Annotated in this window: 48 protein-coding genes and 8 pseudogenes; 30 read left to right on the top strand and 26 right to left on the bottom strand. The window is 69.5% G+C overall.

Annotated features, from left to right (window positions below; all coding sequences use genetic code 11):
- Together ACZ7OO_RS40815 and ACZ7OO_RS40810 are read right to left on the bottom strand one after the other, a co-directional pair.
- Window positions 1-209: pseudogene (locus ACZ7OO_RS40815) on the bottom strand (DEAD/DEAH box helicase); the annotation flags it as partial.
- Window positions 210-546: 337 nt separating this feature from the next.
- Window positions 547-750, bottom strand: coding sequence for a cold-shock protein (locus ACZ7OO_RS40810; RefSeq protein WP_145830460.1), 204 nt, complete (start codon window positions 748-750; stop codon window positions 547-549).
- Window positions 751-1,407: 657 nt separating this feature from the next.
- Here ACZ7OO_RS40810 and ACZ7OO_RS40805 point away from each other — a divergent pair.
- A complete protein-coding gene (locus ACZ7OO_RS40805) occupies window positions 1,408-1,740 on the top strand; it encodes a DUF2267 domain-containing protein (RefSeq protein ID WP_471512463.1) in 333 nt (110 codons plus the stop codon).
- Between the two features lie 291 nt (window positions 1,741-2,031).
- On the opposite strand, the gene ACZ7OO_RS40800 is transcribed toward ACZ7OO_RS40805, so the two are convergent.
- Window positions 2,032-2,370 carry a MerR family transcriptional regulator gene (locus ACZ7OO_RS40800; RefSeq protein ID WP_471512462.1) on the bottom strand — a complete coding sequence of 113 codons (339 nt, stop codon included), beginning with the start codon at window positions 2,368-2,370 and terminating at the stop codon, window positions 2,032-2,034.
- A gap of 1,019 nt (window positions 2,371-3,389) precedes the next feature.
- Here ACZ7OO_RS40800 and ACZ7OO_RS40795 point away from each other — a divergent pair.
- Both ACZ7OO_RS40795 and ACZ7OO_RS40790 read left to right on the top strand, forming a co-directional pair.
- Window positions 3,390-3,704: pseudogene (locus tag ACZ7OO_RS40795) on the top strand (hypothetical protein); the annotation flags it as partial.
- Window positions 3,705-3,790: 86 nt separating this feature from the next.
- Window positions 3,791-4,129 carry a hypothetical protein gene (locus ACZ7OO_RS40790; RefSeq protein ID WP_471512467.1) on the top strand — a complete coding sequence of 113 codons (339 nt, stop codon included), beginning with the start codon at window positions 3,791-3,793 and terminating at the stop codon, window positions 4,127-4,129.
- 917 nt (window positions 4,130-5,046) lie between these two features.
- Here the strand turns inward: ACZ7OO_RS40790 and ACZ7OO_RS40785 are convergent.
- Entirely contained in the window at window positions 5,047-5,250 is a 204-nt protein-coding gene (locus tag ACZ7OO_RS40785) for a cold-shock protein (RefSeq protein WP_097282459.1), read from the bottom strand.
- Between the two features lie 681 nt (window positions 5,251-5,931).
- On the opposite strand from ACZ7OO_RS40785, the gene ACZ7OO_RS40780 reads away from it, so the two are divergent.
- Window positions 5,932-7,617 (top strand): ribonuclease J, encoded by a 1,686-nt coding sequence (locus tag ACZ7OO_RS40780; protein ID WP_471512461.1) that lies wholly within the window; start codon window positions 5,932-5,934, stop codon window positions 7,615-7,617.
- Between the two features lie 500 nt (window positions 7,618-8,117).
- Here ACZ7OO_RS40780 and ACZ7OO_RS40775 read toward each other — a convergent pair whose 3' ends face one another.
- The gene (locus ACZ7OO_RS40775; RefSeq protein ID WP_388312019.1) at window positions 8,118-8,279 is read right to left on the bottom strand and encodes a hypothetical protein; all 162 of its coding nucleotides are present in this window, start codon (window positions 8,277-8,279) and stop codon (window positions 8,118-8,120) included.
- 352 nt (window positions 8,280-8,631) lie between these two features.
- Here ACZ7OO_RS40775 and ACZ7OO_RS40770 point away from each other — a divergent pair, with 352 nt between their 5' ends.
- The 4 genes and pseudogenes from ACZ7OO_RS40770 (at window position 8,632) to ACZ7OO_RS40755 (ending at window position 11,862) form a co-directional block, all read left to right on the top strand.
- On the top strand, window positions 8,632-9,141 hold the full coding sequence (locus tag ACZ7OO_RS40770; RefSeq protein WP_471512460.1) for a transposase: 510 nt from the start codon (window positions 8,632-8,634) through the stop codon (window positions 9,139-9,141).
- A 179-nt stretch (window positions 9,142-9,320) separates the two neighbouring features.
- Complete coding sequence (locus ACZ7OO_RS40765) at window positions 9,321-10,661, top strand: Mu transposase domain-containing protein (RefSeq protein WP_471512459.1); 1,341 nt, start codon at window positions 9,321-9,323, stop codon at window positions 10,659-10,661.
- 11 nt (window positions 10,662-10,672) lie between these two features.
- Window positions 10,673-11,239: pseudogene (locus tag ACZ7OO_RS40760) on the top strand (ATP-binding protein); the annotation flags it as partial.
- A gap of 203 nt (window positions 11,240-11,442) precedes the next feature.
- Window positions 11,443-11,862, top strand: coding sequence for a hypothetical protein (locus ACZ7OO_RS40755; protein WP_471512466.1), 420 nt, complete (start codon window positions 11,443-11,445; stop codon window positions 11,860-11,862).
- A 63-nt stretch (window positions 11,863-11,925) separates the two neighbouring features.
- On the opposite strand, the gene ACZ7OO_RS40750 is transcribed toward ACZ7OO_RS40755, so the two are convergent.
- From ACZ7OO_RS40750 to ACZ7OO_RS40740, 3 genes are all read right to left on the bottom strand, one after another.
- Window positions 11,926-12,405 carry a diadenosine tetraphosphate hydrolase gene (locus tag ACZ7OO_RS40750; RefSeq protein ID WP_471512458.1) on the bottom strand — a complete coding sequence of 160 codons (480 nt, stop codon included), beginning with the start codon at window positions 12,403-12,405 and terminating at the stop codon, window positions 11,926-11,928.
- A gap of 267 nt (window positions 12,406-12,672) precedes the next feature.
- Window positions 12,673-13,083: a type II toxin-antitoxin system VapC family toxin gene (locus ACZ7OO_RS40745; protein WP_471512457.1), complete on the bottom strand. Its 411-nt coding sequence runs from the start codon at window positions 13,081-13,083 to the stop codon at window positions 12,673-12,675.
- On the bottom strand, window positions 13,080-13,355 hold the full coding sequence (locus ACZ7OO_RS40740) for a hypothetical protein (RefSeq protein WP_471512456.1): 276 nt from the start codon (window positions 13,353-13,355) through the stop codon (window positions 13,080-13,082). Before ACZ7OO_RS40740 ends, ACZ7OO_RS40745 begins: the two co-directional genes overlap by 4 nt.
- A 791-nt stretch (window positions 13,356-14,146) precedes the next feature.
- Between ACZ7OO_RS40740 and ACZ7OO_RS40735 the strand changes: the two genes are divergently transcribed.
- The 6 genes and pseudogenes from ACZ7OO_RS40735 to ACZ7OO_RS40710 all read left to right on the top strand — a co-directional run.
- Window positions 14,147-14,872: a TetR/AcrR family transcriptional regulator gene (locus ACZ7OO_RS40735; RefSeq protein ID WP_471512455.1), complete on the top strand. Its 726-nt coding sequence runs from the start codon at window positions 14,147-14,149 to the stop codon at window positions 14,870-14,872.
- Window positions 14,873-15,090: 218 nt separating this feature from the next.
- The gene (locus ACZ7OO_RS40730) at window positions 15,091-15,285 is read left to right on the top strand and encodes a ferredoxin (RefSeq protein WP_471512454.1); all 195 of its coding nucleotides are present in this window, start codon (window positions 15,091-15,093) and stop codon (window positions 15,283-15,285) included.
- Entirely contained in the window at window positions 15,282-16,493 is a 1,212-nt protein-coding gene (locus ACZ7OO_RS40725; RefSeq protein WP_471512453.1) for an NAD(P)/FAD-dependent oxidoreductase, read from the top strand. The genes ACZ7OO_RS40730 and ACZ7OO_RS40725 overlap by 4 nt, the downstream gene beginning before the upstream one ends.
- Entirely contained in the window at window positions 16,490-17,746 is a 1,257-nt protein-coding gene (locus ACZ7OO_RS40720) for an NAD(P)-binding domain-containing protein (RefSeq protein ID WP_471512452.1), read from the top strand. The genes ACZ7OO_RS40725 and ACZ7OO_RS40720 overlap by 4 nt, the downstream gene beginning before the upstream one ends.
- Window positions 17,743-18,957 (top strand): cytochrome P450, encoded by a 1,215-nt coding sequence (locus ACZ7OO_RS40715; protein ID WP_471512451.1) that lies wholly within the window; start codon window positions 17,743-17,745, stop codon window positions 18,955-18,957. Before ACZ7OO_RS40720 ends, ACZ7OO_RS40715 begins: the two co-directional genes overlap by 4 nt.
- A gap of 187 nt (window positions 18,958-19,144) precedes the next feature.
- Window positions 19,145-19,612: pseudogene (locus tag ACZ7OO_RS40710) on the top strand (5-methyltetrahydropteroyltriglutamate--homocysteine S-methyltransferase); the annotation flags it as partial.
- A gap of 76 nt (window positions 19,613-19,688) precedes the next feature.
- Here ACZ7OO_RS40710 and ACZ7OO_RS40705 read toward each other — a convergent pair.
- Window positions 19,689-19,892: pseudogene (locus ACZ7OO_RS40705) on the bottom strand (citrate/2-methylcitrate synthase); the annotation flags it as partial.
- 74 nt (window positions 19,893-19,966) lie between these two features.
- Here ACZ7OO_RS40705 and ACZ7OO_RS40700 point away from each other — a divergent pair.
- Both ACZ7OO_RS40700 and ACZ7OO_RS40695 read left to right on the top strand, forming a co-directional pair.
- A pseudogene (locus ACZ7OO_RS40700) lies at window positions 19,967-20,501 on the top strand (short-chain fatty acyl-CoA regulator family protein); the annotation flags it as partial.
- 22 nt (window positions 20,502-20,523) lie between these two features.
- The gene (locus ACZ7OO_RS40695) at window positions 20,524-21,120 is read left to right on the top strand and encodes a histidine phosphatase family protein (RefSeq protein WP_471512450.1); all 597 of its coding nucleotides are present in this window, start codon (window positions 20,524-20,526) and stop codon (window positions 21,118-21,120) included.
- 74 nt (window positions 21,121-21,194) lie between these two features.
- On the opposite strand, the gene ACZ7OO_RS40690 is transcribed toward ACZ7OO_RS40695, so the two are convergent.
- From ACZ7OO_RS40690 to ACZ7OO_RS40670, 5 genes and pseudogenes are all read right to left on the bottom strand, one after another.
- Complete coding sequence (locus ACZ7OO_RS40690) at window positions 21,195-22,067, bottom strand: CbtA family protein (RefSeq protein ID WP_471512449.1); 873 nt, start codon at window positions 22,065-22,067, stop codon at window positions 21,195-21,197.
- A gap of 31 nt (window positions 22,068-22,098) precedes the next feature.
- Window positions 22,099-22,314 (bottom strand): CbtB domain-containing protein, encoded by a 216-nt coding sequence (locus tag ACZ7OO_RS40685; protein WP_471512448.1) that lies wholly within the window; start codon window positions 22,312-22,314, stop codon window positions 22,099-22,101.
- Window positions 22,315-23,143: 829 nt separating this feature from the next.
- Complete coding sequence (locus ACZ7OO_RS40680) at window positions 23,144-23,386, bottom strand: transposase (RefSeq protein WP_471512465.1); 243 nt, start codon at window positions 23,384-23,386, stop codon at window positions 23,144-23,146.
- Between the two features lie 298 nt (window positions 23,387-23,684).
- Window positions 23,685-23,834: pseudogene (locus ACZ7OO_RS40675) on the bottom strand (RNA polymerase sigma factor SigF); the annotation flags it as partial.
- 842 nt (window positions 23,835-24,676) lie between these two features.
- The gene (locus ACZ7OO_RS40670; protein ID WP_471512447.1) at window positions 24,677-24,850 is read right to left on the bottom strand and encodes a CsbD family protein; all 174 of its coding nucleotides are present in this window, start codon (window positions 24,848-24,850) and stop codon (window positions 24,677-24,679) included.
- Window positions 24,851-25,304: 454 nt separating this feature from the next.
- Between ACZ7OO_RS40670 and ACZ7OO_RS40665 the strand changes: the two genes are divergently transcribed.
- From ACZ7OO_RS40665 to mgtA, 5 genes are all read left to right on the top strand, one after another.
- Window positions 25,305-25,979, top strand: a complete 675-nt coding sequence (locus ACZ7OO_RS40665; RefSeq protein WP_471512446.1) for a hypothetical protein — start codon at window positions 25,305-25,307, stop codon at window positions 25,977-25,979.
- An 884-nt stretch (window positions 25,980-26,863) separates the two neighbouring features.
- Window positions 26,864-27,682, top strand: coding sequence for a GAF and ANTAR domain-containing protein (locus tag ACZ7OO_RS40660; protein WP_471512445.1), 819 nt, complete (start codon window positions 26,864-26,866; stop codon window positions 27,680-27,682).
- Between the two features lie 31 nt (window positions 27,683-27,713).
- Complete coding sequence (locus tag ACZ7OO_RS40655; RefSeq protein ID WP_391841587.1) at window positions 27,714-28,439, top strand: GAF and ANTAR domain-containing protein; 726 nt, start codon at window positions 27,714-27,716, stop codon at window positions 28,437-28,439.
- A 23-nt stretch (window positions 28,440-28,462) separates the two neighbouring features.
- Window positions 28,463-30,874, top strand: a complete 2,412-nt coding sequence (locus ACZ7OO_RS40650) for a phosphoketolase family protein (RefSeq protein WP_471512444.1) — start codon at window positions 28,463-28,465, stop codon at window positions 30,872-30,874.
- Window positions 30,856-33,498 (top strand): magnesium-translocating P-type ATPase, encoded by a 2,643-nt coding sequence (gene mgtA / locus ACZ7OO_RS40645; protein ID WP_471512443.1) that lies wholly within the window; start codon window positions 30,856-30,858, stop codon window positions 33,496-33,498. Before ACZ7OO_RS40650 ends, mgtA begins: the two co-directional genes overlap by 19 nt.
- Before the next feature lie 73 nt (window positions 33,499-33,571).
- On the opposite strand, the gene ACZ7OO_RS40640 is transcribed toward mgtA, so the two are convergent.
- From ACZ7OO_RS40640 to ACZ7OO_RS40615, 6 genes are all read right to left on the bottom strand, one after another.
- On the bottom strand, window positions 33,572-34,552 hold the full coding sequence (locus ACZ7OO_RS40640) for a slipin family protein (RefSeq protein WP_471512442.1): 981 nt from the start codon (window positions 34,550-34,552) through the stop codon (window positions 33,572-33,574).
- A gap of 222 nt (window positions 34,553-34,774) precedes the next feature.
- Window positions 34,775-35,095: a hypothetical protein gene (locus tag ACZ7OO_RS40635; protein ID WP_471512441.1), complete on the bottom strand. Its 321-nt coding sequence runs from the start codon at window positions 35,093-35,095 to the stop codon at window positions 34,775-34,777.
- 358 nt (window positions 35,096-35,453) lie between these two features.
- The gene (locus tag ACZ7OO_RS40630) at window positions 35,454-35,891 is read right to left on the bottom strand and encodes a DUF5994 family protein (protein ID WP_471512440.1); all 438 of its coding nucleotides are present in this window, start codon (window positions 35,889-35,891) and stop codon (window positions 35,454-35,456) included.
- A gap of 33 nt (window positions 35,892-35,924) precedes the next feature.
- Window positions 35,925-36,239, bottom strand: coding sequence for a hypothetical protein (locus tag ACZ7OO_RS40625; RefSeq protein WP_471512439.1), 315 nt, complete (start codon window positions 36,237-36,239; stop codon window positions 35,925-35,927).
- Complete coding sequence (locus tag ACZ7OO_RS40620; protein WP_471512438.1) at window positions 36,236-36,598, bottom strand: hypothetical protein; 363 nt, start codon at window positions 36,596-36,598, stop codon at window positions 36,236-36,238. The genes ACZ7OO_RS40625 and ACZ7OO_RS40620 overlap by 4 nt, the downstream gene beginning before the upstream one ends.
- A 172-nt stretch (window positions 36,599-36,770) precedes the next feature.
- Window positions 36,771-37,067 carry a hypothetical protein gene (locus ACZ7OO_RS40615; RefSeq protein WP_471512437.1) on the bottom strand — a complete coding sequence of 99 codons (297 nt, stop codon included), beginning with the start codon at window positions 37,065-37,067 and terminating at the stop codon, window positions 36,771-36,773.
- Between the two features lie 711 nt (window positions 37,068-37,778).
- On the opposite strand from ACZ7OO_RS40615, the gene ACZ7OO_RS40610 reads away from it, so the two are divergent.
- The 3 genes and pseudogenes from ACZ7OO_RS40610 to ACZ7OO_RS40600 all read left to right on the top strand — a co-directional run.
- Window positions 37,779-37,844: a hypothetical protein gene (locus ACZ7OO_RS40610; protein ID WP_471512464.1), complete on the top strand. Its 66-nt coding sequence runs from the start codon at window positions 37,779-37,781 to the stop codon at window positions 37,842-37,844.
- Window positions 37,845-38,277: 433 nt separating this feature from the next.
- Window positions 38,278-39,147, top strand: coding sequence for a helix-turn-helix domain-containing protein (locus tag ACZ7OO_RS40605; protein ID WP_471512436.1), 870 nt, complete (start codon window positions 38,278-38,280; stop codon window positions 39,145-39,147).
- A 301-nt stretch (window positions 39,148-39,448) separates the two neighbouring features.
- Window positions 39,449-39,636: pseudogene (locus ACZ7OO_RS40600) on the top strand (GAF domain-containing protein); the annotation flags it as partial.
- 41 nt (window positions 39,637-39,677) lie between these two features.
- On the opposite strand, the gene ACZ7OO_RS40595 reads toward ACZ7OO_RS40600, so the two are convergent.
- Window positions 39,678-40,166, bottom strand: a complete 489-nt coding sequence (locus tag ACZ7OO_RS40595; protein ID WP_471512435.1) for a DUF5994 family protein — start codon at window positions 40,164-40,166, stop codon at window positions 39,678-39,680.
- 623 nt (window positions 40,167-40,789) lie between these two features.
- On the opposite strand from ACZ7OO_RS40595, the gene ACZ7OO_RS40590 reads away from it, so the two are divergent.
- The 6 genes from ACZ7OO_RS40590 to ACZ7OO_RS40565 all read left to right on the top strand — a co-directional run bounded on the left by ACZ7OO_RS40590 (window position 40,790) and on the right by ACZ7OO_RS40565 (window position 46,316).
- Window positions 40,790-41,359, top strand: coding sequence for a DUF5994 family protein (locus ACZ7OO_RS40590; RefSeq protein ID WP_471512434.1), 570 nt, complete (start codon window positions 40,790-40,792; stop codon window positions 41,357-41,359).
- A gap of 11 nt (window positions 41,360-41,370) precedes the next feature.
- Window positions 41,371-41,646, top strand: coding sequence for a hypothetical protein (locus tag ACZ7OO_RS40585; protein WP_471512433.1), 276 nt, complete (start codon window positions 41,371-41,373; stop codon window positions 41,644-41,646).
- Window positions 41,643-41,909, top strand: a complete 267-nt coding sequence (locus tag ACZ7OO_RS40580; RefSeq protein ID WP_471512432.1) for a hypothetical protein — start codon at window positions 41,643-41,645, stop codon at window positions 41,907-41,909. Before ACZ7OO_RS40585 ends, ACZ7OO_RS40580 begins: the two co-directional genes overlap by 4 nt.
- A gap of 51 nt (window positions 41,910-41,960) precedes the next feature.
- A complete protein-coding gene (locus tag ACZ7OO_RS40575; RefSeq protein ID WP_471512431.1) occupies window positions 41,961-42,233 on the top strand; it encodes a hypothetical protein in 273 nt (90 codons plus the stop codon).
- A 553-nt stretch (window positions 42,234-42,786) separates the two neighbouring features.
- Window positions 42,787-44,472 carry a ribonuclease J gene (locus ACZ7OO_RS40570; RefSeq protein WP_471512430.1) on the top strand — a complete coding sequence of 562 codons (1,686 nt, stop codon included), beginning with the start codon at window positions 42,787-42,789 and terminating at the stop codon, window positions 44,470-44,472.
- A gap of 608 nt (window positions 44,473-45,080) precedes the next feature.
- Complete coding sequence (locus tag ACZ7OO_RS40565; protein ID WP_471512429.1) at window positions 45,081-46,316, top strand: PP2C family protein-serine/threonine phosphatase; 1,236 nt, start codon at window positions 45,081-45,083, stop codon at window positions 46,314-46,316.
- Between the two features lie 464 nt (window positions 46,317-46,780).
- Here the strand turns inward: ACZ7OO_RS40565 and ACZ7OO_RS40560 are convergent, their stop codons facing one another.
- The 5 genes from ACZ7OO_RS40560 to ACZ7OO_RS40540 form a co-directional block, all read right to left on the bottom strand.
- Window positions 46,781-46,984 carry a cold-shock protein gene (locus ACZ7OO_RS40560; protein ID WP_030052720.1) on the bottom strand — a complete coding sequence of 68 codons (204 nt, stop codon included), beginning with the start codon at window positions 46,982-46,984 and terminating at the stop codon, window positions 46,781-46,783.
- Window positions 46,985-47,227: 243 nt separating this feature from the next.
- Window positions 47,228-47,566, bottom strand: coding sequence for a MerR family transcriptional regulator (locus tag ACZ7OO_RS40555; protein WP_471512428.1), 339 nt, complete (start codon window positions 47,564-47,566; stop codon window positions 47,228-47,230).
- A gap of 1,557 nt (window positions 47,567-49,123) precedes the next feature.
- Window positions 49,124-49,432: an SCO5918 family protein gene (locus ACZ7OO_RS40550; RefSeq protein WP_471512427.1), complete on the bottom strand. Its 309-nt coding sequence runs from the start codon at window positions 49,430-49,432 to the stop codon at window positions 49,124-49,126.
- Between the two features lie 50 nt (window positions 49,433-49,482).
- The gene (locus tag ACZ7OO_RS40545; protein ID WP_471512426.1) at window positions 49,483-49,887 is read right to left on the bottom strand and encodes a CBS domain-containing protein; all 405 of its coding nucleotides are present in this window, start codon (window positions 49,885-49,887) and stop codon (window positions 49,483-49,485) included.
- 45 nt (window positions 49,888-49,932) lie between these two features.
- A partial coding sequence (locus ACZ7OO_RS40540; RefSeq protein WP_471512425.1) for a helicase-related protein occupies window positions 49,933-50,607 on the bottom strand: 675 nt, incomplete at its 5' end.

Here is a 50,607-nt window from a genome sequence, read left to right as displayed (position 1 = left end):
CCCTCCACGGCGGGCAGCGCGGGGGTGATCGTCGTGGGGAGCGCGAACTCCCCCTGCACCGCGGCGGGCCGACGGCCGTAACCGCCGGAACGGGCAGGGCCGCCGGAACGGCGCGGTGCCGGCAAGCCCATGCGACTGCCGCCCTTTCCGGCGGCGGTACTGCCATTACGGGTGCGGGCGGAGCGGTCGTTCGTACGTGTGCGGTTCATGCGGAACCTTCCTCGATGTGGCACATATCAAGGAATTCCCGCAAGCGATGAGCAGCACGGAATTACAAGTATGGACCGATGTCAAAGCAAATCCGGCCGACGGGAATCCGCGCGGGCGGAGATACTGAAATAGGTGACGCAGTGGGGACGTCAAATCCGGGCGTCGACTGCGGTGCAGCTCTTCAGGATGCGCCTGCATCCCCGAAGGAGGAGTAGCGTGTGGTGAGACTGCGGATTTCTCCGAGCCGTCCCGCGAGTGAAACCGCTGCGGGAAATGGGTGCAGCTGGGGCCCGCACCCCGAAGGATGCGGGCCCCAGCTACAAATATGCGTCAGCGTCAGGCCGGAACGATGTTCTCGGCCGTCGGGCCCTTCTGGCCCTGCGCGATGTCGAAGTTCACCTTCTGGCCTTCGAGCAGCTCACGGAAGCCCTGGGCGGCGATGTTCGAGTAGTGGGCGAACACGTCAGCGCCGCCACCGTCCTGCTCGATGAAGCCGAAGCCCTTTTCCGCGTTGAACCACTTCACGGTACCAGCAGTCATGTCATATCTCCTTTGGGGCAGTGCACCGGAATCCGCACTGTGCGGACGCCGTGTCGCCGCGATGATTACCCCGCCCGGAAATGACCGGAAATACAAAAGCACCCTCCCCGGCAAGAGCCAGGTCGGAGCACTTGAAGTTTCGGGAACCACAACTGCAACTGAGATGGACAGTAGCACGCCGCAACGGCCCGCGTCGGCTAAGTAATTCCACTCCGCTCGTCGCGGCAAAAACTCTCACTGCATCGTCCGTCAAAACCCTCATGGCATGGTCCGTCAAACTCTCACCTCAAGAGCACAGATATTGACTCACTCGCAGTGCAACGTTCCAAAAAAAGGAGCGGAGTCGTCAGCCGCTACCGTGGCCGCCAGGGCGCTATGACGTGTGCGGCCGCCCGAAAGATCGCCTTCAACGCACGCGGCGGACGATCAGCCGCATGCCCTCCGGCCAGCCGTCGCGGGTGTTCAGGTAGGTCAACTCCGCGATCTGGCAGCCCGCTTGGAGGTCGCCGTCCTGCTTCAGCGAGATCTCCCAGGCGCCTTCGGGAAGCCTCGCGATCGCCGACTCGTCCTCGGGCGTGATCTTCCAGCCGACCGTGTAACGGACCGTGCGCCGCCTCGTGTTTCACCTGGGAGCGCGCCGAGGACGTCACACGCGCCGTGCTGAGGGCCCTGGGCCACCAGCTCACCGGCGACGAACGCGTCGACCTCGCCGCCCGCCTGCCCACTGAGGCCGCCCTCGCCTTCACCAGCCAGATCCCCGGCCCTCAACCGCTCACCGGCTTCGTCAAGGACCTCGCCACCTGCACAGGTACCACTCCCGCGGTGGCCCGCTGGGACACCGGAGCCGTCCTCGCCGTCATCTGCCACCTTGTCGGAACCGCCCTCCTGGACCGCATCCTCAACCAGCTCTGTTCGGCCGCGCCGAACTCGTCCCGGCCGCCTGACAGCTTCGGACAGGACCGGGCATCGCGCGCACGGTCATCTCCGTGAACCGTTCGCACAGGGGCATCTGTGATGACTGAGGGCGCGGTAGGAACGGGAAGAGGCTCCGCTGACGTCATCACCGGAGCCCTGCCGTCGGGCTGCTGTTGCCTGCCCGGCCAATGCCGTCATGCAGCTGACGGCCGTGTGAAGGCGCCGGGGCATCCTGACCCCCTCACCTTCCCTCCCCCGATGACGCCAGCCAGCACAAGAGCGCAGCGGATCAGGGGTTGAAACGGCCTGCCGTCGAGGCCGAGCTGAGTACCGGACCGGAAGACGGAGTGGCTGGTCCACAGCGCGTCAGGCTACGGCCGCCGGGTTCGCTGATGCGGCGGCGCGGCGGTGTTCGGCGTTGATGCGCTGTGCTTCTTCGAGCTGGTCTTCGAGGATGACGATGCGGCAGGCCGCCTCGATGGGGGTCCCCTGGTCGACGAGCTCCCGCGCGCGAGCGGCAATGCGCAGCTGGTAGCGGGAGTAGCGGCGGTGTCCGCCCTCGGAGCGCAGCGGGGTGATGAGGCGGGCTTCGCCGATGGCGCGCAGGAAGCCCTGGGTGGTGCCGAGCAACTCGGCGGCCCGGCCCATCGTGTAGGCGGGGTAGTCGTCGTCATCGAGACGGCCGAACGAATCGTCTGCTGTCATTGCACCTCTCTATGGAGCGCGTCGAGGGGCCCTGGTGCCGTACGGCACCAGGGCCCCGAAGGAACTTCTACACCATCTACCGGCCCTGATACTGCGCCGGCCTTCTGTGTCCGCACGCCCGCCCGGGAGAGGACGGGGAATGCGGGGATCGCGGATGCGTGACCGGAGACCACCTCACTATCGATGTCCTGCGGTACCCGGGTTCAAGACTTCCGCCCGGGCGATCCTGATGGCGCTCGGCCCCTCCGTTCTATCCCTCTGGGATCAATCACTTACCAAACGGGAACTGCGTACTGCTGGTGATGCGAACCGCGCAGTGGCCTGTCACAGCGCCACTCTTCGGCAGCCAGCCCCGTCGCCCGTCCTGCGACTACTGTGCTGTGGCTTGGAACCCCACTGCCGAACCTCCCGGCGCGCGCGCCCGCAGCCGACGCCTTCACCGAGGTACTGCTCACTGACTTCACTGCTGAGTACCACGAACTGCACTTACAGGTACTGCCACCGCGTCAAACGCGGTCCTGCTCACGGCGGCCCCTGATCACTGCGGGCCACCCGGTCCGGTCGTCAGTCCCGTCGCCGTCCTGCAACAACCCTGGCTTCGAAACTCCACCACCGCACCGTCCTGCGCACTGCAACTACATACTGCTACCTGGCAGTTCGTGTCTGCCGGGCCCTGCTGTCTTCCTGGCTACGAGAGAAACCATAACCAAGCCACCACCCAATGTCTACTCTGGCCACCATAGATTTCCGCATGGCCCGTGAGAAGGTGATCGAGCTCGAACGACACGGCCGCTCCCCCGGCGCCGCCGAGGCGCAACCCAGGGAGCAGTGCCAGCCGCGCCGAGTTCAGGTCGCTACCCTCACCAGCCGCCGTACCCCATGGACGCGAGGCGGGACGGGCTGCCGCGCGCCGCCCACTGCGCCGGACGCCAATCCGGCCCGGCAGGATCTACGGCGACGTCACCGTCCCATCCCGACAGCGGAGAGAGAGTTCCGTGGCCAGCGAACCGAGTCCCCAGATGTCAGCTGAGCTTTCGAGGCGGGCGGGCCACTATGCCGTTGCCGTCGCCGAGTGCCTCCTGGAAACGGATCTGCCGGTGACCGGCATTCAGAGTTGCGGTCCCTGGCGCGACACGGACGGCGCGTACCTCGATGTCGAGGCCGCCATCTCGTTCACGCAGGCATTCCAGGATCAGCATGGCGGGGGCGACTGCGGGTTCCACTGGGCGGCCACGTCCGGCTGGTGTCTCTACACCGCAGACAAGGAAGACCGGTACCTGTCCGGTGTCCGCTGGCCCGGGTCCGGCCTGCTTCCCGAGCCCCGGCTCATCGCGGCCTTCGTCGACGCTTTCCGTCTCGACCCGGCCAAATCGGCAGCAGCGAACAGCCGTCCTACCGTCAGGAGGGCCAGGACTTCCCCATGCTGCTGGACAGCCTGGCCCCCTACCTTCCCGGCCAGCCCTGCCTGTTCGAGGAACCCCAGATCCGTTTCGCCGACCTGCACAGACGCGCCTACGAGAACCGCGTGCGGCGGGCACTGGTCTCCCGCGCCGCCGACCCCCTGACCCACCTGTACCTCCGCCAGGGTGAGCTCACAGCCCTGTTGCACCTGCTCGAGTACGCCGAAAGCAGCAACCCCAGCGCCCTCAACAGGCTGCTGGCGGCCGACCTCGGCGCCCGCGCGGGCCGGCCCCCCGAAGCCGCGGAGAGATACAAGGGTGCCCTCCAGGAAGCGAACCACCGCCGACAAACGCCTTGACACAGGCGGAACTCATAGGCGGAACGCGCCAGCCGGCCGGCCGTCCTCCGCGCCGCCTTGGCAGCTTCTCGTTCCACGCACTCCCGCTCGGCGGGACTGCTGGGGCGGAGCGAGGTCAGGTGCCCGGCCCGCAGGGCCCCACTGGCGAGCGCTCGGGGCAATATCCCGGGGCGGGAGTCGTCCCAGACCACCCAACGACCAGACAGACCAACCGGTTTACGGCCCGGCAGCCCAACGGTGTCGCACCTCGCTGAGGGAGGACGGTGGCCGAGGTCGTCGCAGCGGACCAGAAACGGTGTCCAAGAGGGCGGACGAATCGTTTTGACGAACGTGACGGATGATCATTGGACGACCTCCAGCCCCGGCGCACAGGCAGGCAGCGGCAAACGCAGAGCCGACGCCCGTCTTCCTGAACAAACGCGCCGAAGGCACCCCTCGCACGCCCGTGGCCAGACCCCAGCAGAAGCCCCGGACCAGGGCACACCCGTATACACACAGCTCGCCGCGGAATGGGCCGCACGCGGCGCCACCGTCCCCTGCCGCCCCGACCCGCTGTGGCAGCGTCTGGCTTCTCCCGAACACCTCAGACACGAGACAGAAAGCACCTTGCGCCAGCTTCACCTGGAAGGGAACACCCACCCCGCTGACCGCACACCCCAACTAGCTCAACTGGAGGCACCCCGCAGTGCGGGACGATGAGCTTCTATGCGTGGCACGCTGCCCCGCGCCAGCCCCATCCTCGCGGTATGCCGCTCTCCACACGGATCAGGGCCGCACAGCCGCTGCGCGGCCCTGATCCGTGCATCTCAGATCCCGCCGACGCGCCGGAGAAGTCCAGGCGTCCGTTGTTCGGGTCGGGCGGTACGGCCGCATGGGGCAGCCGTGCACGCCGAGCGCGGGCGGGGGGGTGGGGAAGGTCAGGCCAGGTTGATGTTCTCGGCCTGCGGGCCCTTCTGGCCCTGGGTGACGTCGAACGTCACGATCTGGCCCTCCTGAAGCTCACGGAAGCCCGAGGAGTTGATCGCGGAATAGTGGGCGAAGACATCCGGGCCGCCGCCGTCCTGGGCGATGAAGCCGAAGCCCTTCTCGGCGTTGAACCACTTCACAGTTCCCGTAGCCATGTCTCATGCCTTCCAGTCGATGAACGCCTCCCACTCCATGTGTAAGGCGGAGGTGATCGCCCTGGTTCCTGCGGCACAGCACAGCAAAACGCCCACACCAAAGGCGTGGACAAAGGGCACTTCCGAACCACGACAGCTGACGCAGACGCTACACGCCCACACCCCCGTCACCAGAGGAAACGAGCCCGCGGCACACCTCAGACACGCGCGGATGCGCGGCCCGGGACACCGGCGGGCACGCCCACCTCAGGCCGCGGGGGGCGCGGGTGTTCTCATGGCAGCATCCGGGCACTACGCGGCATGCTCGTCGCTTACGGCTCCGGGAGCCTCTTCACCAGGGCTGCCGTCAGGTGCCGCGGAGAACCCCCAACCGACGGGGCCTCGGTGAGGCGGTCGACGCTGTCGGCGGGCCGCCTGGCGGAAGACGCCGATGCTCGCCGATCAACGTCCGAGAGTGTCAGGCAGCGCGCACCCGGCGTACGACCTGGCCACGGCCACGTCCGCTTCGCCGGACAGGTCGTTGGTGGCAGCGATGACGGCATCCAGCAGGGCAGTTCGTCGTCGCTGCCGGCGCGGGCGCAGCCCCGCTCCACGCGCCGACCGCCGCGGCCGCGCCGTGATGCACCGGCTGGTCGGGCAGCCAGTGGATCACCTCGGCAGACTCTCCGGTAACGTCAGAATATGAGTCATCCGCATCCCGAACTGCAAGCCGCCCCTCCCCTGCCTGAAGGAGGGCTGAGGGTCGTCGCCCTGGGCGGTCTGGGTGAGATCGGCCGCAACATGACCGTCTTCGAGCATGTCGGCAAGCTGCTCGTCGTCGATTGCGGCGTGCTGTTCCCCGAGGAGACCCAGCCCGGCGTGGACGTGATCCTGCCGGACTTCACCTCGATCCGTGATCGCCTGGACGACATCGTGGCCGTGGTGCTCACCCACGGCCACGAGGACCACATCGGTGGCGTGCCGTATCTGCTGCGCGAGCGCTCCGACATCCCTGTCGTGGGCTCGAAGCTGACCTTGGCGTTCCTGGAGGCCAAGCTCAAAGAGCACGGCATCAGGCCGCGCACGGTCCGGGTCCGCGAAGGCGACCGGCGCGGCTTCGGACCCTTCGACTGCGAGTTCGTCGCGGTCAACCACTCCATCCCGGACAGTCTCGCCGTCGCGATCCGCACCGGTGCCGGGATGGTGCTGCACACCGGCGACTTCAAGATGGACCAGTTCCCGCTGGACGACCGCATCACCGATCTGCGCGCCTTCGCCCGCCTCGGCGAGGAAGGCGTCGACCTCTTCCTCACCGACTCCACCAACGCCGAGGTCCCTGGCTTCACCACCTCCGAGCGCGAACTGAACCCGGCGATCGAGCAGGTGATGCGCACCGCCCCGCGCCGGGTCATCGTCTCCAGCTTCGCCAGCCACGTGCACCGCATCCAGCAGGTCCTGGACGCCGCCCACCAGCACGGCCGCAAGGTCGCCTTCGTCGGCCGGTCGATGGTCCGCAACATGGGCATCGCCCGCGACCTCGGTTACCTGAAGGTGCCCAGCGGCCTCGTCGTGAGTACCAAGGAGCTGGAGAAGCTCCCGGACCACAAGATCACTCTGGTGTGCACCGGCTCCCAGGGCGAACCGATGGCCGCGCTGTCGCGGATGGCCAACCGCGACCACGTGATCCGCATCGGCGAGGGCGACACCGTCCTGCTGGCCAGCTCGCTGATCCCCGGCAACGAGAACGCCATCTACCGGGTGATCAACGGACTGACCCGGTGGGGCGCCCACGTGGTTCACAAGGGCAACGCCAAGGTGCATGTCTCCGGGCACGCCAGCGCCGGTGAACTCGTGTACTGCTACAACATCGTCAAGCCCCGCAACGTCATGCCCGTGCACGGCGAATGGCGCCACCTGCGGGCCAACGCCGACCTGGCCATCCGTACGGGGGTCGATCCCGAGCGGGTGGTCATCGCCGAGGACGGCGTGGTCGTCGACCTCGTGGACGGGCGTGCGTCGATCACCGGCAAGGTGCCCGCGGGCAACGTCTACGTGGACGGCATGGAGGTCGGCGGCGCCACCGAGGCGTCCCTGAAGGACCGCGTCACCCTCGCGCAGGAAGGCGTGGTCACCGTGGTGGCGATCGTCGACGCCGACACGGGCGCCCTCGCCGAGACACCCGACTTCCTGGCCCGCGGGTTCGTCCACGACGACACCACCTTCGAACCGGTCATCCCCGTCATCGAAAAGACTCTGGCGACCGCGGCCGAGGAAGGCGTCGGGGACGCACACCAGCTGGAACAGCTCATCGCCCGTGCCGTGGCGAACTGGGCCTTCCGGACCCACCGCCGCAGGCCCCTCATCATCCCCATCATCATCGACGCCTGACCAGCGGACGCCCGTCCCCACTCCTGCCCTGCCGGCAGCAGGGACGGTTCCCCGCCGGCGTCCACACCTACGCAGAGCGGCGTTCCAGACACCGACCTCGGGCACCGACCGCGCGACAGAAAGGAAAACGGATAAGCGCACTCGGCCCGCACCTGCTCCTCGCGGCGTTCGTCGTGCCAGATCACGTCCACCAGATGCGAGACGAGCTTGACCAGGTCGGCCTTCGTACACTCGTTGCCACCCGGTCAGCTCCCGCAGCTCGCTGCGATACCGTTTCACGGCGCGTGAGGCGAAGTCATAAAACCCCGGCTCGGATGCGTCCACGCCCACCCAGCGGGGGTACGACGGTCCTCCACGGCCGGGCCGCCGCGGCCGCGGCGCCGTTGCCGTGCGCTGGTCGGGATGGGCAAGTCCCCTCGCCGCCGACTACGCGCGCACCGCTCTGGCCGAGCGGGCCGTGGACGTGGTGGTGTGGGTGACCGCCACCGACCGGGCGGCGGTCATCGGCCGCCTCGCCCAGGCCGCTCGATGCGCTGGGCCAGCAGGCTCAGGGTGATGTGGGTGGCCTGCGCCACGGTGTCCTCATCGCCCTCGCCGTTCCCGTCGGGCAGGCTGAGGCGCGCGCGGGTGCGGAACAGCTCGCGGTTGCCCAGGCTGGACAATCGTTCCCGTAGGGCCGGGTCGGCTATGACAACTGGACGCCCGAACCGCTGTGGAGGAGGTGGAGAACGGGGTAGTCGACGGCAGCTTTCCCTGGGCCTGCCGTGGCGAAGCCGAGCCGGTGCAGGAGAATTCCGAGCCAGCCTCGTGAGGCGGATCATGATCTATTCGCCGGTCCCGGCGGCTGGAGCCACGCCCTCATCGTCCCTGAGAAGGCTTCCGCTTACCGCTCGACGGGCTTGTCTGGTCGAACAGGGGTCCTGATCGGGTGATCGCGGCAGGAGCGGCGCATGAAGGCAGGGCCTCTTGGTAGTTCGGGGGTGCGATCCCGTCCGAGCAGTCCAGGAGGCCCTGTTGCCACAGTCTTTCGTGCTCGCGTCCCTGGAGTCCAACGCGCCGTCTCCGGCGTGTGACTGTCTCGCGCACAGGTTCGGCAACGCGGCGGACGGGCCGGACCGCGTCCGGTGTTACGGCTCCGACCTGACGGAGGCGGAGTGGCAGGTCATCCGGCCGCTGCTGCCGGTCCCCGCGTGGCTGCAGGGGCGGGGCGGGCGGCCGGAGGGTTATTGCCACCGCGTGATGCTTGACGCGGTCCGCTACGTCGTCGACAACGGCGTCAAGTGGGTCAACCTGCCCTGTGACTTCCCGCCGTACCGGCGGGTGCACGCGTTCGCCCGCCGCTGGCAGGTGACAGGTCTGCTTGCCGAGCTCCACGACCGGCTGCGCGACAAGGTGCGTCAGAAGGAAAGCCGTTCGCCGGACCCGACGGCCGCCATTGTGGACTCGCAGTCACTGCGGGCAGCGGCGAACATCCCGCGCTCAACGTCTGGGTGGGACGGCGGGAAGAAGGTGGGCGGGCTGTGATGGCGCTTCTTGAATCTCCCCACGTGCTGCTAAGGGGTGGGGCAAACCTGCTCTGTTGATCTCCCCATCCATCGTGTGATCTTGCCCGGTGTGTCGTCGTATATCGCGGTTGGTCCGGAAAGCCTGCGTGCGCAAGTTCGGCCTGTTCGGGGGCCTGGATGCTTACGCAGGAGGAAGACGTGGATGCTCATGCACTGCGTCGGCAGGGATGGACGATCTCGGCGATCGCCCGGCATTTGGGCCGGGACCGCAAGACGATCCGGGCCTATCTGAATGGTGAGCGAACCGCCGGTCAGCGGCGTCAGGCGCCTGACGCGTTCGTGCCGTTCCTTCCGTACTGCCGGCAGCGCCTCGCTGATGACCCGCACCTGTGGGCGTCCACGCTGTTCGACGAGGTGGTGGGGCTCGGCTATGAGGGGGCGTACTCGACGTTCACCCGCGCCCTTCGCCGCTATCGCGTCCGACCGCACTGTGAGCCCTGTCATGCCGCGACCGGCCGCGACGTCGCGGTGATCGCGCATCCACCGGGCGAAGAGGTTCAGTTCGACTGGTTGGAGTTGCCCGATCCGCCCGAGGGATGGGGGGTGGGTGCGCACGCGCATCTGTTGGTCGGGGCTCTCGCGCATTCGGGCCGGTGGAGGGCGGTGCTGGCGGAGTCGGAGGACTTCCCTCATCTGGTCCAGGCCCTGGACGATGTCGTGCGCAAGCTGGGCGGAACCGCCCGCCGGTGGCGCTTCGACCGGATGGCCACCGTCTGCTATCCCTCCAGTGGCCAGGTCACCGCGGCGTTCGCCGCCGTTGCCAAGTACTACGGGGTCGGGGTGGACATCTGCCCTCCCCGCCGCGGCAACCGCAAGGGAGTGGTGGAGAAGGCCAACCACTCGGCGGCTCAACGCTGGTGGCGCACGGTTCCCGACGGCCTAACGGTCGTGCAGGCCCAGTCCGGTGTCGACAAGCTCTCGCTCCGGATGGACGACCGGCGTCGGCGGATCGACGGAGCGGTCACCACCGTCGGTGAACTCGCCGCGGCCGAGCCCCTGCTCGACATCCCGGTGCGGCCGTTCCCGGCCGAGCTGGAGGTCGAGCGGACCGTCAGTCCGCAGAGCCTGGTCGCCTTCGACGGCAACTTCTATTCCGTCCCGCCCGGCCTGCCCGGCGTCACGGTCAGGGTCCTGCACCGGCTCGGCGAAGACGACCTGCGGATCGTCACCGCCGGCCGGGCCGTCGTTGCCTGCCACCGCCGAGCCCCGCGAGGCGCCGGGCAGACCGTCCGGGACGACGGACACGTCATCGCCCTGGAGAGAGCGGTGCTGTCGTCGTTCTCCGACCGGGCTCCTTGCAAGACCAAGGTCCGCAAACCGCCGTCAGCCGCAGCTCTGGCCGAAGCCGAGCGCCTGCGCGAAGGGCCCGCGACCGGCAGTTCAGCCGAACGGGTCGTGATCGACCTGACCCACTATGCCGCCGTGGCCGACCGGCTGCGGAGTGTCCCCTCACCGAAGCAGGAGGAGAACCCGGAGTGAGTACGTCACCGATGCAGGTGAGCGAAGCCCGCCGATTCCAGCAGCTCAGAGGCCACCTGTCCTACCTCAAACTCAACGACGCAGCAGAGGCGTTGAACAGGGTCCTGGACCAGGCCCGCACCGAGCGGATGTCACTGACCGCAGCCCTGGAACGGCTCCTGGAGATCGAGGTCGAGGCCACCGAAGCCCGCAAACTCGCCGCCCGGGAACGGTTCGCCTGCCTGCCCGAGCCCTGGACCCTGGCCGACTTCGACTTCGCAGCCCAGCCCGGCGTCGACGAAAAGCTGATCCGCGACCTGGCCACCCTCCGCTTCCTCGACGACGCCTCCAACGTGCTGTTTGTCGGCCCGCCCGGAGTGGGCAAGACCATGCTGTCCGTCGCCCTTGGACGAGCGGCCGTCGACGCCGGCCACCGCGTCTACTTCACCACCGCCGCCGAACTCGCCGCCAAGTGCCACAAGGCCGCCCTCGAAGGCCGCTGGAAGACCTGCATGCGGTTCTTCGCAGGCCCGAAGCTTTTGATCATCGACGAGCTCGGCTATCTGCCGCTGCCCGAGGACGGAGCCTCGGCCCTGTTCCAGGTGATCAACCAGAGGTATCTCAAGTCCAGCACGATCCTCACGACCAACGTCGGGATCGCCCTCCTATCGACTTCGCGGCCACCAGAACCAGGCCGACGCCATGCGCAAGGGAGTCAACGCACGTGTCTCCTGACCCCAACCACAACGACGACCAGCTCACCCCCAGACCCGCAAACTGCCCAGTCTGTGACGGTGAGTTCATGCCGAGCCCGAGACAGATCTACTGCTCTCCCCGCTGCAAGAGCGCCGCCCACCGACGCGCTCCCGCCGGCCTGGCTGCCCACACCTGCCCGGTCTGCGAGGGAATCTTCACCGCGAACCCCCGACTCCGACAGGTCTACTGCTCGCCGGAATGCCGTCGCGAGTCGGAAAGGCAACGCAACCGGATCCGCGACGAGGAACGAGCACGCCGCCTCGGGGAACACCCCCGAGCCCTTCCGCCCGTCCCGCAGCCGACGGCTCCCGGAACCATCGACCCCCTGGCACCGACGGCCGTCCGGAACTGTCCTCACTGCGACCAGCCCGTCACGATCGTCGCCCTGCTCGCCACCCAGGAAGCCGCCCGCCCCACGATCACCAACCGCGTCACCGACATCGTCCCGCTCAGACGCCTGCAGTGAGCATCGGCTGACCGTCACCGATCACCGGGCCCGCCGACCTGACGGTCGGCGGCCCCGCAACAGTCAGGTCCCCGATCGCAACCGGTCCAACTCGCTGCCGATCGCTTCCCGCAGTACGTCATGCCGCGGACCGAGCCTGAACTGCTCGTCACTCCACCGTTCACGCGGATAGAGCCACACAGGCTTGCCCACCACATCGGCCGGCTCCCACTCGAACCGGGGCCAGACATGCGCATGCAAGAACGGGTCCGTGTTCCCCAGGATCTCCAGGTTGACCCGGCGGAAAGCCGGGTCCAGCCGCCGACAAGCACGCTCGACGGCTTCACCGAGCTGATCCATGTCAGACAGGAACGACAGCCGCTTCGCCCTCGGCAGGTCCGACAGCCGCTGCACACCCGGTTCGTCCACCAGCAAAACCGAGTAGCCCGGCAGGAACTGAACATCCCCGATCACCGCGAACCCCGACGTCAACCGTCGCAGCACGGTCGGGTTCTCGCCCCTCAGTGCAGCCCCGATCCGGTCCATCCGCCAGTCACCAGTCATGGCCAAAACCTACATCCTGGTGATCAAGGACCGCTCTTCGATCCCCATCCTCCTCACACACTTCAAAGACCAAGCAAGTGGGGGCGAGGAGCGGCCCCGGCCGTTTTCAAAGATCCCCATCAAGTACGTGTGCTACGCGATCCCTCCCCACCTGCGTTTTCGCAGGTCATCGGCGGTTTCGTGCTCCGCTGGCGTCCGCGACTGTGCCCTGGCGTCCGCACTTGTTGCCGTCAGCGCTGCCGTCAGAGGTATAGACCTCTGGTCGGGCTACGGCAGGAGTGTCAGCGCGGGGACGTGGGCGGGCTTGACGACGCTGAAGTGCCGCCGGTCGAGGGTGGCTACCCGGTCCACGTCGAAGCGCTCAGCCACCGCGATGACCGAGGCGTCGACCCCGCCGAGCGGGAAGTCGGCGTACTGGAGGACCAGCTCACCCATGCGCGTCAGGTCGGTGGGAGTGAGGTGGACCAGCTCGAATGTTCCCCGTGCGACCTCGGCGAGGAACGCCGCTTCGACCTGGGGCCAGCGCTCCAGCAGCCAGCAGACCTCGGTCATGACCGGGCTGGGCAGCAGACGGCGGCCGGTCAGCGACGTCAGGAGGGAGGCGCACTCCGGGTGACGCCGGTCGGCCGCGTTGAACGCCGCAGCCAGGGGTCCGGTGTCCAGGACCGTGGCGATCACGCCGAGTCGCCGAAGCGCTCGCGCATCCGCTCGCGGATGTAGTCGTCGTGCCGTTCAGCCAGATCCTCTGGGCCATTCACGCTGCCGATCAGGGCCAGCAGCCCGGACGGGACCGACTCCTCGTCCTCGTTCGCGTCGACTGCCGGCAGCGACTGGGCAACCTGGGACAGTTCCTCATCCTGGGTGACGAGCAGGCGCAGGCGTCGCACCTGGGTCGGGGTGAGCCGGTCCACCAGGTGGTGCATGTCCTCGTAGTCGTATGCAGCGGTCACGCCAGCAGTGTAGGACGGCCCCGCGGCCTCGGACAGCTGGATCGGCAGAGGTTCACCCCCGCTGGCGTGATGGTGCCCCCGCCAGTGCGGCGACGCGGCGGCCCGGGTGCATAGGGGCCCGCCGAGAGGGTGCGCCTCTGGGGGTCCCGCTCCCCGCTGGAGGCGGTGCCAGCCACCGCCCTCGGTGAGCCTGCGCGACGCACGTGATGGGGTAGGCCCCCTGGTCGGCCCTGTGCCTGCGATCCGGCCGTAGGACGGTCGCAGGCGACAACTTGCTCCGTCAGGAGCCCGACTCCGGTCAGTCCGGGGATCTGGGCGGTTGTCGCCTACAGCGCTGGCCTCCCGAGTGAACAGCGGGCTCGTCGGCGACGGCGGCCAACTCCGGCGGGCAGGGCCCGCCTTGAACCTCGTAGGAAAATCTGAACGCACGCCCCGTGCCCGCCCGGCACGGCGGGTCAGCGGCCCCGCTCGCGCCACCCGACTCCAGGGCCTCGACGCGGCCACGAAGGTCAGCAATCTGCCCCGGATTCCGGGCACGAACAAGTACTCTCCGCCCTTGGTGATCACGAACCGAGGTAGCTGCTGCAGCCGTCGGCGGATGGGGCGCTTGGGGATGGTGAACACCCCGGTGCCGTCGTTGGCTCCCACCAAAGGAACCGCACCCAACCTACCTTCTGCGGGCGAGGCTCCCCGCGGTTCAGTCCTGTGGTCGGTACGGAAGCCGCATCGTGGTCGGCTCCCGGACACGGGGAGGTGCTGGTTAACCTGTAGCCGAAGGGAAGTGCACGCCCATGGAGACACGGCCCGCCGGTGGCGGTCAGCGGGACGAGCAGGGCTCGCAGCGGCGCCGAGAGATCGTGACCGCGGTCCAGCGGCTGCTGGGCGAATGGGGCAGTTCCGACCGGCTGACCATGCGCGCAGTCGCCAAGGAGGTGGGCATCTCCGCGCCAAGCATCTACCTCCACTTCAGCGACAAGACGGAGCTGGTGTGGGCAGCGCTGGAGGACCGCTACGGCGAACTGGCCGCCCAGATGACTGCCGCCGCGGCCCTGGCCGGTGACGACACGGATCCGCGGAGCCGGGTCCGGGCACAGGCGCATGCGTACTGCCGGTTCGCCATGAGCAGTCCCGGTCACTACCGGCTCATGTTCGAGGTGCACCAGCCGGCGGCGGATCCGAAAAGGATCAGCGGCCACCCGGCCCGCCTCATCTCCGCGAGCCTGCGCGCCGGCCTGCGCGGCTGCGTGGACAACGGGCTCGGCCTGTCCCTGCCGGTGGAACAGGCCGCGCAGACCTTGTGGGCCGGGCTGCACGGCATGGTCTCGCTGCACCACAGCCTCTACCGCGACGAGTCCTCGGAAGACCTGGTCCTGCAGCTCGCCGACGGGCTGGTCGACTCGCTCGTCGCCGGCGCCTCCGGCGCCCCTCTCCTCGTCGCAGGCGACTCCGAGACCGAGGCGTCGCGCAGGATCAGGGAACTCAGGAGCGCCCCGAAGCCGGACGGCCCGCGGCCGTAGCGGAAGTCGCCGCCTCCCGATGAGAGGAGCAGCGCCCGGTCGGGCACCTCACACCCACACGTCCTTCACTTCGCCACCAACCCTCCCCGGGGGCTGGTTGCTGCCCCGCATGTGCAGGAGTACAGTCGCCACTGAACTAAGTTAGGTGCTTAGGGCAACCATATGACGCCTGGCGCACGTCGCCCGTTTCCGCGGGCTGGACGGAAGTGGATCCCCCCATGGACATCACCATCGACTTCGACAAGTGCTGCGGCGCCGGCCAGTGCGTGCTGGCGGCGCCGGAGGTCTTCGACCAGCGTGACGAGGACGGCGTCGTGGTCCTGCTCGACGGCAATCCGCCGAGCGAGCAGGCCGAGAACGTGGCCCAGGCCGCGGCGGTCTGCCCGGCCGCAGTGATCCAGGTGCGGGTGTGAGCGCCGCGGCCGCCGCTCTGTCACGGATCGCCGTGGTCGGCGCTTCCGCGGCCGGACTGAGCGTCGTCGAGGGACTGCGGCGCGAGGGGTACACCGGGTCGCTCACGCTGATCGGCGAGGAGAAGCACCTTCCCTACGACCGTCCGCCGCTGTCGAAGCAGCTGCTGTCCGGCGCGTGGGAGACCGACCGGCTCCGTCTGCGCGGCGAGGACGACCTCGCAGCCCTCGGCCTCCAACTGCGCCTGGGTCAACCGGCTACCGCGCTGGACACCACGGCCGGCCAGGTCGCCCTGGCGGACGGAAGCCTCGTCGGCTACGACGCCCTGGTGGTGGCCACCGGCACCCGGGCCCGGCGGCTGCCGGGCACCGAAGCGATGGACGGGGTGCACGTCCTGCGCACCCTGGAGGACGCGCTCGCGCTGCGCGAGGACCTCGCCTCCAGGCCGCATCTGGTCGTGGTCGGCGGCGGCTTCGTCGGTGCCGAGGCCGCCGCCGTGGCACGCGGCCTGGGCTGCGAGGTCACCCTCGTCACCGACACCGCCCAACCGATGGGCGACGCCCTTGGCGACGAACTGGGCGCTCTGCTCCGCACCGTCCACCACGAGCACGGCGTACGGATCGAGACCGGGGCCCTCGTCGACCGTGTCCTCACCGACGGCGGGCGGGCGTGCGGGGTGCGTCTCGCCGACGGCCGCACCCTGGCTGCGGACGCCGTCCTGGTCGGCATCGGCGCCCAGCCCAACACTGAGTGGCTCACCGGCAGCGGCGTCCCGGTCGGCAACGGGGTGGAGTGTGACACCACCCTGTACGCCGGCTCCGGGGTGTGGGCAGCGGGCGACGTCGCCTGCTGGCTCCACGCCCGCACCGGTGAACCCTGGCGTATCGAGCATCGTACGAACGCGGCCGAGCAGGGCCTGGCCGTCGCCCGCAACATCCTGGCCGGGCCGGAGCGTGCCACACCCTTCGATCCGGTGCCCTACGTGTGGTCCGACCAGTACGACCTGAAGATCCAGATCTACGGCCGGACCCGCGGCGCCGACGAGGTACGCATCGTCGAAGGCAGCACGGCCGAGCGCAAGTTGGTCGCCCTGTACGGCAGGAACGGCCGGACCTGCGCGGCGGTCGGCATCAACATGGTCCGCGCCCTGCGCGGCTACCGGGCACAGGTCGCCACGGCGGCCCCCCTTCTCACCGGGAGTGCGGCATGAGCGACACCCTCCGGGCCGGTGTGATCGGCCTGGGAATGATCGGCGGCGGTGTCGCCGTCAGCCTGGCCCGCAGCGGACGGGTTCCCGCGGTCTACGACGTCCGCCCCGACGCCGCCGCGGACCTGGCCGGTGTGCCCGAACCGCTCGGCTCGCCCGCCGAGGTGGCCGACGCGTCCGACGTCGTGATGGTCGCGGTGGTCAACGCCGACCAGGCACGCGAGGTCATCGGCGGCGAGAACGGCCTGCTGCGCGCGGCCCGGCCGGGCCTGACCGTCGTCCTGCTCGCCACCGTCGCCCTGCCCGTCGTCCACGAACTGGCCGCCCTGTGCGCCGAACACGGCGTGGGCTTCCTCGACTGCGGGGTGACCCCGGGCGACAAGGCCGCCGAGAACGGCATGGTGGCCATCCTCGGCGGAGAACAGAAGACGGTGGACGAGGCCCGGCCCGTCCTTGAGGGCTGGGCGAAGAAGGTGGTGCACTGTGGGCCGCCCGGCGCCGGCATGGCCACCAAGATCGCCCGCAACGTCGTCACCTACGGCAGTTGGCGCACGGTCGCCGAGGCCGCCGCACTGGCCCGCGCCGCCGGCGTGGACCCTGCACGGCTCGCCGAGGTCATCGACGCGGCCGACCCCGAGGGGCGCACCCTGCTGCAACTGCTGCGCATGCAGGACGCCGCCGGTGTGCTGCCCGAGGCCGTCGGCCGGCAGATCGAACCTTTGATGACCAAGGACCTCGATGCCGCCCGGGACCTCGCCACCACCCTCGGCGTCCAGGCCCCCCTCGTCGAAGCGGTACGTACGCAGGCCCGCCGCACCCTCCAACTGGACAGTGAACCGGCACCGGTCCCGGCAGCGGCGAAGGACGACGTCCACGCCTACGGCCTGCACATGATGGACCAGGCGTACGGCCCCGGCTTCAGCACCGCGGTCCAGGACGGCAGCGACCCCTTCAGCACCGAGACCGTCGACTACCTCTTCGCCCAGGTCTGGGGCCGCGAGGGCCTGTCCGTCCGCGACCGCCGACTGCTCACCCTTGGCGTCGCCGCCACCGTCGGCCGACCCGAACTCGTCCAGATCATCGCCAACGGCGCGCTGGTCAACGGCGAACTGAGTGCGGATCAGCTCCGCGAGGCCGTCCTGCACCTGGCCGTCTACACCGGCTGGTGCAAGGCGACCGCCACCCACACCGGCGTCACCGCCGCGATCGACGCGCACAGCGCCGCCCAGCCCCCCACCGCGCAGGAGCAGAAATGACCGAGCCGCTCATCAGCCAGCCCGTCACCCGCGAGGCCGACGCCCCTCTCGACCCGCCGGCCGAGTACACGCGGCTACGCGAGGACCAGCCCATCGTCAAGGTCCGCTTCCCCAACGGCTCCAACGGCTGGCTCGTCACCCGCTTCGAGGAGGGCAGCCAGGTCTTCACCGACCCGCGGCTCAGCGCCAGGCGCCCGCGCCACGACACCCCCGAGGGCGAGGTCGCCGAGGCGGGTGAGGACGCCCCCTTCGACGCCGGTTTCGTGATGATGGACGAGCCCGAGCACGGCGCCTACCGCCGCCTGCTCACCGCCCGCTTCACTCCCAAGGCCGTACAGAACAAGCTCCAGCCCTACCTCGACAAGATCGTCGATGAGCACCTGGACGCCATCGCCGCGGGCCCCGAGACGTTCGACTTCGTCCAGGCCATGGCCCTGCCCATCCCCTGCCTGGTGATCTGCGAGCTGCTCGGCGTCCCCTACGAGGACCGTGACGGCTTCCACGAGGCCACCGTCGACCTCATGGACATGGCCAAGAGCCGCGAGGAGCGCGACAAGGGCGCCCACTGGCTCATCGACTACATCACCCAGCTCGTCGCCGACAAGCGCCGCACCGGCGCCACCGACGGCATCCTCGCCGAACTCATCAACAAGACCGACGGCGAGGATTCGGCCCTGACCGAGAAGCAACTCATCGGTCTCGGCGTGCTGCTGCTGTTCGCCGGACACGACACCACGGCCGCCATGATGGGCCTGTCCACCCTCACACTGCTCACCCACCACGAGCAGCGCGAGCAGTTGCTGACCCACCCCGAGAAGATCGGCACCACGGTCGAGGAGCTGATGCGCTACCTGACCATCGTCCAGTTCGGCCTGGGCCGCGTCGCCAAGGAGGACCTCGAACTCGCCGGCGCCCAGATCAAGAAGGGCGACCTCGTCGTCGTCGCGATGAACGCCGCCAACCGCGACCCCCGCGCCTTCCAGGACCCCGACACCCTCGACATCGACCGCAAAATGGCCCGCCACATGGGCTTCGGCTACGGCGTCCACGCCTGTCTCGGCCAGAACGTCGCCCGCGCCGAACTCAGGACCGTCCTGCCCAAGCTCTTCCAGCGCTTCCCGGGCCTACGCCTCGCCACCCCGCTGGAAGAGGTCCCCATGGACTTCACCGGCACCAACTACGGCGTCCGCAAACTCATGGTCACCCGCTGACCGCACCACACGGCACGCCGAGCGGAGGCGCCCAGACGCGAATGCGGGCCGCCCTGGCTGGAGTTGCCGGACAGCCCGCGGAACTTCACGCTGTCGACACGGAACTCTGTCTGAGTGGCGGCCTCGTCCAACGCGGCGACATGGTCCGATACGCCGACACGACGCTCACGTCGGCATGAGCGCACCACTGCGCGAAACCCTGCCGTTGCGCAGCGCCGACCGTGCCGCCTGTCTGGCTTGGGCCACGGAGGCGTTCCGACTCTCCACGGCCGGGGTGCGTCCGGACACCCAGATCCACACGCACATGTGCTACGCGGAGCTCGGCGACATCGTCCAGGCGATCGACGACCTCGACGCCGATGTCATCAGCCTGGAGGCCGCCCGCTCCCACATGCAGGTTGCCCGTGAACTGGCCTCGCACGGCTACCCGCGCGAGGCCGGACCCGGTGTCTACGACATCCACTCCCCGCGCGTTCCGAGCGTCGAGGAGGCGGCCGAACTGCTGCGCACCGGCCTCAAGGCCATCCCCGCGGAACGCCTGTGGGTCAACCCCGACTGCGGTTTGAAGACCCGTGGTTGGCCTGAGACGCGCGCCTCCCTGGAGAACCTGGTTGCAGCCACCCGCACGGTCCGTAGTGAGCTGTCCCAGTACTGAGCCGGTCGAGGAACAAGGGCCGGGGCGCTCGCGCCCCGGCCCTGCCGAGCGTGTACGTCTCCTGCTCGATGGCGGGCTACGAGGCGCTCGGAACCGGCCGCTGCCCCGGTCCGTCGTAGGAGGCGAGTGGCCGGATCAGCGCGTTGTGGGTGAGCTGTTCGGTGATGTGGGCCGTCCAGCCGATGATCCGGCTCATCACGAAGATCGGTGTGAAGGCGGGGATGTCGAAGCCCATGAGGTGGTAGGCGAGCCCGGCCGGGTAGTCCAGGTCTGCGAAAACTGCGAATCCTGCGGATGCTAGATTCGCAGGTGAGCCAGGGGACCGAGGAGGTGCGCGCATGGCCCGGCGACCGGAACGGCCAGTGTGCCTTCCAACTCGCCACCCAGCTAGCCCTGCTGGAGCACGGGCCGCTCCTCGCGCAGTTCGCCGAGAGCGCCACCGAGCTGACCTCACCAGAGTCCCTGGCCCTCGCCCGCATCGGCCTGGCCAACTACTTCGCGGGCGCCGTACTCATGCCGTACTCGGCCTTCCACGCGACAGCCGAGGACGTCCGGTACCGGATACTGACGCAGGTCGCGGAAATGTCGGACGGGAAAAGGTATTTCTGGGTCGCCCAAACCATCACCCGCGGCGGGTTCGGCCACCACGCCCCGCGCGCCGAGTTCGCCGTCGCCCTCGGCTGCGGGCTGCGGCACGCCCACCGGCTCGTCCACACCGAGGGCATCGCCCTGGACGATCCCCGCGCCGCCACCCCCATCGGCCTGGGCTGCCGGATCTGCGAGCGCCGCGACTGCGCCCAGCGGGCCAGCCCCCGTCCGGCGGACGCCTCGCCATCGACCGGACCGGCGCACGTACGTGCCGTACGCCGTGGAGAGGCGCACCCCATGACACCGACGACAGGAGCAGCCACATGACCAGCCGTCTCACTTTCGTCGCGCCCGCCACGAGCCCGTCGCTGCGGCAGGCCCGCTTCTACGACGGCGACTCGATCGACGACATCGGCGCGGCCCGCGCCCGTGAGGCCGCCGGATCGCTGGCCGCGCCCGCTCGTGTGGTCGCATCCCCGAGTGTGCGCTGCCGGGAGACGGCGGTCGCACTCGGCTTCGATGGCGTGGAGACATCGGAGCTGGGCGGCCTGGATGTGGGCCGCTGGCGGGGGCGCACCCTGGACGAGGTGGGGGCGGCCGAGCCGGAGGCGGTGGGGCACTGGCTCACCGACCCCGGTTGGGCGGCACACGGCGGCGAGTCGGTGCGGGACGTGTGCGATCGGGTCGGGCGCTGGCTGGAGTCCGCGCAGCACACGGACGGCCGTACGATCGCCGTGGTCGAGCCGGAGGTGGTTCGGGCCGCGGTGGCACATGTGCTGGGCTTGCCGGAGGCGTCTTTCTGGAGGCTTGACGTGGCGCCGTTGACGGCAACGGAACTCAGCGGACGGGCCGGCCGCTGGAACCTACGGCTCGGCAGGCCCCTTGTCGCCTCGGCGCAGGGAGAATCCGTGGCGCCGTAGAGCATGAGGCCACGGGCACCTCAAGAACGACCTGAGGGCCACGCCTCGTTGCAGAAGCGTGGCCCTTAGGTGCGTCATGCTGCGCCGACAGGTTCCGGCTGCTTCGGCGCCGGCTTGGCCGATGCCCGGATCGCCGCATCGAGCAGCCGCTCCGCCATCGGCGCGAAGACGAGACCCAGGCTCGCCCACAGCAGCGCCTGGGCGGCTACGGAGTAGAAGCGGAAGGAGAACAGCACGTCCGCCGGGAAGCCCGGGTAGACGATGGCACCCTTGGAGTTGGTCAGGGGCAGGGGCGTCTCCGTGGCGTGGTGGCCGTACTCGTGCACGTTGGCGGAGAGCTCGCCGAGTTGCGGCAGCAACGCCATCACGACGCCGATGGCGACGACGTACCCGGCGCCGGCGAGGAGCGTGGCGTTCCAGTTGCCGAAGCGCGGCTGGAGGCGTTTGCCGAGCCAGACGGCGCCGATCAGGAACACCACCGAACAGAGGAGCATGGCCAGGTACAGGTTGCCGCGGTCCTTGATCGTGTCCGGGTGTCCGATCGCCGGCGGGTTGGCCGGGTACTTAAGGAACGGCACCAGGTACATGCCGAGGAAGCCACCCAGAGCCACCAGCATCGCCAGGTTGCGCGGCCGCAGGTTGCCGACCCGGCCGAGGCAGACGGCGTAGGCGACAGCGAACAGGGCGCCCATGGCGATGCCGAAGAACACCATGCCCACGCCGACACCGACGTTGGCCTGGATCGTCCGGCTGAAGATGTCCGGATCCGGAGCCCCCACCGGGATTCCGGCGGCCTTGTCGAGAGCCTCCTGCGCGGCGTCACGGCCGCTCTCGTAGTCGATGGCCTTGTTGATCTGGGGCTCGGCGAAGATCCGGGCGAAGACGAAGGCGAGCAGACCAGCGACTGCGCCGGCGATGACGCCACGCAGTATGAGTCTCTTTTCCATGTTCAGATATCCGTGTCCGTGCCGGCTCTCGTCAGTGGCAGGGGAAGCCGAGGAAGTGGCGGGCGTCGTGCACGAACTCGTGGACGTGCACGTCCTTGCCGAAGACGGAGTAGGCGCCCTGGTCGACACCGATGAAGTAGTAGATGGCCAGTGCGATCAACGCGGTCCCGACCAGCCAGAACACCGCCTTCGCGGCCGGCAGGACAACCGGGGTGGGAAGCGCGGCGGGCGCGGACATGCTGCTCATGGGCGTGAGCCTCCTTCAGGGGATCGTGCGTCCCTCAGTTCGGTGGAGCGTCGTGACGGCCCAGGGTCTGACTCCAGACCCGCCCTTGGGAGGATCTGTTCACAGTGGCGCGACCGTGCTGGAATCTCACCAGCTTCCTTAGGCCGTCATTACAAACGGAGCGTACGGACAGGGCAGATGGTCCGTCAATCAGACAAGCGGCCGAGAGGGTGTGGCCCTGAGCACCCGCCGCGATGCGTAGCCTCCCTCCCCTTTGAGCTGGTGAATCCGCACCATCCGACCCGTACCTCATCGCCGACCTCAGCCATCTGCACGCCCGCCCCTACAGATTCGATTTGTGCACTCGGTTCCAGCCGCGGCCTGAAGCCTTCAGGACAACACAGGGGACAGGCAGCGGGCTTGCTCGATCCACGCCGGAGGTCGGCACGGCGCGTTGATCCGCGGGTCGAGCTGTCGGCTCAGCCATGGGTTTCGGTACTGGTGCATGGGTGCAGCCGGCAGAGCCGCCGGGACATCGGGGCGGTTCCAGCGCCGACCATGCCTCACCGACCGGCCGGGCTGACATGACCTGAAATCCCAACGTGACCGGGAATCCGGCTCTCCGGCGTCCCCGAGATGCCCCGGGTGGGCAAGAGCCGCACCCTAGGCCAGGGCCAGGCACTCGCGAGTCCTGAGCCGAGCAGACCCGCGCCAGCGGGGGGGATCCGTGAGAGGGAGAAGCCCCACCCGAAGTGCCCGGGTGGGGCTTCTCCCTCTGCCCCGCGCTCTCACAAGCGATCACAGGCAAGTCACCAACCCCGCGGACGCACTCACGCCACAAGGCTCTGACCTAACGGGGGGTCGGTAGAGACCGTCTGACCAGGTTGAACACCTCGCGGGCGGCATATCGCTCGAGGCATCGGATGATCTCAAGTCGGGTTTTGCCCTCCCGGGTGCGGCGTTCGTAGTACGCCTGGGTGCGCGGGTCGTGGCGCAGCCGGATGAACACGATGCGGTGCAATGCGGCATTCGCCGGCCGGTCGCCACCACGGTCGAGCCGCCGCGAGCTCCGGCCTCCCGAGGAGTACTCGATGGGACTGACTCCGAGGGCTGCGCACGATCAACATCGTGCGCCGCGCGGAACTCGTGACCGAACTCCAGGACCTCGGCGCCGACATCGTGGTTGTCGACTCCGCGGACGTCGGCGCGCGCGTGCGGGAAGCCATCGGATCCGATCCGGTGCTCCTCGGCCTTGACGGTGTCAGCGGAGCGGCGACCGCACTGCTCATGGACGTACTGACCGACGGCGCCCTGCTGGCGGTCTACGGGTATCTGAGCGGCCTGCCGTTCACGCCCGATCCCGGCGTGCTGAGGACGAAGAACATCACCTACTCGGGCGTGCCCTCCTCCAGCACCGCCAGCTGGTCGAAGAACAACCGCGACAGCTCGCGGGCGTCCTTCGGCGCCACCCGGGAGGGGTCAGCGACCTCCGGCAACCGGGCCGTCTGCGTGTCCACTACCGGGGTGCTCATGAGCGCCATATTTTTCCCCTCCCCAAAGTCGAGCCAGCCGCTGCCGGCCGCCGCAACGGCCGACCGACGCAGCGTGTACCCCTTCATCCGCACCCATGCCCGTGTTGCGTACGAATCGGCCCCAGTGCATTCGCATGAGACGGAGCGAGGCAAACCTACTGCTGGGAGCGGGCGGCGTGAGCAGGGCAGCGAGACGTGGGACATCGACCGGTCGGCTACCGAAGCGCAGCCGACCGGGCAGCGCGAGAGTGCAGTCGCCACCGACCAGCGGCACCCGGGAAAGTCATCACAAGCGGCTCTGCGCCCTCAGCCGGCCCGGATCATCCCGCACCCCACCCCCGGCCTGGCCGCCCTTGGGGCCGCGTCGCGGCATGGAGCCTTCCGCATTGGCGCTGAAGCATGGGAACAGACGAACACGGGAGAGAACCCTCAGCTGAGGCGATCCCGCAGGCGTTCCGCAGCGCGTGCGTTCGTCGTAGTGCTGGGCGGCGGGTCGACGCGCAGGCGGGTCTGCACGATCAGGTGCGGGGCGGCGTTGGCCTGCCGGTCGCCGCCACGGTTGAGACACCGGTACTGCCGACTGCCCGAGGAACGCTGGGGCTGACCCCGCACAGCGCGGCGAAGGACACCTCGCTGCCCAGGCGTTCCGGGTTGTCCCCCCATCGTGATCAGCAAGGTGACAGCCGTGTCCGCACCGATGCCCAGCACAGTGAGCAGCCGCGGTGCGTGGCGATTCACGAGCCGGGCCGGCCGGCCTTCCAAGTCCTGGATCTGCTCGGTGAGCTGTTTTCTTTCATGGCCGTGGTTCCGCAACGCCCCTCGGCGTCGCCTTGGTCGGGTTTACGGGATGGTCAGTGTTTGAAGGCGTCCCTGATCTTTGCCCCGGCCTGCTTGAGATTGTCCTTGACCTGGTCTCCACGGCCTTCCGCCTGCAGGCGCCGACTGCCGGTGGCACGGCCGGTCGTCTTCTTGGCACCGCCCTTCATCGCTTCGGCTCTGTGCGCGTTTTTCTTCCCGATATTCATGAGTGGCCACCCTGGGTGAGTTGTCATGCGGGGTGTGGCAGGAGGACTGTCCCGTGGCGCTGACGTCACCTCTCTGTGCGTGCGGTGGCGGCCTCCCCGGGGGCGGCGGGCCGGTGCTCAAAAACGTGCGGTCTGCTCCGATGACCGCCATCCGGGGCCGGAGGTAGATCACCGTTGGGTGAGTTCCCCCGCGCGTTCGCGGTCTCCGCGCGGTAGTGGCCCGACCAGGGCGTCGCGGTCCGTCTGGTGGAGGCCGTGTCGCGAGGATCCGCTTGCTCCAACAGCAGAACCACACCGTCCACAAGGCCACGGGGACCGGGACGCAGGGTGCGGAGTGTTCCACGTACGTTCCGTATGGCCTGTCCTGTCGCCGGCCGCCAGGACGCCGCCGGCGCGTGCCGGAGTCGCAGCAGGCTGGACGCGATCGCCGGCTTCCAGGCGCCAGCCGGACAGTGTGGCGGGCGTTCGCGCGGCTGGGTGCGGTCCACCGGGCCCGGCTCGCCACCGCCATCACCTGCACCAGTTCGTCGCCCTCTTTCCACTGATCACCGTCGGAGCGGCGATCGGGGCTGCGCTGCTGAGCAAAGACCAACTCGGGAAGCTCCAGGACAAGATCGCCGCCCCGGCGCCGGGCCTTTCCGGCCTGCTGAACCTGAACGGCCTCGTGGCGCATGCCGGAAGCGTCGGACTCATCGCGGGCACGCTGTTGCTCGTGATCGGGCTGGTCGCCATGGGCAGTTCCGTGTTCGCGAACAGTGCGGTCTGCTGGACCGCCGACAAGGTCGGGATCGAGGGTGGGGCGGAACGGGCACTGCTGTTCTTCGCCGGCCTGGCCATCGCCCTGCTCGTCGACTTCCTGCTGCTGGTCCACCTGCTCACTCAGATTCGGCTCGCCCCGGATTTTCTCCGATGCCGTTCCGCAGCCGCCCGGTTGTCAGATTCCGGCCGTTCGGCCCCACCGCGGCGAAAGGCCGGGGGCTATGCTGGTAAGCGGACGCCCAGGACCCCGGTGGACGCACGGCCTGCTGACCACGATGCCACGGGAGCGGATTCTCGTCCGGACCCGTCGCGCTTCGAGGAGATCCCTGTCAGGGACCGAGGCTCGGAGCCCGGAACCCCGACCTGGTGACCCACTCACGTCCTCGTACGCCCCGACCTCGGTCGCACCCCGCCGGGTACGAAGCCCGGCGCCTCGCGTCAGGTGCCCGGTGGCGGTCCCTAGAACACCTGAAGGGCTGGAACAGAGGTGTCATGCCTTATTCTGCGGCTGTCCATCCGCCGGCAGGGCAACGCGTGCGCTCGCGCCGCTCTTGTCCCTTCCAGCGGGCGGGGGCGCCATGATCATGCCTCCGGCCCGCGGTCAGCCGTGGAGCGGAGGAGATTGCGAGCAGCCCGCCGTGGAAGCGATGTGCCCGCGCCGACTCAGGCGCCGGCAGGCCGCCTGTTCCCGCGGGGATCTCGCAGGTCCGTCGCGGAGTCCCGCGCTGCGGCGTTCGGCGAAGATGCTCGCGAGCCGAGCCCGGAGGTCCGTCCAGGACGCCTCGCCGTCGCCGGACGGCAGCCCGGATTCTCCGTGGTGGTCTCGGAGGCCGCGGCCCTGGAGGGCTGCGGGTTCGGATCTTCCCCGGGGCGGCGGCACCGGCGGCTCCCCCACGCGGTCCCGGCCCCCCACGCGGCCCCGGCCCCCCGCGCCGTACGCGGTGACGGCTTCGGGTGGCCGGGATTCGACGGAGCGCTGCCACCTGCCGTCGGAGGGGTCACCGGTGCCTGCTGCGCCTTCGCCGGGCTCCTGGTTCACCCGCACGAGCGGCACCGGGATGCGGCCCCACGGTTGCGGGAACCGCTCCTCTCCGAGCGCCAGGCATCACTCGGTGTCGCCTTGGCGGACCGGGCCGACGAGCCGATCGGGGCCTCCCTTCGCTCCTGGCGCAGGAAGGACGTCGTAAACGTCCGCAGGCCGGCCGACGGTGCCGTGTTCCTGGCGCAGGCTCCCCCTTTGATCCGGTGGTCACCGTGATCCCCGGCAGCCGGTCGGCGCGAATCCAGGCTCTCGTGGCCGAGCAGGCGGCCCTCCGCGGCGCCCGGGTCGGCCTCCTCGACGTGTGTACGGCGGCGGTGACGGCGCTGCCGGTCGGCGGGGCCGGGGTGTCGGCGATGTCCCGCGGGCGGGCGAGTCATCCGCTGTGCAGCACCGACTCCGTCAGTCGGCGGCTGGAAGAACTCCAGCTCACACTGGGCGAGGGGCCGTGCGTGGATGCCTTCGTCCTCGGCTCCTCGGTCCTTTGCACCGACTTGTTGGCCGGTGAACTCCAACGGCATTGGGCGGTGTTCGCCGACGCGGCCCTGGAAGCCGGAGCCAGGGCGGTCTTCGCCTTCCCCCTGCAGATCGGTGCCATCAGCCCCGGCGTACTCGACCTGTACTCCAGCAGCTCGGTCGAGCTGGACGCGGACGAGGTGGCCGACGCGATGGCCTTCGCCGACACCGCCACGTTGCTTCTGCTCGACGCCGGGGTCAGCGAGACGGGTGTCCCGTCCGACACCGGCGCGTCCGGCACCGACGTGACCGGCACGGACCGGCCGGACGCCGCGCCCGTCGACGACCTGGGTGGCTACCGGGCCGAGATCGATCAGGCCACCGGCATCCTCATGGTCCAGCTCGGCGTCGGCGTCGAGGAGGCATTCATCCGGCTGCGCGCCCACGCGTACGCCCGGGGGACACGGATCTCGGTGGTCGCCGCCGACGTGGTCGCCCACCGGCTCCGCTTCCCCCCGGAGACGACACCGTCCGACCCGCAACCGCCGGATGCGCGACCGCCCGACGAGGAGCCCTGATGCTCACGCCCCACAAACAGAGGTGTGCACGATGAAGGAACAGCTGATGGCCCGGACGTTCGTCGAGCTGGCGGACAGTCTCGTCGCCGACTTCGACCTCATGGACTTCCTGCGCCTGCTCACCGACCGCTGCGTCGATCTGCTCGACGCGAGTGCGGCGGGCGTCCTGCTCGCCGACCGCGACGGAGTGCTGCGCGTCATGGCCGCTTCCGACGAACGGGTGCGCCTCCTCGAACTCTTCCAGCTCCAGAACCACGAAGGCCCCTGCCTGGACTGCTTCCACACCGGGATCACCGTCTCCGTTCCCGACCTGCGCGACGAAGCGGCGCGCTGGCCTCTGTTCACCGCCCAGGCGCAGCGCCTCGGCTTCACCGCCGTCCAGGCGCTGCCCATGCGCCTGCGCGACGAAGCCGTCGGCGCCCTCAACCTCTTCCACACCACCCCGGCGCCCATCAGCCCCGCCGCCACCCCCTTCGCACAGGCCCTCGCCGACGTCGCCACCATCAGCCTGCTGCAACAACGCACCACCGAGCGCAGCACCCTCCTCAACGAACAGCTGCAGACCGCCCTCAACAGCCGCGTCCTGATCGAACAGGCCAAGGGAAAGCTCGCCGAACGCCGCCACACGGACATGGAGCGGGCCTTCACGACGCTGCGCGCCTACGCCCGCGCCCACAACCGCCGCCTGGCGGACGTCGCCCGCGCCTTCATCGACGAAACCGAGCACCTCCCCGGTCTCAGTCCGGGAAATTCCTGATCCCCCTGCGAGAAGAGTTCGTCATGCCACTCGGCCCCCCTACCGGGACCGCCCTCGACACTCCGGGCACACCCGACCACCTCGACCAGGAGGAGCTGAGCGCTCTGGACGCCCATTGGCGGGCGGCGAACTACCTGGCCGTCGGGCAGATCTACCTCCTGGCCAACCCTCTGCTGACCGAGCCATTGACGCCTGAGCACGTCAAGCCGCGACTGCTCGGGCACTGGGGCACCTCACCGGGCCTGAACCTGGTCCACACCCACCTCAACAGGGTCGTCAAGGCAAGGAACCTGGACGCGATCTGTGTCTGGGGGCCCGGTCACGGCGGGCCGGCCGTGGTGGCGAACTCCTGGCTGGAGGGCAGCTACACCGAGACGTACCCGGACATCACGCGGGACGCGGCCGGCATGACCCGCCTCTTCCGGCAGTTCTCCTTCCCGGGCGGCATCCCCAGTCATGTCGCACCCGAGACCCCCGGATCGATCCACGAGGGCGGCGAGCTGGGCTACTCCCTCTCGCACGCCTACGGGGCCGCATTCGACAATCCGGGGCTCCTGGCGGCCTGCGTGATCGGCGACGGTGAGGCCGAGACGGGCCCACTGGCCGCCTCCTGGCACTCGAACAAGTTCCTCGACCCGGTACGGGACGGTGCCGTCCTGCCGATCCTGCACCTCAATGGCTACAAGATCGCCAACCCGACGGTCCTGGCCCGGATACCGGAGCCCGAACTCGACGCCCTGCTCAGGGGATACGGCCACGAGCCCCTCCATGTCACCGGGGACGACCCTCACGCCGTCCACCAGACGATGGCTCGCGCCATGGACGAGGCCCTGGACCGTATCGCCGCCCTCCAGCACGCCGCCCGCACCGGTTCCGTCATCACCGAACGCCCACGCTGGCCTGTGATCGTGCTGCGCACACCCAAGGGCTGGACCGGGCCGGCCGAGGTCGACGGCCTCCCGGTGGAGGGCACCTGGCGAGCGCACCAGGTGCCGCTGCCGGCCGTACGCGAGAACCCGGACCATCTGCGGCAGTTGGAGCGATGGCTGCGCTCGTACCGGCCCGAGGAACTCTTCGACGAGCACGGACGCCCCCGGGAACAGGTCCTCGCCTGCGTCCCCGACGGCGCACACCGCCTGGGCGCCAGCCCGCACACCAACGGCGGCCTGCTGCTGCACGAGCTGCCCATACCGCCCCTGGAGCGGTTCGCCGTCCCGGTCGACAAGCCCGGCGCGACGGCGCACGAGCCGACCCGCGTCCTCGGCGACCTGCTGGCGCAGGTGATGGCCGACACGGGCGAGCGGCGCGACTTCCGGCTGGTCGGGCCGGACGAGACGGCCTCCAACCGCCTCCAGGCCGTCTACGAGGCGAGCGGCAAGGCGTGGGAGGCCCAGATGCTGCCCACGGACGAGCACCTGGAGCGCGGTGGCCGGGTGGTGGAGATCCTCTCCGAACACACCTGTCAGGGCTGGCTGGAGGGCTACCTCCTTACCGGCCGGCATGGCCTGTTCTCCTGTTACGAGGCTTTCGTCCACATCGTCGACTCCATGGCGAACCAGCACATCAAGTGGCTGCGCGTCGCCCGCCGACTCCCCTGGCGCCGCCCGATCGCCTCCCTCAACTACCTGCTGACCTCGCACGTGTGGCGCCAGGACAGCAACGGCTTCTCACATCAGGACCCCGGTTTCGTCGACCACGTACTGAACAAGTCGCCGGAGGTCGTGCGGGTCTACTATCCGCCGGACGCCAACACCCTGCTGTGCGTCGCGGATCACGTGCTGCGCAGCCGCGACCACGTCAACGTCGTGGTCGCGGGCAAGCAGCCCTGCTTCGACTGGCTCGGCCTCGACGCCGCCCGCGCGCACTGCACCCGCGGCGCCGGGATCTGGGACTGGGCCGGCACCGAGTCCGAGCCCGGCGAGCCCGACGTGGTGCTCGCCTGCGCGGGCGACGTACCCACCCTCGAAGTGCTGGCCGCGGCCTCGCTGCTCCGCCGCCACCTGCCCGAACTCGCGGTACGGGTGGTCAACGTCGTCGACATCGCCCGTCTGCTGCCCGCGGAGGAACATCCGCACGGGATGCCCGACAGCGAGTACGACGCGCTGTTCACCCCCGACAAGCCCGTCGTCTTCGCCTACCACGGCTATCCGTGGCTCATCCACCGGCTCGCCTACCGCCGCGCCAACCACCCGCACCTGCACGTACGCGGCTACAAGGAGGAGGGCACCACGACGACCCCGTTCGACATGGTCGTACGCAACGACCTCGACCGGTACCGGCTGGTCATGGACGTCATCGACCGGGTGCCCGGTCTCGCGGTCCGCGCGGCGGCGCTGCGGCAGCGGATGGCCGACGTCCGCAACCGCCATCACGACTGGATCCGCGCCCATGGGGCGGACCTGCCCGAGGTCGCCGAATGGACCTGGAGTCAGTGACCACGGAGTCGGTGACCACCCGTACGGCAGAGCTGCGGGTGGGGGACGCCGCCGCCGAGGACGCGCAGGCCGTGCTGGCCGCGCTCGCGAGCAGTCCCGACGGCCTGTCGGGAGGCGAGACGGGTGAGGCGGCCGAGCGGCTCGCGGCCGTCGGGCCGAACGCCGTACGGACGCACCACGTCCGCGTCCTGGCGGTCCTCGGGCGGCAGCTGCGCAGCGCCCTGCTGATCCTGCTGGCGGTGACGGCCGGGGTCTCGTACTTCTTCGGCGAGCGGACCGGCGCGGTCATCATCGCGGGGATTCTGGTGCTGAGCGTCGCGCTGGGATTCGTCAACGAGTACCGGGCGGAGAAGGCGGCGCAGGCCCTGCACTCGCGGGTGCGGCACACGGCCGTCGTCGTCCGGGGCGGCGCGGCCACCGAGGTCGATGTGACCGAGCTGGTGCCGGGCGATGTCGTACGTCTGACGCTGGGGCAGGTGGTGCCCGCGGACCTGCGCCTGCTGGAGTGCACCGCGTTCGCCTGCGACGAGAGCGTCCTCACCGGGGAGTCCGCCCCCGCCGACAAGGACCCGAAGCCGGTCGCCGCGGGGGCGGCCCTGGCCGAGCTGACCTCCTGCGCGCTGATGGGCACCGTGGTGCACGGGGGCAGCGCCACCGGAGTGGTCGTCGCCACCGGAGGCCGTGCCGAGTTCGGGCGGATCGCGCTGGGGCTGGGAGAACGGCAGCCGGAGACCGACTTCCAGGCGGGGCTGCGCCGCTTCTCCATGCTCCTCCTCAAAGTCGCCGCCGCCCTCACCACCGGGATCTTCGTCATCAACCTCATGCTCCACCGCCCGCTGCTCGACGCCCTGCTCTTCTCGCTGGCCATCGCGGTGGGCATCACCCCGCAGCTGCTGCCCGCCGTGGTGAGCACGAGCCTGGCCACCGGCTCACGACAGCTGGCGCGGCGCAAGGTCCTCGTCAAACGGCTGGTGTGCATCGAGGACCTGGGCGACATGGACGTCCTGGTCACCGACAAGACCGGCACGCTCACCGAGGGCCGCATCCGTTTCGAGGCGGCCCTCGACCCGGCCGGCACACCCTCCGACACGGTGCTGAAGCTGGGCCTGCTGGCCACCGAGGGCGACCTCGACCAGGTGGGCGGGAACGCGCTGGACAGCGCGCTGTGGCAGGCCACGGCTACACCCCCGGCCGGACACCACCGGCTCGCGCTGCTGCCCTTCGACCACGACCGGCAGCTGGGCTCCGCCCTCGTCGAGCGTCCGGACGGCAGCCGTCTACTCGTCGCCAAGGGCGCGCCCGAGGCGGTCCTGGCCCGCTGCGGTGACGTACCGGAGGCGGCCGCGGCGGTGCTCCAGGAACACTTCGCGGCGGGCAGCCGGGTGGTCGCCGTGGCCACCCGGGACGCGGACGGGCGGACGTCCCTCACCGCCGCCGACGAGTACCGGCTGCGTCTGGCCGGCTTTCTGGTCTTCCTCGATCCGCCCAAGACCGGTGCCGCCGCCTCACTGCGCCGCCTCGCCGACCTCGGCATCACCGTCAAGATCTGTACGGGCGACAACGCGCTCGTCGCCCAGAAGGTCTGTGCCGATCTCGGCCTGCCGCCCGGCCGCGCCCTCACCGGCCAGGACATCGGGGAGCTGGACGACGACCAGCTGACGAGGGCGGCCGAGGCCACCACCGTCTTCGCCCGCGTCTCGCCCCAGGACAAGGCCCGGGTCGTACGGGCGCTGCGGCGCCGGGGCCGGGACATCGGGTTCCTGGGCGACGGCGTGAACGACGCGCTGGCCCTGCACGCCGCCGACGTGGGGCTGTCCGTGGACACCGCGACCGACGTGGCCAAGGACGCGGCCGACGTCCTGCTTCTGGAGAAGGACCTCGGGGTTCTCGCCGACGGGGTCACCGAGGGCCGCCGGATCTTCGCCAACACCATCAAGTACGTCCTGATGGGCACCTCCAGCAACTTCGGCAACATGTTCAGCGCGGCCGGAGCCTCCCTGGTGCTGCCGTTCCTGCCGATGCTGCCCTCGCAGATCCTGCTCAACAACCTCCTTTACGACGCGGGGCAGTTGACCATCCCCACCGACCACGTCGACCCGGAGCAGCTGAGCGCGCCCTCGCACTGGGACATCGCCTTCATCCGTCGCTTCATGCTCTTCTTCGGGCCCGTCAGCTCCCTCTTCGACTTCCTCACCTTCGCGGTCATGATCGAGATATTTCACGCCGGCGCCGAGCTGTTCCGCTCCGGTTGGTTCGTGGAGTCCCTCGCCACGCAGGCGCTGGTCGTCTTCGCCATCCGCACGCGCCGGGTGCCGTTCTACCGCAGCCGGCCCAGCCGCCCCCTGCTGGCCAGCGCCATAGGTGTCGTCGCCGTCGGTGTCGCGCTGCCGATGTCCCCGCTCGCGGGACCACTCGGCTTCCGGTCACTGCCGCTCGGACTCGTCCTCGCCCTGGCCCTGATGGTCGTGCTCTACCTGGTACTGATCGAGGGCGCCAAGCATGTCTTCTACACTCGGGCCGACGCACAGGCCGCGCTTCCACCGGTACGCCACCGCACCCTCCGGCATCGCATCCAACGGCGTGCCGGCCGCTTCAGCCACCCCGGACCGCTGCGACCCCGGTGACACGCTGTCACCAGGGCCGTCAGCGGCACCACCCCACCGAGACGATCACGTCACCCCGGGCGGCCCGGAACGGTCAACCGCTCAGTGATTCCTCGGCGTCCCGGCGCGTCGGCCAGTTGTCCCGCCGCTCCCGGGCGACCTCCGCACGGCTGCCGGCCCGCTCTCCGGGCAGGGAGACCGACGGTGCGATGGCCGGTGCCGGGGTGGCCGGCTCGGGGATCACGGCGCTGGTGGACAGCGCGGGGCGCCTGGCGGTCCGGTGCACGATCCGTCCGACGGACTCGCCGTCGGTTTCCCTGCTCTGGTGGTCGAAGAAACGGAGCATCTCCACGGGGAACGGCATCACGAGGGTGCTGTTCTTCTCGGCGGAGACGTCCACGACGGTCTGCAGCAGCCGCAGTTGGAGTGCTCCGGGGGTGTCGGCCATGGTCGCGGCGGCGTCGGTCAGCCGCTGGGACGCCTGGAACTCTCCGTCGGCGGCGATGACCCGCGCGCGGCGTTCCCGCTCGGCTTCGGCCTGCTTGGACATGGAGCGCATCATGGACTCCGGAAGGGCGATGTCCTTGATCTCGACGCGTTCGATGCGCAGCCCCCAGGGCTCCTCGGTGGGGGCGTCCATCACCTTCTTGAGTTCCGCGTTGATGTGGTCACGGTCGGAGAGCAGCGTGTCCAGGTCGGCCCTGCCGATGACCGAGCGGAGCGACGTCTGGGCGATCTGGGAGACGGCGGCAGGATAGTTGCGCACGTTCACCAGGGCCTTGACGGGGTCGATGACCTTGAAGTAGACGACCGCGTCGACGGTGAGCGTCACGTTGTCGGCGGTGATGGATCCTTGCGGCGGGATGCCGAGGACCTCGGTCTGTACGGACACCTTCCGCATCCGGTCCCCGATCGGCCGGATGACACGCAGGCCCGGCCCGCGGATGTTGGGCAGCAGCCGCCCGAAACGGAACACCACGCCCTTCTCGTACTGCTGGACGTTGCGCACGCTCAGGGCGAGCAGGACCAGCCCGGCCACGGCGCACACCGCCAGCACGGTGATCAGAACACCCATGGTTCTCACTTTCCTTACGTCGATGACGGCCCCGGACCCGAGCGGTCCGGGAAGCACACGGCACGGGAGGACCCCGGCCTGTCGTCTGCGGTGCGGCCGGGGTCTCGGGCTGCTTTCGATGCTCTGGTGTGTCGGGCCCGGCTCAGCCGGGAGCACTCTGCGATACACCGGTCCGGGCTCCGCCGACTGTGGCCCCGGTGGCCGCTGGAGTGCGCACGGCCCTCACCTCGCCGTCGGCGGAACGTAAACGGCCGGGATCTGCGGGCGTGCAGCCGGATCGCGGACTTCGTGGTCTTCCTCGGAGTCCCAGGCCGCCTGAACGGCCGAGTCGGTCTCCGACATCGTGCGCAGGAGCGCCGCCTCGGCCATCAGCCGGTGCACCTGCGAGGTACGCAGGCAGTCTCGGCCGGCGGCCATCAGCCAGAGGGCCGAGACCGGGGTCGGCTGCACCTGCCCACCGAAGAGCCCCGCACCCGGGGCGGCCGACCAGTACGCGCGGTTCAACAGGCCCCCGGTGATCGCCCCCGGCAGCGGATCGAGCACGGCCGTCGGCGAGGAACCGAGGGAAGCGCAAGAGATCGGGAGTGCCCCAGAGAAGGGCGTACTTCCGGGGATCGGCGTGGGGGAAACGGTCGCAGTCATGACGCGAACCCTGCTCCGGGCCGACCGGAACCGGCCCGGCGTGATCAGATCGCCGAAAGTGACAACGACATGGGGAGCCGGTGCACGAAATACCCTCGGTAACACCAGCGTACTCCGTCGACGGTCCGAGCGGACTGCACGTCCGGGCAGCGCGGCCGACCCAGGACCGGACAGGTGGAGCCTGCCGAGCCGGGTCCGGTGACAACACCCCCAGGCCGACACCCGGGGTGCGGACCCGGGGGTGGTCCGACGGCCACCGTCAACGGACTGCGACTCCCAAGCCCACGCTGTCCTTCAAAACGGTGGCCATACTCTCCATGAGCCGCCCGGCCTCCGCGTCCGTGGTGGCGGGCGGCACCACCAGCAGGTCCCACCGGCCGCGGCCGGGCGCCAGCAGGCACACGGTGGACGGGGAGCGCTGGGTGGTCGTCCGGCGCAGGCGTACGACCTGGTTGGCGACGAGCAGCCGGCCCGGGAACGGGGACCATACGGCGTCATCCACGAGGACGCTGGTGACCTGTCCCCAGGCGTGCGGCAGGGCGCCCAGCAGCCCGGGCAGTTCGGACGCCAGGTCGGGCGAGTGGGGCCACCAGGCGCCGTCGATGCGCCGGGCCATGTGGCCCTGTTCCGGCTGGGACACCAGGCGCAGGCGGACGGCGGACGTCGAGGAGAGCGGGGGCGGTGGGGCGAGTGTCATGGAGACTCCTGAAGGGGATGCGGTCGCTCGGATTCAGACGCGGCTGGCGGCGATACGGTCCGGGGTGGGCCAGCGCACGTCCCTGACCCGACCGAGGCATTCGAAGAAGCGGATCAAGGCGGCGGACGGGTCGATCTGGCGCGAGCGAAGCCGAGCGTGGGGGAGCGTCGCGGACGTGGGGTCGTTGCGGAACAACCAGCCGACGTGGGCATCCACAAGTCCCCGCAACCGGCCGCAAACAGAAGTGCCGTAGCGATACGGAGAGTGAGGATCGCCCGGCCGTCCGGTGAAGGCGTGATGGCGGCGACGGATGGCAACCCAGCCGATCACGTCCCCCTGGAAACTCATGGACCCGGCCACACCGCGAGCGCGGTGCGCAGCGGCCGTACGGCCCGGTAGCCGCCGTGGGTCAGACCACGGTGGAAGCCGACCGTGACGCCGAGGCCCGTGACCGTGTAGAGCACCGCGGCGAGCAGGACATCGACGGGATGGATCAGGCGCGCCCACAGCAGCCGGACGGCCGGACCGAGTGCCAGGAACGGGAGAAGGACGGTCAACGCCGTGATCGCCAGGGACAGCCGCTCGTTGCCGGTGCGCTCGGCAGCCGTTGCCCCGCACGGGAAGGCTGCCCTCCCGTCGTACTCCGGGGACGGCGGGGCGCCTTCCGGCGGGACGGCGGACGGGGAGCGGAGAATATGGAGAGACATGCGCGATCCTTGACCTCGGTGACGACAGTGCGGCCGGGGTCTTGGGCTGCGCCGCTTCGACGTGGGTGCGTAACGGCATCGCTGAGAGCGGATGCGAGTCGCACGGACGGTGGATACGGGAGCTACAGGGGCTTGGGCTGGTGAAGGACGTGGAGAGTGGGCGGCGGGGCCGTCAGGCGGTCTCGCCCTGGTGAGTGCGATCGGCGGCCGGTCTGCTCGAGTCGAGCCAGGAGCCGAGCGGACCGGCGGCACGCGAGGCGTCCAGTGTGAGGTGCAGCCGCGTCCCGGTTCCCGAGGGGCCGGGATAGCTGCGCTGTTCATCGCCGGCGAACAGCAGCCGGAGCGCGTCCGCGACGCGTCGGGACGCTTCGGGGTCCGCGGAGACCAGGCGGACCTCCACCCGGCCCTGCCCGCTCGGTTCGTGCTCGGCCTCGGGGCGGGGTGGGCGGTGCGGGGCTTCGGATGTCATAGGGCGGAACCTGGCCCGGACCTGAGCGGCCCACATCTGTCCTGCGACGAGGACGAGACCGGTCCGGACACCGGCGTACGACGTGCCCTCGACGTTTTCAGCCTACTCCTGCCGCTCGGGACAGCCGCTCCGGCACATCTGAGTGGTGCGGTGGCCGCCGAGTCACCGGCCGGCGCCCGATGATGGGCTGACCGGGCGGTCGATCATGAACAGCTCTCCGGACGACGAAGTGACTCGGCGGCCAGTCCCACCGTTGACCTTGCCGTGTGGCAGGCCGGGGAATCCCGCTGGGACAGACCGGCTGCGACGCCGCAGGTGGGCGGCGGAGCCGTCAGGCCGCTCTGGTGGGGACCGGCGGGCCGCCCCTGGCACTCGGCCTGTGCGGCCTGACCGGTCTGCGGCCTGACCGGTCTGATCACCTGCGACGGGCCCCTGGTTCCTGTCGACCCACTCCTGCCGGTACGACGGCCACCGCGGCGAGTGGCGGAAGGAGTACGGTCGGGGCACCGAGGGTATTCCGCACACCGGCTTCCACGCCGGGTCGTTCTCGGTGAGAGATGAAACCCGGGCCGTAACCCCAGGGGCGGCCCGGAGACGGGTCTGCATGACGACCGCGACCTTCGAAGCAACCCTGCCGCGGCCCGCACCCATCGCAACCCCTCCCGTCCCGCCCGCCTCGTACTGAAGCCGGACGGCCCCTCCCGTGGGCTCGTGGACGGCGCCTGGTGGCCGCGCTCGCGCGACCTGCTGCGCGAACGTCGAGGTCGGGGCGCATGAGGGCGTTGACAACCTCCCGCATGGGCAGGACCACGCGACGGAGCCGGACCAGTGATTTCCGCAGGGCGTAGGACTGGCGCTGTACGGTCCGGATCTGCCGGCCTCCTTCGGCGAAGAGCAGATCGTCCGCCACATGCCGTGAGCATCGAGAGGGGAGCCGCTGATGACGCAGACCTGCTTCGAGCCAAGGGTGGGTGTGGGGCAACGGCCGTCACACCCACCGGCACGTCGCCCGTGATGCACGTCGTCCTGAACGAGCAAGGGGTCACCGTCGGCGCGAGCCGCCTGACGGTTCCTGCCGGGTGGCAAATTACAAGGGCAGATTCCGTTTCGGCTGCCCCACGACACGACGGCACGGCACACGATCAACAGGTGTTGTCCCATGGCAATCTGCGGACCAGCACGATGACTTGGAGCCGGAGGTACACCGCTCGTGGCGGCGAACATCAACCCCACCGTCAGGAGGCGCCGCCTGGGAGCCGAGCTCCGTCGGCTGCGCAAGGCCAGTGGGCTGAAGAGCAAAGAAGTGGCCGAGCGGCTCATGGTCTCCCAGCCGAAGATCAGCCACCTGGAGAACGGCAACCGCGCTGTCAGCCCCCGCGACGTGCGCGACCTGTGCGCGCTCTACGGGGTGACGGACCAGCAGGTCATCGACGCTCTGATGCGGATGGCCAAGGAATCCGGACAGCAGGGCTGGTGGCACGCCTACGGCGACATCCCCCAGAGCGTGTACATCGCCCTGGAGACGGACGCCGCCTCCCTCCACACCTACGAGCCCATGGTGATCCCCGGGCTGCTGCAAACCCCCGCCTACGCCCACGCGATCATCGAGGAAACGATCCCCCAGCTCACTGTCGAACAGGTCGCCGCCCGCCTCAAGGTGCGGCTGCGCCGGCAGCACCGGATCTACGACCCGGCCTCCCCGCTGCGCCTGTGGGTCGTCCTGGACGAATCGGTACTGCGCCGCGCCGTCGGCAGTCCCGACATCATGCGCGAACAACTGGAACACCTGACCGCACTCGGCGCCGAGCCGCACATCACCATGCAGATCCTCCCCTACACCGTGGGCGCCCACCCGGGCCTGTCAGGACAGTTCTCCATCCTGAAATTCACCGACACCCCCGACGCGGTGGTCTACCTGGAACGGTTCACCAGCGACCTCTACCTGGAGAAACACTCCGACGTACGGCACTACAGCGTGATGTACGACCATCTCCAGGCCCAGGCTCTCGACCCCGCCGACACTCTCGACTTCATCGCCGACGTCACCAAGGTGCGCAGCGACGCGGCCAGCCGCCCCTGAGAACAGTTCGCGAAGCTACGGTGAACGTTTGCCCAGCTCAGGATCCGAACGCTGCGGAGGCGGCCCGGTGGGAGCTGCGGGTAGCGCCGTTGGCAATGAGCGCGTGGCTGCGAAGGACAGGTGGAGAAGAGCACGGGCGATGCCCGCGAAGCCATGGAACAGGCCAAGGATGCTCAAGCACGTTCACTCCGCACCGCCGATCAAGCCGGGGCGTGCCTCACAAGAACGGTCTGCCGGGGCCAGGTGGTTCGACCGTGAGCCGGTCGTCTCGCCCTCGCGGTGTTCGATGCAGCGCGGCAAGGCGACCACTGTCGAGGTGCGGCAGTCCGACGGCCGCCGGATGTACCTGCCGTTGCTGGACGGCAGCGACCAGGTGGGCGTAATGGCCCTCACCTGGGCACCTTCGATGACGACGACCGGCGGCTGCTGCGCAGGCTCGCCGGTCTGGTCGCCGACATGCTGGTCACCAAGCACAGCTACACCGACCAGTAGCGTCCCGGCCGACGGGGAGCCGACCTGAGACGGACATGTCAGGCTGGCGTAGGTGGCGTGTCGCCGCCCGTATCGATGAGGATCTGTCCGGCCTCGGTGACGTTTTCGGCCCGTATGGCCCTGGCCATCGCGGCGCGTGCCGCGTCGGGCGTCGTGTCCGGAGGTACCAGCAACAGCGAGAAATGGTCCCGGTCGCCCCGGGTGATGAGGACGGTGTCGTCACCGACCGGGAAGGAGTCGATGTGCACGACTCGGCCGTCGACCATCACCCGGGCCGGAAGTCCGTTCCAGGCGCTGCCGTCCAGACCGACCCGGGTGACAGTTCCCAGGTGCTCGGTCAGCGCGGAGATCAGCGAGGGCAGCTCGGCGCCGATGTCCCGGGATCGCGGCCACCACGCGCCGTCCAGAATTCCCTCCCGTGCGTGTGTCGTCTCCAGCCGCAGCAGGGCCGTCCCGGGTCTCACCGACCGGTGGACGGCGTCCGGCAGGAGCCTGGGGAGGTCGTCGGGGGTGTCTGAGTCGGCCATGGTGTCCGCCCGTCCGCAGAGAGCAGTGCGACCGCAGGACGTACGACCGCGGTACAAGGTGACCCTGCCACCTCACGGTACTCCGCACGAGGCTCGCGCTCGCACGAGTGCTTCCCCGCAGGTGGTTGCGGAGACAGGCAACGGCTCCGGCGTATACCCGCCGGAGCCGCCCTTCCGGGTCATTGCACGTGAGCGTGCGCCGACCCGCTTTCCACGCTACGCCAAAAGGATTAATCCGACACGGACGGGTCGCAGCAGGGCCGTACCCGGGCCGGTTGAACCGCCTGGTGGATCGCATCCGGCAGCAGCAGTGGGGGCGAGAGGGAGATCGGTGTCAGCCGGGCGGGTCCGCGCGGCTACGGGGTGCGGCCGTGCGTCGTACGCGCGGCCGACGCCGGTGCCCGGTCGGCGACTCGCACGAGCCCGCCGTCGTTACACGGCACTCCCGCCGCCCGATCCGGCGTCCACCGGAAAATACCTGGTCACGACGGCCATAGTCCGCCGAACGGGCGTACAGTGAAAGCACCGGAGGTATTTCGCACACCGGCTTTCACGCGGGTGTCATTTCCGGCGACCACGAAAAACCGGGCTGTCGACGGACAGCCCGGGGGCAGGTCCGCATCATGACCAAGACCCTCGACCGGACCGCGCCCCGCGACCTCGCCGCAGCGCTTCCGGCACGCTTGTCCCTCACCCCGAAGACCACCCTCGCCGGCCAGCTGGACGGGGCCTGGTGGCCTTACTCCCGCGACCTCGAAGCCGAGCTGCCACCGCTCGCCGCCGCCCTGGAGGAACCCTGGGGGCGCATCACCCGCGTCACCGTGAACCCCACCCGCTGGCCCGTTGTCCCGCACACGGTTGCCGTGGACGGGCGCAAACTGCACGTGGGCTGGTTCACCGAACAGGACCCCGACAAGCTCATCCTGCTCTCCTACACCGTCGGACGCTGGGACCTCCTCGTCATCCCGCCCGAGACCGCACCCCCCGCCGCGGCCCGCCTGATGGCCGCCGCCGCAATCCCGGGCAGCGTCCTCACCGCGGGCGTCCTGATGACCGACGAAGCCGTCATCGGGCGCGGAATCAGTGACGCCGTGCGCCGGGAAACCAGCTGGGAGGATGAAGGCGGCGCCTGCATGTCCCCCTTCGGGAACCCGATGAGGCGAAGCGCTCTCCCGCTGCCCGGAAACGGCTGAAGGTGAGCTCCGTGGAAACCCTCGTCATCATCACCGTCATCGTCCTCGCGATCGGCATCGGAATGCGCCTGATCCACCTGCTCAACGCCCAGCACGACGCACGGATCGCGGCCTACCACTTCAGCGACCCCCTGCCGAGACCTCCCGGCCTGCCGGACGACACCAGTTCGTCGAGCCCACCGCACGGATACCGACCGGTGCGGAACGAACCTTCCGCCGACCGGGGCGCCACGGCGCCCCCACCCCGCCGGCTTCACACCCATCCCGAAGGGAACACCCCAAGGTGAAGGACATCGAGACCGAGACACTGCCGTCGCTCGGGCACGCCGAGGTACGGATCATCGCGCGCACGCCGGAAGCCGCCCGAGCGGTCGCGGAGACGCTTCGCCACTGCTTCGCCGGAGCGGAACAGCGCAGTTATCCCGGCCTCGACGGCGACACCCGCCTCCACCTCACCGTGGACACTGCAACACCCGCCGGCCCCGCCCGCTCCTGGCTGGCCGCCAGCCGGAGCGCCGTCGGCACCGGCGCCCACTCCGACGAGACCTGAGAGCCCCCGCGGGCCCCCGGACCCTACCCCCGCACACGGAAGGACGCGGTCATGGCCACCCTGCGCGAACGCAAGACCTACCGCGAACAGGTGCTCCGGGTCCTGTACGAAGCCGTCGAAGGCAACCGCCTCCTCGGTATCACCGGAGCACAGCTGCGACGCGACCTCCGCATACCGGAACAGGACCTCGCCGCCGCCTGCACCTACCTGGCGGGCGAGAGCCTGATCACCGTCGACTGGGAACCGGGCAACACTCCCGCGATGGTCACCCTCACCCACGAGGGAATCCGACGCATGGAGTCCGAGGAAGAAGAGTCCGGCTGAGTCCCCTTGCACACGTGAAGGGCCTGGCACCCGTTCTCCACCCCGGCGCACGCCGTGTCCGACGGGGCTCCGCCGTATCACCCGCTATCACACAGCTGTCACCAACTGGGCGGACCCTCCCGGACCTGAAGGGCCTGACCTGCTGTTTCGTGCCCGAGCTTGAATGGCTGGACGCCGATGGACGGTCGTTACGACCTTCAGGTTGCTCTACGGCCGGGTAGTCCCCGCCCCCGTGTGCGCCACGAGGCGAGGCACCAACACACGGGCACTCGGGCCGATCTGCAGCAGGTGGCCAAACAGCAGCGCCGCCCGCTGTAGGCATGCGAGGCATTCACCGACGCCACATCAGTATCGAGCGGACCTCGCCGCGACGAACGCTCAGGCACCCGGCAGCACCTGCACGGCGGGGCCCCAGGGACCATCACGTGTCACGTCGTGTCACCAACACCGCCGACGCGCCTGGACCACGATGGCCCCACCCGCGTGAACGGCGGAAGAAGAGATCGCACAGGTAATGGATCACCCTGTCCCGCTCTCCGGGTACCGTCAGGGTATGAGTCACCCACACCCCGACCTGAAAGCCGCCCCACCCCTTCCCGAGGGAGGCCTGCGGGTCATCGCCCTGGGCGGCCTGGGTGAGATCGGCCGCAACATGACCGTCTTCGAGCACGCCGGCAAGCTGCTCATCGTCGACTGCGGCGTGCTGTTCCCCGAAGAGACCCAGCCCGGCGTGGACGTGATCCTGCCGGACTTCACCTCGATCCGGGACCGGCTGGACGACATCGTGGCCGTGGTACTCACCCACGGCCACGAGGACCACATCGGCGGCGTGCCGTACCTGCTCCGCGAGCGCTCCGACATTCCCGTCGTCGGCTCCAAGCTGACGCTGGCGTTCCTGGAGGCCAAGCTCAAGGAACACGGAATCCGGCCGCGCACGGTGCGGGTGCGGGAGGGCGACCGACGCGGCTTCGGGCCCTTCGACTGCGAGTTCGTGGCGGTCAACCACTCCATCCCGGACAGCCTCGCGGTCGCGATCCGCACCCGGGCCGGGATGGTGCTGCACACCGGCGACTTCAAGATGGACCAGTTCCCTCTCGACGACCGCATCACCGATCTGCGCGCCTTCGCCCGCCTCGGCGAGGAAGGCGTCGACCTCTTCCTCACCGACTCCACCAACGCCGAAGTACCCGGCTTCACCACCTCCGAGCGAGAGCTGAACCCGGCGATCGAGCAGGTGATGCGCACCGCGCCGCGCCGGGTCATCGTCTCCAGCTTCGCCAGCCATGTGCACCGCATCCAGCAAGTCCTGGACGCCGCCCACCAGCACGGCCGCAAGGTCGCCTTCGTAGGCCGGTCGATGGTCCGCAACATGGGCATCGCCCGCGACCTGGGCTATCTGAAGGTGCCCAGCGGCCTCGTCGTGAGTACCAAGGAGCTGGAGAAGCTCCCGGACCACAAGATCACTCTGGTGTGCACCGGCTCCCAGGGCGAACCGATGGCCGCGCTGTCGCGGATGGCCAACCGCGACCACGTGATCCGCATCGGCGAGGGCGACACCGTCCTGCTCGCCAGCTCGCTCATCCCCGGCAACGAGAACGCCATCTACCGGGTGATCAACGGACTCACCCGGTGGGGCGCCCACGTGGTTCACAAGGGCAACGCCAAGGTGCATGTCTCCGGGCACGCCAGCGCCGGCGAACTCGTCTACTGCTACAACATCGTCAAGCCCCGCAACGTCATGCCCGTGCACGGCGAATGGCGCCACCTGCGGGCCAACGGCGACCTCGCCATCCGTACCGGTGTCGACCCCGACCGGGTCGTCATCGCCGAGGACGGCGTCGTCGTCGACCTCGTCGACGGGCGCGCGTCCATCACCGGCAAGGTCCCCGCCGGCAACGTCTACGTGGACGGCATGGAAGTCGGCGGCGCCACCGAAGCGTCCCTCAAGGACCGCCTCACCCTCGCCGCCGAAGGCGTGGTCACGGTGGTGGCGATCGTCGACGCCGACACCGGCGCCCTCGCCGAGGCCCCCGACTTCCTGGCCCGGGGCTTCGTCCACGACGACACCACCTTCGAGCCGGTCATCCCCGTCATCGAGAAGACCCTGGCCACCGCGGCCGAGGAAGGCGTCGGGGACGCGCACCAACTCGAACAGCTCGTCGCCCGCGCCGTGGCGAACTGGGCGTTCCGCACCCACCGCCGCAAGCCCCTCATCATCCCCGTCATCATCGACGCCTGAGCCACAGCCCGGCAGCCCGGCCCCCGGTTCCGGCCGCGGCTCCGCCGGCATCGAGGTCGGGCACGGGCGTCAGCAGCCACCCCAGCAAGCCGGGGTGGCCACGCACTCCGCATGATGAGTCCTCGGGAACACATCCCGAGGACTGGAGGCGCGAAAACCCGCAGTTCAACGGGGGTTCTCCCACCTTGGGGGCGGTCTCTGGAGTGGCCGGAGCGTCAAATGAGCGTCACGGTCACGCCAGACGACGGCGTGCAGGACCTCGGCCACCTGTACACCGCCGTCACCCGCGACAAGACCAACGGGCACGACCGAGGCGACCACGTTCGCCGACGGCGTCACAGCACCACCTCATCGACCAGATCCAGCAAGCAGCCACTGAGAGGGATCGGGCGCTTGGCCGAGTGGAATACCGTTCAAGGGCACTCAAGGGCACGGTGGTGCATAGCATCTGCCCGGCACCGGGCTTGGCGCGGGCCCCTCGGGTACCCGGGACGGCACCCCTGAGCACCAGCGAGCGGCGAGGAGTCACCGTGACCGTATGCGGGCCGGACGGGGACGGTGGGCCGACCACTCGTACCCCGGAGAACGGGGATGGTGGGAGCAGGGCGATGACCTTGGCGGGAACGCTGGCGGCGGCGGAGACCGCAGCGCCCGTGGAGTCACTCGACGTGGTCGCCCGCATGCTCAAGGAGCAGCTCGGGGCGAATTCGGTGTCGTTTCTGATCACCGACTTCACCGGCGGCTCGGTCGTACGGCTGGGGGCGGCGGGCAGCGTCGAGACCGATGAACCCGCCCGGCGCATCACGCTGCGCGGCACCCTGTACGACGACGTGATCCGCACCCAGCGGCCGAGCGTGGAGGACAAGGACGAGGGCGCGCTGGTTCGGATCGTCGCCCCTGTGACCAATCGCGGGGACGCCATCGGGCTCCTCGAACTGTTCCTGCCCGCGGCGCCGGACGAGGAGGTGATGCGGAAGATCGGCGAGACCGCGCACGCCCTGGCGTACATCGTCATCGCGAACCGGTCCTTCACCGACGTGTACCAGTGGGGCCGCCGTACCGTCCCGCTGAGCCTGGCCGCGGAGATCCAGCACCGGCTGCTCCCGGCGTCACTGGCGTGTGAGGCTGCGCAGTTCGCGGTGGCCGGGGCGCTGGAGCCGGCCGACCACGTCGGGGGTGACACCTTCGACTACGTGATCAACCGGGACACGGTCCAGCTCTCTGTCACCGACGCCATGGGGCACGATGTCGACGCCGCGCTGCTGGCAACCCTCCTGGTGGGCGCCCTGCGCCGGGCCCGGCGGGCCGGTGCCGACCTCGCCGAGCAGGCCCGCCAGGCCGACCAGGCCATGCGCGAGCACGGCGGCCAGAGCTACGTCACCGGCCAGCTCCTGCGTATCAGCCTGATCGACGGCAAGACCGAGTTCATCAACGCCGGACACCCCTGGCCGCTGCTAATGCGGGACGGGCAGGTGCGGGAGATCGCTCCGGAGATCGATATGCCGTTCGGCTTCCACGCACCGCACAGCTACCGGGTCCAGTCGCTGGACCTGCGTCCGGGCGACCGGCTGGTGATGCTGACCGACGGCATGCTGGAGCGCAACGCCCACAGCCTCGACCTGTCGGACCTGATCGTCCGCACCCGCGCGCTGCATCCGCGTGAGGCCACTCGCACCCTCATCGCGGCGGTCGTCGACGCCCACCACGGCCACCTGCGGGACGACGCGACCGTCATGTGCCTGGACTGGCACGGCGTTTACCACTCCCAGCGGGACGCCGACACCGGAGCCAACCTCACCGACGCCTCCGCCAGGCGGACGGGGCGGACCGTTCCTGGGCGATGACCCGGGAACTTCTCCGGTACCCCGCTTCAGCGGGCTTGGGCAGGTGAAACGGTGTGCTCTGCCCCAGGGCACCGCGTACCTGCTGCCCGTCGACATCAAGGCTCCGGTGATCCGTTCGCCGGCAGGAGAGGGAACCGCCCTGGCCGGCAGGTCCTCTCGGCCGTCGATGAGATGACCCCGCCCCCCCAGCGCTTCGCGGCCTCCAAGCTGCACGGTAGCCGCGCAGGACATGCGGCTCCCGTGCCCGACGACGCTTGCAGCGACTGAGGTCAGGAAGTTTCAAGCCGAAGTCGCAGCGGGCCGGGCCTCCACAGACCAGGGGCCGCGCAGCCATTGCTGCACGGCCCCTGTTCCTGTGCCGGTCCGGCCCGAGGGCAGGCGCCTTTGTCCAGCTGAGCGGCAGGCCCGCGCGGGCGGCGGCCACCGGACGCGGCGTGCGCGATCCCTCGGGCAGGTTTGCGAGGTCAGGCCAGGTTGATGTTCTCGGCCTGCGGACCCTTCTGGCCCTGGGTGACGTCGAACGTCACGGCCTGGCCCTCCTGGAGCTCACGAAAGCCTGTGGAGTTGATCGCGGAGTAGTGCGCGAAGACATCCGGGCCGCCGCCGTCCTGGGCGATGAAGCCGAAGCCCTTCTCCGCGTTGAACCACTTCACAGTACCCGTTGCCATGTCTCATGCCTTCCAGTCGATGAACGCCTCCCACTCCATGTGGAAGGCGGAGGTGATCGCCCTGGTCCCTGCGACACAGCACAGCAAAACGCCCACACCAGAGGCGCGGGCAGGAGGGAATTCCGAACCACGACAGCTGACGCAGACGCTACACGCCCACACGCCGCGTCACCATAGGAAATGATCACGCCGCACACGAGACCGTGCGTGCGGTGCCCGCCGACGCTGACGGGCACGCTCATCTCATGCTGTTGCCGTTGGGTTCGCTGATTCGGCGGCGCGGCGATATTCGGCGTTGATGCGCTGGGCTTCCTCAAGCTGGTCTTCGAGGATGACGATCCGGCAGGCGGCCTCGATGGGGGTGCCCCGATCGACGAGTTCCCGGGCGCGGGCGGCGATGCGCAGTTGGTAGCGGGAGTAACGGCGGTGGCCGCCTGCGGAGCGGAGTGGGGTGATGAGGCGGGCTTCGCCGATGGCGCGGAGGAAGCCCTGGGTGGTGCCGAGCATCTCGGCGGCCCGGCCCATGGTGTAGGCGGGGTAGTCGTCGTCATCGAGACGGCCGAACGTGTCGTCTGCTGTCATTGCACCTCTCTGTGGAACGCGTCGAGGGGCCCTGGCGCCGTACTGGCACCAGGGCCCCGAAGGAACTACTACACCATCTGCCGGCCCTGATACTGCACCGGCCCTCTGTTTCCGCAGACCCGACCTAGACGCTGTCGGGGGCGCGGGGATCGCGGTTGCTTGACCGGAGACCACCTCACTATCGATGTCCTGCGGTACCCGGGCCCAAGACTTCCACCCGGGCGATCCTGATGGCGCTCGGCTCCTCCGTTCTTCCCTCTTGATCAACTACTCACTAACGGAAACTGCGAACTGCTGGTACCGCAAACTGCTCGTGGCCTCGAACAGCGCCACTCTTCGGCAGCCAGCCCCGTCGCCCGTCTTGCGTCTGCTCTGGCTCAGAACCCCACTGCCGAACCTCCCGGTGCGCGCGTCCGCAGCCGACGCCTTCACCGAGGTACCGCTCACTGACTTCACTGCTGGGTACTGCGCTTCACTTACGGGTACTGCCACTGCGGTACTGCTCATGGCGGCCCCTGATCACTGCGGGCCACCCGGTCCGGCCGTCAGTCCCGTCGCCGTCCTGCAACCGCTCTGGCTTCGGAACTCCACCACCGCACCGTCCTGCGAACTGCAACTGCGGTACTGCTGCCCGGCAGTTCATCTCTGCCGGGCTCGTTAGATCTCGACTACGAGAGAAACCATAACCAGACCGCCACCCAATGTCTACTCCGGCTGGCATAGATTTCCGCGCACTCGAAGATGAGGCAATCCGCCTCGACCGGTCCATGGCTGGTTCAAGCAGCGCCGAGGCCCAGTCCGGCGGTCACAGTGACCCACCGCCGCGCAGCACGTCGGGGTGAGCGTGACGTCGCCGACTGCGCCGCGCATGCGTCGGCGGGCACCGGCCAACACTGCGTCGCGCGAAGAACACCACCGACCGGGACGGACGTCTCCAGCCGTGACGCCCCGCAGGTCGGCTGTGTACGGGCGTGGCACGAGGGTCTGCGCCGCCCTCGGCGATCCCGGGATGATCGGGCAGCTCGGGAAGTATGCACGCGGGTGCCGCGATCCGCGGGTCGACGCTCCTGCTGCCACCTCGGTGCCTTGCCGAGGATCTGCTTCCTCGTCCCGCGGTCACTCTCTCGTGCTCCCCCAGCCGGTGGCATCGCCGCGAATGGGCGGCTTGCTCGAACCGGCACGGCCCCCGACTCGAGCAGACCGTGGGCCGAGGCACGGGCTCACGGCAGCGGGTGCCGTCATGCGTCGACTGTGGTCCTCCGTCCCCTTCAGGCAAGCACTGTGGCTCTGCGGGGTGGGTTGCCGGCGCCGCAGCCGTCCGTTCCACAGCGGCCGTTGCCGACGCACGCGATACGGCACGGGCCTTCCTCGAAGGTTTGCGCAGCCGGCCGTGGCCCTGACGCAGCGGACACTGGGCGAGTTCGCCGCCGTCTTCGACTCCCCCGCGAAGAAGGACGGGCCGCCCACGTGGAACCGCTGCACGCAGTGTGGGCCCGACCGGCGTACCGGTCGGGCCCACACTGCTGGTCAGATGCCGGCTCGTACCTGTTTACCCGGTCAGACCGTCACGGGGGTGCCTAGCATCGCGGAGGCGTGCTGCAGCGAGCCGGGGATGCCCAAAGGCGCGGCCTTGGGGATGGTGCGGCAGGTGAAGCCGAGCTGAGTCATGGCCCGGAGGACTTCGGTGGCGCTGAAGTCACGGCGGTCCTGGCGGGTGATGACTTGGCCGACTTGCTTGACGGGGTAGTGGCGGCGGCCGATGATCACCGATTCTCCGGTGACCGGTTCGGGCTTGATGCCCTTCATCGATTCGAGCACTCCGCTCTTGGTGAGCTCGAAGGGGAAGCGGGCGATGACGCAGCGCATGTGGCCTCACAGGGAGAAGGGGAGAACGGTCCGGCCAGGGGCGAGGCGTTTCAGCGGGAGAGGGCGAGGACGCCCAGGGCGCTGCCTTGCCCGTCGACCACCGGCAGGGCACCGAGCCGGCGGGAGCGCGTCGCGTGCCCGGCTTCGGCCATCGTGGTCACGGGTGAGGTGGACGACCCGTGGTCGCCGAGGATGTCGCGCAGGCGGACGCGGTCCGTGTGAGCGCCGCTGTCGCGGACGGCGGTGAGGTCGGTTCGGGTCACCAGGCCGATGCGCTGGTCGTCCTGGTCGCAGACGACCAGCCGGCCCGTGCGTGCGGCGCCCATGACGGCCAGCGCCACCTCGACGCTCATGTCGTCACAGACCTGCGGTCCGGCCGCGTCCATGACCTCCACCGCCGTCCCGTGCACGGGGTTGGCGTCCGCCGGGCGGGGCTGCATCTGAACCAGCGTCAAAAGGTGCCTCCTGCAGAGATGGGTCAGCTTGCCGATCACGAAGTTCTAGGCCACCGCATCGAAGACGGACTGGCGTACGGGCGCGCGCCGGGTCGTAGACGAGGGGCGGCGGCGGCCTCGGGAGGAGGCGCTGCGCTTGGGGCGTTCGGCCACCGGTGCGGTGATGACGACCGGGATGCCGGAGGGGGCCTGGGCTCCGGTGATCCGGCTCAGGGCCTCGTCGCCCGAGCGGATCTCGGTGGTCTGCGGCCGGATCCCCGCGTCCGACATGAGGCGGACCATGCCGCGGCGCTGGCTGGGTGTGACGAGGGTGACAACGCTGCCGGACTCGCCTGCGCGGGCGGTACGGCCGCCGCGGTGGAGGTAGTCCTTGTGGTCGGTCGGCGGGTCCACGTTGACGACGAGGTCGAGGTTGTCGACGTGGATGCCGCGCGCCGCGACATTGGTCGCCACCAGCACGCTGACGTGCCCCGTCTTGAACTGCGCCAGCGTGCGCGTGCGCTGCGGCTGCGACTTGCCACCGTGCAGAGCGGCGGCCCGTACCCCGCTGTTGAGCAGGTCCTGGGTCAGCCGGTCGACGGCGTGCTTGGTGTCCAGGAACATGATCACCCGACCGTCGCGAGCGGCGATCTCGGTCGTGGCGGCGTGCTTGTCAGCGCCGTGGACGTGCAGGACGTGGTGCTCCATCGTCGTGACCGCACCGGCCGACGGGTCGACCGA

This window comes from Streptomyces sp. NPDC111744 (assembly GCF_055634995.1).
Note: the sequence above shows the minus strand (reverse complement) of the source record. Positions and strands in the feature narration are given on the sequence as shown.

What these genes read in the sequence shown, in the direction of transcription:
- ACZ7OO_RS40555 (WP_471512428.1), bottom strand. Translation starts at nt 47,566, where the DNA reads ATGACAGCAGACGACACGTTCGGCCGTCTCGATGACGACGACTACCCC.
- ACZ7OO_RS40655 (WP_391841587.1), top strand. Translation starts at nt 27,714, where the DNA reads ATGAAGGAACAGCTGATGGCCCGGACGTTCGTCGAGCTGGCGGACAGT.
- ACZ7OO_RS40800 (WP_471512462.1), bottom strand. Translation starts at nt 2,370, where the DNA reads ATGACAGCAGACGATTCGTTCGGCCGTCTCGATGACGACGACTACCCC.
- ACZ7OO_RS40615 (WP_471512437.1), bottom strand. Translation starts at nt 37,067, where the DNA reads ATGACATCCGAAGCCCCGCACCGCCCACCCCGCCCCGAGGCCGAGCAC.
- ACZ7OO_RS40715 (WP_471512451.1), top strand. Translation starts at nt 17,743, where the DNA reads ATGACCGAGCCGCTCATCAGCCAGCCCGTCACCCGCGAGGCCGACGCC.
- ACZ7OO_RS40565 (WP_471512429.1), top strand. Translation starts at nt 45,081, where the DNA reads ATGACCTTGGCGGGAACGCTGGCGGCGGCGGAGACCGCAGCGCCCGTG.
- ACZ7OO_RS40560 (WP_030052720.1), bottom strand. Translation starts at nt 46,984, where the DNA reads ATGGCAACGGGTACTGTGAAGTGGTTCAACGCGGAGAAGGGCTTCGGC.
- ACZ7OO_RS40550 (WP_471512427.1), bottom strand. Translation starts at nt 49,432, where the DNA reads ATGCGCTGCGTCATCGCCCGCTTCCCCTTCGAGCTCACCAAGAGCGGA.
- ACZ7OO_RS40630 (WP_471512440.1), bottom strand. Translation starts at nt 35,891, where the DNA reads ATGACACTCGCCCCACCGCCCCCGCTCTCCTCGACGTCCGCCGTCCGC.
- ACZ7OO_RS40670 (WP_471512447.1), bottom strand. Translation starts at nt 24,850, where the DNA reads ATGAATATCGGGAAGAAAAACGCGCACAGAGCCGAAGCGATGAAGGGC.
- ACZ7OO_RS40755 (WP_471512466.1), top strand. Translation starts at nt 11,443, where the DNA reads ATGCCGAGCCCGAGACAGATCTACTGCTCTCCCCGCTGCAAGAGCGCC.
- ACZ7OO_RS40735 (WP_471512455.1), top strand. Translation starts at nt 14,147, where the DNA reads ATGGAGACACGGCCCGCCGGTGGCGGTCAGCGGGACGAGCAGGGCTCG.
- ACZ7OO_RS40810 (WP_145830460.1), bottom strand. Translation starts at nt 750, where the DNA reads ATGACTGCTGGTACCGTGAAGTGGTTCAACGCGGAAAAGGGCTTCGGC.
- ACZ7OO_RS40575 (WP_471512431.1), top strand. Translation starts at nt 41,961, where the DNA reads ATGGCCACCCTGCGCGAACGCAAGACCTACCGCGAACAGGTGCTCCGG.
- ACZ7OO_RS40625 (WP_471512439.1), bottom strand. Translation starts at nt 36,239, where the DNA reads ATGAGTTTCCAGGGGGACGTGATCGGCTGGGTTGCCATCCGTCGCCGC.
- ACZ7OO_RS40650 (WP_471512444.1), top strand. Translation starts at nt 28,463, where the DNA reads ATGCCACTCGGCCCCCCTACCGGGACCGCCCTCGACACTCCGGGCACA.
- ACZ7OO_RS40785 (WP_097282459.1), bottom strand. Translation starts at nt 5,250, where the DNA reads ATGGCTACGGGAACTGTGAAGTGGTTCAACGCCGAGAAGGGCTTCGGC.
- ACZ7OO_RS40730 (WP_471512454.1), top strand. Translation starts at nt 15,091, where the DNA reads ATGGACATCACCATCGACTTCGACAAGTGCTGCGGCGCCGGCCAGTGC.
- mgtA (WP_471512443.1), top strand. Translation starts at nt 30,856, where the DNA reads ATGGACCTGGAGTCAGTGACCACGGAGTCGGTGACCACCCGTACGGCA.
- ACZ7OO_RS40690 (WP_471512449.1), bottom strand. Translation starts at nt 22,067, where the DNA reads ATGGAAAAGAGACTCATACTGCGTGGCGTCATCGCCGGCGCAGTCGCT.
- ACZ7OO_RS40790 (WP_471512467.1), top strand. Translation starts at nt 3,791, where the DNA reads ATGCTGCTGGACAGCCTGGCCCCCTACCTTCCCGGCCAGCCCTGCCTG.
- ACZ7OO_RS40595 (WP_471512435.1), bottom strand. Translation starts at nt 40,166, where the DNA reads ATGGCCGACTCAGACACCCCCGACGACCTCCCCAGGCTCCTGCCGGAC.
- ACZ7OO_RS40640 (WP_471512442.1), bottom strand. Translation starts at nt 34,552, where the DNA reads ATGGGTGTTCTGATCACCGTGCTGGCGGTGTGCGCCGTGGCCGGGCTG.
- ACZ7OO_RS40620 (WP_471512438.1), bottom strand. Translation starts at nt 36,598, where the DNA reads ATGTCTCTCCATATTCTCCGCTCCCCGTCCGCCGTCCCGCCGGAAGGC.
- ACZ7OO_RS40695 (WP_471512450.1), top strand. Translation starts at nt 20,524, where the DNA reads ATGACCAGCCGTCTCACTTTCGTCGCGCCCGCCACGAGCCCGTCGCTG.
- ACZ7OO_RS40780 (WP_471512461.1), top strand. Translation starts at nt 5,932, where the DNA reads ATGAGTCATCCGCATCCCGAACTGCAAGCCGCCCCTCCCCTGCCTGAA.
- ACZ7OO_RS40720 (WP_471512452.1), top strand. Translation starts at nt 16,490, where the DNA reads ATGAGCGACACCCTCCGGGCCGGTGTGATCGGCCTGGGAATGATCGGC.
- ACZ7OO_RS40590 (WP_471512434.1), top strand. Translation starts at nt 40,790, where the DNA reads ATGACCAAGACCCTCGACCGGACCGCGCCCCGCGACCTCGCCGCAGCG.
- ACZ7OO_RS40685 (WP_471512448.1), bottom strand. Translation starts at nt 22,314, where the DNA reads ATGAGCAGCATGTCCGCGCCCGCCGCGCTTCCCACCCCGGTTGTCCTG.
- ACZ7OO_RS40570 (WP_471512430.1), top strand. Translation starts at nt 42,787, where the DNA reads ATGAGTCACCCACACCCCGACCTGAAAGCCGCCCCACCCCTTCCCGAG.
- ACZ7OO_RS40750 (WP_471512458.1), bottom strand. Translation starts at nt 12,405, where the DNA reads ATGACTGGTGACTGGCGGATGGACCGGATCGGGGCTGCACTGAGGGGC.